The sequence below is a fragment of the Pseudoalteromonas sp. T1lg76 genome (genome assembly GCF_002964725.1).
Lineage (GTDB): Bacteria > Pseudomonadota > Gammaproteobacteria > Enterobacterales > Alteromonadaceae > Pseudoalteromonas.
The window spans coordinates 1-57,671 of the sequence record NZ_PQCE01000029.1; the positions used below are offsets into that span (position 1 = coordinate 1).

The 57,671-nt window shown below is 48.6% G+C and carries 56 protein-coding genes and 1 pseudogene (1 of these 57 running past the window's edge); 37 read left to right on the plus strand and 20 right to left on the minus strand.

The window, feature by feature from the left end:
• Positions 1–132 precede the first annotated feature (132 nt).
• On the minus strand, positions 133–786 hold the full coding sequence (locus tag C2M35_RS10730; protein ID WP_105200965.1) for an OmpW/AlkL family protein: 654 nt from the start codon (positions 784–786) through the stop codon (positions 133–135).
• A gap of 230 nt (positions 787–1,016) precedes the next feature.
• Between C2M35_RS10730 and dapE the strand changes: the two genes are divergently transcribed.
• Positions 1,017–2,192 carry a succinyl-diaminopimelate desuccinylase gene (gene dapE / locus C2M35_RS10735; protein ID WP_105265332.1) on the plus strand — a complete coding sequence of 392 codons (1,176 nt, stop codon included), beginning with the start codon at positions 1,017–1,019 and terminating at the stop codon, positions 2,190–2,192.
• Positions 2,193–2,267: 75 nt separating this feature from the next.
• Here the strand turns inward: dapE and C2M35_RS10740 are convergent, their stop codons facing one another.
• A complete protein-coding gene (locus C2M35_RS10740; RefSeq protein ID WP_105213071.1) occupies positions 2,268–4,007 on the minus strand; it encodes a GNAT family N-acyltransferase in 1,740 nt (579 codons plus the stop codon).
• A gap of 178 nt (positions 4,008–4,185) precedes the next feature.
• On the opposite strand from C2M35_RS10740, the gene C2M35_RS10745 reads away from it, so the two are divergent.
• Positions 4,186–5,109 carry a 2-hydroxyacid dehydrogenase gene (locus C2M35_RS10745; protein WP_105265308.1) on the plus strand — a complete coding sequence of 308 codons (924 nt, stop codon included), beginning with the start codon at positions 4,186–4,188 and terminating at the stop codon, positions 5,107–5,109.
• 318 nt (positions 5,110–5,427) lie between these two features.
• Here C2M35_RS10745 and smrA read toward each other — a convergent pair whose 3' ends face one another.
• Complete coding sequence (gene smrA / locus C2M35_RS10750) at positions 5,428–6,021, minus strand: DNA endonuclease SmrA (RefSeq protein ID WP_105265333.1); 594 nt, start codon at positions 6,019–6,021, stop codon at positions 5,428–5,430.
• Between the two features lie 110 nt (positions 6,022–6,131).
• Complete coding sequence (locus C2M35_RS10755; RefSeq protein WP_105200968.1) at positions 6,132–6,368, minus strand: hypothetical protein; 237 nt, start codon at positions 6,366–6,368, stop codon at positions 6,132–6,134.
• A gap of 588 nt (positions 6,369–6,956) precedes the next feature.
• On the opposite strand from C2M35_RS10755, the gene C2M35_RS10760 reads away from it, so the two are divergent.
• Positions 6,957–7,337, plus strand: a complete 381-nt coding sequence (locus C2M35_RS10760; protein ID WP_105200969.1) for a response regulator — start codon at positions 6,957–6,959, stop codon at positions 7,335–7,337.
• 130 nt (positions 7,338–7,467) lie between these two features.
• Here C2M35_RS10760 and rpsT read toward each other — a convergent pair whose 3' ends face one another.
• On the minus strand, positions 7,468–7,728 hold the full coding sequence (gene rpsT, locus C2M35_RS10765) for a 30S ribosomal protein S20 (protein WP_105190149.1): 261 nt from the start codon (positions 7,726–7,728) through the stop codon (positions 7,468–7,470).
• Between the two features lie 326 nt (positions 7,729–8,054).
• Between rpsT and murJ the strand changes: the two genes are divergently transcribed.
• The 14 genes from murJ to C2M35_RS10835 all read left to right on the plus strand — a co-directional run bounded on the left by murJ (position 8,055) and on the right by C2M35_RS10835 (position 23,990).
• The gene (murJ, locus tag C2M35_RS10770) at positions 8,055–9,635 is read left to right on the plus strand and encodes a murein biosynthesis integral membrane protein MurJ (RefSeq protein WP_105265309.1); all 1,581 of its coding nucleotides are present in this window, start codon (positions 8,055–8,057) and stop codon (positions 9,633–9,635) included.
• A 63-nt stretch (positions 9,636–9,698) separates the two neighbouring features.
• Positions 9,699–10,649, plus strand: coding sequence for a bifunctional riboflavin kinase/FAD synthetase (gene ribF / locus C2M35_RS10775; RefSeq protein ID WP_105265310.1), 951 nt, complete (start codon positions 9,699–9,701; stop codon positions 10,647–10,649).
• Positions 10,650–10,670: 21 nt separating this feature from the next.
• Positions 10,671–13,493, plus strand: a complete 2,823-nt coding sequence (gene ileS / locus C2M35_RS10780; protein ID WP_105265311.1) for an isoleucine--tRNA ligase — start codon at positions 10,671–10,673, stop codon at positions 13,491–13,493.
• A 20-nt stretch (positions 13,494–13,513) separates the two neighbouring features.
• Positions 13,514–14,011 (plus strand): signal peptidase II, encoded by a 498-nt coding sequence (gene lspA / locus C2M35_RS10785; protein ID WP_442792493.1) that lies wholly within the window; start codon positions 13,514–13,516, stop codon positions 14,009–14,011.
• The gene (gene fkpB, locus C2M35_RS10790; RefSeq protein ID WP_105213066.1) at positions 14,004–14,444 is read left to right on the plus strand and encodes an FKBP-type peptidyl-prolyl cis-trans isomerase; all 441 of its coding nucleotides are present in this window, start codon (positions 14,004–14,006) and stop codon (positions 14,442–14,444) included. The genes lspA and fkpB overlap by 8 nt, the downstream gene beginning before the upstream one ends.
• On the plus strand, positions 14,444–15,373 hold the full coding sequence (gene ispH, locus C2M35_RS10795) for a 4-hydroxy-3-methylbut-2-enyl diphosphate reductase (RefSeq protein WP_105200975.1): 930 nt from the start codon (positions 14,444–14,446) through the stop codon (positions 15,371–15,373). Before fkpB ends, ispH begins: the two co-directional genes overlap by 1 nt.
• Positions 15,374–15,389: 16 nt before the next feature.
• Complete coding sequence (locus C2M35_RS10800) at positions 15,390–16,424, plus strand: sensor histidine kinase (RefSeq protein WP_105265312.1); 1,035 nt, start codon at positions 15,390–15,392, stop codon at positions 16,422–16,424.
• A complete protein-coding gene (locus C2M35_RS10805) occupies positions 16,424–17,128 on the plus strand; it encodes a LytR/AlgR family response regulator transcription factor (protein ID WP_105265313.1) in 705 nt (234 codons plus the stop codon). Before C2M35_RS10800 ends, C2M35_RS10805 begins: the two co-directional genes overlap by 1 nt.
• Before the next feature lie 269 nt (positions 17,129–17,397).
• On the plus strand, positions 17,398–17,961 hold the full coding sequence (gene pilV, locus C2M35_RS10810) for a type IV pilus modification protein PilV (RefSeq protein WP_105265314.1): 564 nt from the start codon (positions 17,398–17,400) through the stop codon (positions 17,959–17,961).
• Between the two features lie 9 nt (positions 17,962–17,970).
• On the plus strand, positions 17,971–19,005 hold the full coding sequence (locus C2M35_RS10815) for a PilW family protein (protein WP_105265334.1): 1,035 nt from the start codon (positions 17,971–17,973) through the stop codon (positions 19,003–19,005).
• 101 nt (positions 19,006–19,106) lie between these two features.
• On the plus strand, positions 19,107–19,511 hold the full coding sequence (locus C2M35_RS10820; RefSeq protein WP_158677967.1) for a hypothetical protein: 405 nt from the start codon (positions 19,107–19,109) through the stop codon (positions 19,509–19,511).
• A 31-nt stretch (positions 19,512–19,542) separates the two neighbouring features.
• Positions 19,543–23,280, plus strand: coding sequence for a pilus assembly protein (locus tag C2M35_RS10825; RefSeq protein WP_105265316.1), 3,738 nt, complete (start codon positions 19,543–19,545; stop codon positions 23,278–23,280).
• Entirely contained in the window at positions 23,280–23,684 is a 405-nt protein-coding gene (locus tag C2M35_RS10830) for a type IV pilin protein (RefSeq protein ID WP_105265317.1), read from the plus strand. The genes C2M35_RS10825 and C2M35_RS10830 overlap by 1 nt, the downstream gene beginning before the upstream one ends.
• Positions 23,685–23,687: 3 nt before the next feature.
• Entirely contained in the window at positions 23,688–23,990 is a 303-nt protein-coding gene (locus tag C2M35_RS10835) for a hypothetical protein (protein WP_105213057.1), read from the plus strand.
• 287 nt (positions 23,991–24,277) lie between these two features.
• Here C2M35_RS10835 and C2M35_RS10840 read toward each other — a convergent pair whose 3' ends face one another.
• Both C2M35_RS10840 and C2M35_RS10845 read right to left on the minus strand, forming a co-directional pair.
• Positions 24,278–24,817 carry a GspH/FimT family protein gene (locus tag C2M35_RS10840; RefSeq protein ID WP_105265318.1) on the minus strand — a complete coding sequence of 180 codons (540 nt, stop codon included), beginning with the start codon at positions 24,815–24,817 and terminating at the stop codon, positions 24,278–24,280.
• A gap of 47 nt (positions 24,818–24,864) precedes the next feature.
• On the minus strand, positions 24,865–25,404 hold the full coding sequence (locus C2M35_RS10845) for a GspH/FimT family pseudopilin (RefSeq protein ID WP_105258946.1): 540 nt from the start codon (positions 25,402–25,404) through the stop codon (positions 24,865–24,867).
• A gap of 128 nt (positions 25,405–25,532) precedes the next feature.
• Between C2M35_RS10845 and glnB the strand changes: the two genes are divergently transcribed.
• Complete coding sequence (gene glnB / locus C2M35_RS10850) at positions 25,533–25,871, plus strand: nitrogen regulatory protein P-II (RefSeq protein WP_105190133.1); 339 nt, start codon at positions 25,533–25,535, stop codon at positions 25,869–25,871.
• 96 nt (positions 25,872–25,967) lie between these two features.
• Here glnB and C2M35_RS10855 read toward each other — a convergent pair whose 3' ends face one another.
• Entirely contained in the window at positions 25,968–26,726 is a 759-nt protein-coding gene (locus tag C2M35_RS10855; protein WP_105200986.1) for an outer membrane protein assembly factor BamD, read from the minus strand.
• Positions 26,727–26,849: 123 nt separating this feature from the next.
• On the opposite strand from C2M35_RS10855, the gene rluD reads away from it, so the two are divergent.
• The 6 genes and pseudogenes from rluD to C2M35_RS10885 all read left to right on the plus strand — a co-directional run bounded on the left by rluD (position 26,850) and on the right by C2M35_RS10885 (position 34,648).
• The gene (rluD, locus tag C2M35_RS10860) at positions 26,850–27,827 is read left to right on the plus strand and encodes a 23S rRNA pseudouridine(1911/1915/1917) synthase RluD (protein ID WP_105265319.1); all 978 of its coding nucleotides are present in this window, start codon (positions 26,850–26,852) and stop codon (positions 27,825–27,827) included.
• 52 nt (positions 27,828–27,879) lie between these two features.
• Positions 27,880–28,566 carry a peptidoglycan editing factor PgeF gene (pgeF, locus tag C2M35_RS10865; RefSeq protein ID WP_325034840.1) on the plus strand — a complete coding sequence of 229 codons (687 nt, stop codon included), beginning with the start codon at positions 27,880–27,882 and terminating at the stop codon, positions 28,564–28,566.
• 87 nt (positions 28,567–28,653) lie between these two features.
• A complete protein-coding gene (clpB, locus tag C2M35_RS10870) occupies positions 28,654–31,230 on the plus strand; it encodes an ATP-dependent chaperone ClpB (RefSeq protein ID WP_105265321.1) in 2,577 nt (858 codons plus the stop codon).
• A 113-nt stretch (positions 31,231–31,343) separates the two neighbouring features.
• Positions 31,344–32,285, plus strand: a complete 942-nt coding sequence (locus C2M35_RS10875; protein WP_105265322.1) for an NADP-dependent oxidoreductase — start codon at positions 31,344–31,346, stop codon at positions 32,283–32,285.
• A 60-nt stretch (positions 32,286–32,345) separates the two neighbouring features.
• Positions 32,346–33,919, plus strand: a pseudogene (gene gshA / locus C2M35_RS10880) (glutamate--cysteine ligase).
• A 120-nt stretch (positions 33,920–34,039) separates the two neighbouring features.
• Positions 34,040–34,648: a transglycosylase SLT domain-containing protein gene (locus tag C2M35_RS10885; protein ID WP_105200991.1), complete on the plus strand. Its 609-nt coding sequence runs from the start codon at positions 34,040–34,042 to the stop codon at positions 34,646–34,648.
• 46 nt (positions 34,649–34,694) lie between these two features.
• On the opposite strand, the gene C2M35_RS10890 is transcribed toward C2M35_RS10885, so the two are convergent.
• From C2M35_RS10890 to C2M35_RS10900, 3 genes are all read right to left on the minus strand, one after another.
• Complete coding sequence (locus C2M35_RS10890; protein WP_105213052.1) at positions 34,695–35,531, minus strand: mechanosensitive ion channel family protein; 837 nt, start codon at positions 35,529–35,531, stop codon at positions 34,695–34,697.
• Between the two features lie 66 nt (positions 35,532–35,597).
• The gene (locus tag C2M35_RS10895) at positions 35,598–36,872 is read right to left on the minus strand and encodes an HlyC/CorC family transporter (RefSeq protein ID WP_105200993.1); all 1,275 of its coding nucleotides are present in this window, start codon (positions 36,870–36,872) and stop codon (positions 35,598–35,600) included.
• Positions 36,873–36,962: 90 nt separating this feature from the next.
• The gene (locus C2M35_RS10900; RefSeq protein WP_105213050.1) at positions 36,963–37,769 is read right to left on the minus strand and encodes a cytochrome C assembly family protein; all 807 of its coding nucleotides are present in this window, start codon (positions 37,767–37,769) and stop codon (positions 36,963–36,965) included.
• Between the two features lie 167 nt (positions 37,770–37,936).
• On the opposite strand from C2M35_RS10900, the gene ffh reads away from it, so the two are divergent.
• The 11 genes from ffh to C2M35_RS10955 all read left to right on the plus strand — a co-directional run bounded on the left by ffh (position 37,937) and on the right by C2M35_RS10955 (position 46,420).
• A complete protein-coding gene (gene ffh, locus C2M35_RS10905; protein WP_105200995.1) occupies positions 37,937–39,319 on the plus strand; it encodes a signal recognition particle protein in 1,383 nt (460 codons plus the stop codon).
• Positions 39,320–39,449: 130 nt separating this feature from the next.
• Positions 39,450–40,028 (plus strand): DUF3750 domain-containing protein, encoded by a 579-nt coding sequence (locus tag C2M35_RS10910; RefSeq protein ID WP_199774416.1) that lies wholly within the window; start codon positions 39,450–39,452, stop codon positions 40,026–40,028.
• A 272-nt stretch (positions 40,029–40,300) separates the two neighbouring features.
• Positions 40,301–40,549, plus strand: coding sequence for a 30S ribosomal protein S16 (gene rpsP, locus C2M35_RS10915; protein ID WP_017216164.1), 249 nt, complete (start codon positions 40,301–40,303; stop codon positions 40,547–40,549).
• 17 nt (positions 40,550–40,566) lie between these two features.
• Positions 40,567–41,103, plus strand: a complete 537-nt coding sequence (gene rimM, locus C2M35_RS10920) for a ribosome maturation factor RimM (protein WP_105200996.1) — start codon at positions 40,567–40,569, stop codon at positions 41,101–41,103.
• The gene (trmD, locus tag C2M35_RS10925) at positions 41,103–41,855 is read left to right on the plus strand and encodes a tRNA (guanosine(37)-N1)-methyltransferase TrmD (RefSeq protein ID WP_105200997.1); all 753 of its coding nucleotides are present in this window, start codon (positions 41,103–41,105) and stop codon (positions 41,853–41,855) included. Before rimM ends, trmD begins: the two co-directional genes overlap by 1 nt.
• Before the next feature lie 44 nt (positions 41,856–41,899).
• Positions 41,900–42,259 (plus strand): 50S ribosomal protein L19, encoded by a 360-nt coding sequence (rplS, locus tag C2M35_RS10930; RefSeq protein ID WP_105200998.1) that lies wholly within the window; start codon positions 41,900–41,902, stop codon positions 42,257–42,259.
• Positions 42,260–42,433: 174 nt separating this feature from the next.
• Positions 42,434–43,573, plus strand: coding sequence for a bifunctional chorismate mutase/prephenate dehydrogenase (gene tyrA / locus C2M35_RS10935; protein ID WP_105200999.1), 1,140 nt, complete (start codon positions 42,434–42,436; stop codon positions 43,571–43,573).
• A 259-nt stretch (positions 43,574–43,832) separates the two neighbouring features.
• A complete protein-coding gene (locus C2M35_RS10940) occupies positions 43,833–44,573 on the plus strand; it encodes a methyltransferase family protein (RefSeq protein ID WP_105265323.1) in 741 nt (246 codons plus the stop codon).
• A 132-nt stretch (positions 44,574–44,705) separates the two neighbouring features.
• Positions 44,706–45,020, plus strand: a complete 315-nt coding sequence (locus tag C2M35_RS10945; RefSeq protein ID WP_105265324.1) for a hypothetical protein — start codon at positions 44,706–44,708, stop codon at positions 45,018–45,020.
• A 214-nt stretch (positions 45,021–45,234) separates the two neighbouring features.
• Positions 45,235–45,579 carry a hypothetical protein gene (locus C2M35_RS10950; protein WP_158677968.1) on the plus strand — a complete coding sequence of 115 codons (345 nt, stop codon included), beginning with the start codon at positions 45,235–45,237 and terminating at the stop codon, positions 45,577–45,579.
• A 376-nt stretch (positions 45,580–45,955) separates the two neighbouring features.
• Positions 45,956–46,420 carry a hypothetical protein gene (locus C2M35_RS10955; RefSeq protein WP_105201003.1) on the plus strand — a complete coding sequence of 155 codons (465 nt, stop codon included), beginning with the start codon at positions 45,956–45,958 and terminating at the stop codon, positions 46,418–46,420.
• Positions 46,421–46,494: 74 nt separating this feature from the next.
• Here the strand turns inward: C2M35_RS10955 and C2M35_RS10960 are convergent, their stop codons facing one another.
• The 7 genes from C2M35_RS10960 to C2M35_RS10990 are packed head-to-tail and all read right to left on the minus strand — an operon-like array spanning position 46,495 to position 54,029.
• Positions 46,495–47,352 carry a sugar phosphate isomerase/epimerase family protein gene (locus C2M35_RS10960; protein WP_105265326.1) on the minus strand — a complete coding sequence of 286 codons (858 nt, stop codon included), beginning with the start codon at positions 47,350–47,352 and terminating at the stop codon, positions 46,495–46,497.
• A gap of 54 nt (positions 47,353–47,406) precedes the next feature.
• A complete protein-coding gene (locus tag C2M35_RS10965) occupies positions 47,407–48,159 on the minus strand; it encodes a gluconate 2-dehydrogenase subunit 3 family protein (protein ID WP_105258954.1) in 753 nt (250 codons plus the stop codon).
• On the minus strand, positions 48,159–49,838 hold the full coding sequence (locus C2M35_RS10970) for a GMC family oxidoreductase (RefSeq protein ID WP_105258955.1): 1,680 nt from the start codon (positions 49,836–49,838) through the stop codon (positions 48,159–48,161). The genes C2M35_RS10965 and C2M35_RS10970 overlap by 1 nt, the downstream gene beginning before the upstream one ends.
• Positions 49,839–49,840: 2 nt before the next feature.
• Positions 49,841–50,536, minus strand: coding sequence for a 3-keto-disaccharide hydrolase (locus C2M35_RS10975; protein ID WP_105213043.1), 696 nt, complete (start codon positions 50,534–50,536; stop codon positions 49,841–49,843).
• Positions 50,537–50,551: 15 nt separating this feature from the next.
• Positions 50,552–51,790, minus strand: a complete 1,239-nt coding sequence (locus C2M35_RS10980) for an MFS transporter (RefSeq protein WP_105258957.1) — start codon at positions 51,788–51,790, stop codon at positions 50,552–50,554.
• 14 nt (positions 51,791–51,804) lie between these two features.
• Positions 51,805–52,860: a sugar phosphate isomerase/epimerase family protein gene (locus tag C2M35_RS10985; RefSeq protein ID WP_105265327.1), complete on the minus strand. Its 1,056-nt coding sequence runs from the start codon at positions 52,858–52,860 to the stop codon at positions 51,805–51,807.
• A gap of 5 nt (positions 52,861–52,865) precedes the next feature.
• A complete protein-coding gene (locus tag C2M35_RS10990) occupies positions 52,866–54,029 on the minus strand; it encodes a Gfo/Idh/MocA family protein (protein ID WP_105265328.1) in 1,164 nt (387 codons plus the stop codon).
• Between the two features lie 204 nt (positions 54,030–54,233).
• On the opposite strand from C2M35_RS10990, the gene C2M35_RS10995 reads away from it, so the two are divergent.
• Positions 54,234–54,959 (plus strand): helix-turn-helix transcriptional regulator, encoded by a 726-nt coding sequence (locus C2M35_RS10995; RefSeq protein ID WP_105265336.1) that lies wholly within the window; start codon positions 54,234–54,236, stop codon positions 54,957–54,959.
• Positions 54,960–54,975: 16 nt separating this feature from the next.
• Here the strand turns inward: C2M35_RS10995 and C2M35_RS11000 are convergent, their stop codons facing one another.
• Entirely contained in the window at positions 54,976–55,878 is a 903-nt protein-coding gene (locus C2M35_RS11000; RefSeq protein WP_105265329.1) for a BadF/BadG/BcrA/BcrD ATPase family protein, read from the minus strand.
• On the minus strand, positions 55,865–56,605 hold the full coding sequence (locus C2M35_RS11005) for a copper homeostasis protein CutC (RefSeq protein WP_105265330.1): 741 nt from the start codon (positions 56,603–56,605) through the stop codon (positions 55,865–55,867). Before C2M35_RS11005 ends, C2M35_RS11000 begins: the two co-directional genes overlap by 14 nt.
• Positions 56,606–56,970: 365 nt before the next feature.
• On the opposite strand from C2M35_RS11005, the gene C2M35_RS11010 reads away from it, so the two are divergent.
• A protein-coding gene (locus C2M35_RS11010) for a TonB-dependent receptor (RefSeq protein ID WP_105265331.1) crosses the window boundary here: on the plus strand, positions 56,971–57,671 show its start. The gene runs 2,290 nt beyond the window's last position; the window shows 701 of its 2,991 coding nt (coding positions 1–701); it begins with the start codon at positions 56,971–56,973; the stop codon falls past the right edge of the window.

Consider the following 57,671-nt stretch of genomic DNA (forward strand, 5'->3'; position numbering starts at 1 on the left):
TAGCGGGCTAAATATCGTGCTAACCGCGTTGGAATTTTTCTTTGTAGCATAACTACATAAGAAAAACTCCGCCTTGTTATCACATCATTTGTCCAGCGCTATATCTGTTCACATACTTAACAGAATTGGTATTTAGAAGCTGTAACGTACACCGAACATGGCAACAACAGGGTCGATTTTAACGTCAACGGTCAGTGCCTTAACGCCATCGGCATAAACGCTTGCGTCGCTGTCGATATCCATGTAGCTGACCATGCCGTGTAGACCCCAGTTTTTGTCCAGCGCGTAGTTAAAACCAACCTGAGCGGCAAGGCCCAATGAGTCGTCTAGCTTTAATTCTACGTCGTTTGTACCCAATACGGTTTTAAGATCTTGGCTCGCTTGCTCATCGAAGAAGATGGTGTAGTTGATACCGGCACCTACGAACGGGCGGAACTTATCGCCGGCCTGACCGAAGTGGTACTGGCCAAGAAGCGTAGGTGGTAAGTGTTTAACTTCACCGATTGATGCACCTTTAAGACCGGTACGACCGTCCACGTCGTGGCTAAATGGCGTGGCTGCGATTAGCTCTAACACCCAGTTGTCGTTTAGGGCGTAGTCGATGGTAATACCCAGCTGCGTATCGTCATCAACGTTTAGGCCAAGCGTTGGATCTTGGTCGATTTTAGACACTTCGCTGTCTGGGTTTACATTAATGGCACCCACATTAATGCTCAGGTTTGCGTGAGCAAGAGAAGAGGTTCCAAGTAAAAGGCCAACTAAAGCTGCGCTAAGTGTTTTTTTCATCTTCATCTTCCTAAGTAGAAATTTTAAATTTGTTGTGCTGATGGCGCCATTATCAGGGCTGTTGGAAAATAAAAACTGTTCTAGATCAAGCTTTCATCCGCGTTTGCGTATCGCCTCGGTGGATCTTTGATTTAGATTAAACTTTGTGTCGGTTATAAGGCGAAAAGTTGACATAAGGCTGTCATAAAAAGGCGCTGTAATGGCTTTAACGCCATGTTATGGAGCATTTTATGTCGAACGCTGCTCGCCTTAAGGCAAAGGTTTCGAATCTTGCGGATGAGCTTGTGTACTTGCAACAGCTTATTCGTTTTCCCTCGGTTACTCCCAATGAGGCCGGCGCCATCGCCTGGCTTGATCAGCAACTTACACAGCGGGGGTTTAGTTGTGAGCTCTTTGAGTGCCAAGGGGTGAGCAATCTGATAGCGAAATACGAGTTTGGCCCAGGGAGTGCCTTTGCGTTTTGCGGCCATATAGATGTGGTACCAGCCGCCGCCGAGCGTTGGCGCTGCGATCCTTTCGCTGGCGACATTATCGATGGCGAAATTTATGGTCGAGGTGCCGCGGACATGAAGGGCGGGGTCGCGGCCATGCTGGCGGCCACCGATCGTTTATTGGCGGCTAAGCCGACTCAGGGACAATTCTATTGGTTGATCACCTCGGATGAAGAGGGGGAGGCCGAGTTTGGCAGTGCCGAGATTGCCAAGCATCTGCAAAACCAGGGTGTGCGTTTAGACGCCTGTCTTGTCGGCGAGCCCACCGCTGATTTACATGCCGGTGATACCATCAAAAATGGTCGTCGTGGCGCCTTGTCGGCGCGTATTAGTGTTAAGGGTCGCGCCGGACATGTTGCCTATCCAGAGCATACGGTCAATGCCGCGCATATTGGTGCGCAATTGGCGGTGGCGCTGCAACAAATTCACTGGCATAAGGATATTGAGGGCTCGAAAACCACATTACAGGTGACCGGCCTGCATGTACCTAACAGTTTGGATAACCTGGTGCCAGCCCAGTGCCAGCTGACCTTTAATGTGCGCTATAGCCATGGTTATCGCAGTAATGATGTGCAGGACATGGTCAATCAGGCCCTGGCGCCTTGGTTAAATGAGATTGAAATCAGTTGGGAGCGCCCTTGTGAGCCTTATTACACCTCCGGTGGGGGCAATATAGATCTGATTGCGGTATTGGAAAGCGCCATTTATGCCTGTACTCACAGTTATCCTAAGCTCAGCACCAGTGGCGGCACATCCGATGGGCGCTTTTTTGCCAACGAGCACACTCAGGTGGTGGAGTGTGGTGTACGCAACTACACCATCCATCAGGATAACGAACGGGTTGCAGTGGCGGATCTTACTGCTATTACCGATATTTATGCCCAGACGCTAAAGCAGGTGTTCGCCTGCTCTTAAGAGTGGGCACTGTAATTAAGAGATGAAAAAGCCGGTGTGAAAACCGGCTTTTTTGTGGTTGGGGGAATCTGTTAACTAGTTTTCTTTTGTACGGGCGATCAGGGCATCATTGGTGAGATAGCGCTGCGCCTTTTTCTCTTTCAGCTTGGCCATATCGACCAATACCAGGCCGTCGATACAGTTATTAAAGTCAGGGTCGACACTAAAGCTTAAAAATGAGACCCCGTCCTCTTGGCAAAGTTCAGTGTATTGCTTGAACAGGGTTGGCACCTGGGCGCCCATATTGGCCAAAATATGCTTTAACTCGGTAAAGTCCGCTTTAACATCATTTCCGCAGAACAGGCTTTGCGCATAGGCCTGAGTATCGTCACTGTGTTTAAACTCATGTTTAGGAATAGCCAGTTGCTGCACTTGTCCATAATAATGTTGGTAGTGGTACACCAGCAGCTCCTTGGCATTTTCCGGCAGTGCATTAGAGAGGCTGACGGCGCCGAATAGATAGCGGTACTTGGGGTAGCGGCTAACGAAGGCACCAATGCCAAACCATAAATAATCCAGGCTCTTGCGGCCCCAGTACTTTGGTTGCACAAAGCTGCGCCCGAGCTCTATGCCTTGCTGGAAATATTCATCCATGCCCGGCTCGTAGTCGAACAGGCTGTCCGTGTACAGGCCCTGACGCCCTTGTTTATTGATGATTTCGTCGGCACAGGCCAGTCGGTAAGCGCCTACTAACTCCAGCTGCTTTGGATCCCAAAGCAAGAGGTGATGATAGTCCATATCATATTTGTCTATATCGCGACGTTTGCCACTGCCTTCGCCCACGGCGCGAAAGGCGATTTCCCGCAGACGGCCAAGTTCGCGAAACAGCGCCGAGCTGCCTTGATACTGATACAGATAAATATGCATGCCGTCCTGAGTTTCTCCCAAACGCTCGCAGTCATTAAGGGCCGATACCAAGGCCTTGCGGCACTCGGCATGGGCAATAGGCGTCTGAGTTTTTAATAGCTCAGGCTTTTTCGTGCCGAGACGATAAAGCTGTTTGCGGATCAGGCGGCTGATCTCTTTATCGTTGAGGTTATCAAGCAGATATGACTTGGGCACTATGGCGGCGCCAATTTCAAATTCCAGCGACTTTTGTCTTTGCTTGAACATTTCCTTGACCAACAAGAGGCTGGCCAGTGGCTTGTAGATCATTGAGGTGCCGTAAAACAGCGGGCTGTTCTTGGCCTTAACTAAAATTGGCAAAACAGGGGCGCTGGCTTTTTTAGCAATGCGTAAAAAGCCGTGGTTCCAGGTGCAGTCCTTGACGCCGGTTGGACGCAAACGCGATACCTCTCCGGCGGGGAAAATCAACAGGGCTCCTTCATCCTTAAGATGTTGATGAATAGCGCCCAGCTCTTTTTTACGGCTGTTGCCGGACATATTGTCCACCGGCAATAATAAGGAGTGCATGGGGGTGACACTCATCAGTAAGCGGTTGGCGACCACCTTGATATCCGGGCGGACTCGCGCCAACACGCTGATCAATGCCAGGGCATCAAGTGAGCCGATAGGGTGGTTAGCCACTATTACCAAGCGCCCTTCGCTGGGAATATTGTCCAGTTGCGCGGAGTTAAATCGGGCGCTGAAATCCAGCTCTTCTAAAACTTGCTCGATAAACTCCAGGCCCTGTAAGTGTGGGTAATTATCACCAAAAGCAACAAACTCCTGCTCATGTAACAAATAACCCAGGCCTTTTTTAACCAGCCCCTTTACCTTGGGTGAGTTTGCTAAACTCGGTAGGTTATCTTCTACGACCTTATCAATGCTGATCATACTGTGCCCTTTGGCAACGAAATAATAGCTAGATTAAAAATCGACCATGACACTAAGGTGTAAAATAAGTGACATTTTTAAGACTGGGCGAGGGTTAAAGCGGCCATTGCAAAATAGCCTAGTGACGCTGCACTAAGGCTATGTGATACTGCTCTTTTTTATTGTTCGGGAGTAGTCGATGAGCTTATTGTTAGCCATTCCTAATCGTAATATCGAGCGTTTAGAAGCCCAGCTTCAGGCGCAATTGGGGGCTGATAAGGTACAGGTATGGCCGAATATAGTTGATGCCGAGGGCGTAGATATGGTGCTCGGCTGGCAGGTACCTGAAGAATTATGGTCGCAGTTGCCGAATGTGCGCGCGGTAATGTCTTTTGGTGCCGGTGTTGATGGATTGAACTTGGCGGCTATTCCCGCGCACCTGCCCGTCGGTCGCATTGTCGACCCTGAGTTGGCAGCGGATATGGCCGAATATGTATTAACTCAGGTGTTACTGCATAAAACCAATATGCCCCGTTATATGCATCAGCAAGAGCAGCAAGTTTGGCGGCCCAAGCGAGTACGCTCTTATAATCGGGTGGGTTTGCTGGGTTTTGGTCAACTTGGGCAAGCCATAGCCAAGCGTTTAAGCGCTAATGGTTGCTCTGTGATGGCTTATTCTAATGGCGCTAAAACCGATAGTGATGAGGTGCAGCATTTTCATGGTGAGCTGGGTCTGAATACCATGTTGGCACAAAGCGATTATCTGGTGTGTATTTTGCCCTTGACCGAGCAAACAAGGGGGATAATCAATGCCGATTTGCTGGCTAAACTGCCCGATCATGCGGTAGTGATAAATGTTGGCCGTGGTGCCCATGTGGTGGAAGAGGATTTACTGGCGGCGCTGCAAGCGCAGCAACTTGGTGGCGCATCTCTCGATGTCTTTAATCAGGAGCCTTTGCCCGCAGAACACATGTTTTGGCAAACTCCAAACCTGATCGTCACTCCCCATTGCAGTGCGCTAAGCAGGATAGATACCGTGGTTGAGCAGGTGGTGACTAATTATCAGCGCTTACAGCGGGGCGAAGCTTGGCTCCATTGCATAGACAGGCAACGGCAATACTAAATTACTACTGTCTAAGTAAACAGCTTGTTAATTTTTTGCCGCTTGCTTATAGTGTGTGCCGTTACATACTTGATGTAAAAAATAATAATAATAATCTTAGCCGCTAAAAGGCTAAGCCAAGTGGGAAGCGTTATGAAACACAATCAAGGTGGAGCTAAGTTTAGCTATATATTGATTTGGGTTGCTTTTCTCGGATTAGCGGCCTGGTTCAACCAAGCTAACGCCATGCCTTTATAAGGTCTAGGGCTAGAACACTACCATTCCAATGCATAAAAATGCCGAGCCGAGCTCGGCTTTTTTTTGCCTGATATTCGAGTCTTAGCGCTTGGCGTGCAGTTCTCGGTTTTCCAGTTTTTTCTGCGCACTTTTTTTCAATAATGCATAGGTGGAGCCTAGGCCGCCGTGGCATTTTAGGGCGCTATGGAAAGCCAAAACACAATCGAGTTGCTGCAGCCAATGGTTCACATAGCTTTTTAGCAGGCCTTTATGGGGCTGGCTCTTTTCTCCAATGCCGTGCCTTATCAGTAATACGCGAATATTACGTTCATGGCAGTCGGTAATGGTTTCATACATGGCCTTGCGTGCCTGGACCAGGGTTTGACCGTGCAAATCTAAGGTGGCATCCACATCATATTTACCAAGGCGCAGATTTTTATACACGCCTTCTTGCACACCGGATTTTTTAAAGGCTAGAAAATCATGGGGATCGAGCAGTTCAACATGTTCGCTTGCGAGCAGGTTGCCATCGAACTGGATCGCTTGCTCCGCTGCCCGACGTTTCTCCTGCTGTGCAAGCGTGGGTTTAGATGAGCGTTGAAAGTAACTGACGGTATCTGGCTTTGCCATGGGGGTAACATCACCCATAAACTCAGCAAATAGGTCGCTGTCGCGTGCTGGAGAAGAAGAATTCATAATCGCCTCGGCCAAATAAATTACAGCTAGGCTGATGTTAGCCTATTTTATTTGACTTGTACCACAGCATTTTTGTGCCGTGGTACCAAGTGCGTTATTTTTGCGCTGTTTTACACTAGAGTGCGGCCAACGCGGCTGGTGTATACCTTAAATAAATAGAAGGTATTAATTAACACTAGGGTAATGTTAGTCAAACCATTAGGTGTAACTAACTGCTGAGCATGGACAAAAAATAACAAACCAATGGCGATACTTGCGGCGATACGCAGCAGGGTGCCATGACTAATAAAGAAAGCGCCAATAGCCAGTGCTCCAAGTATGATTTGAATTCCAAGGTTGACGTCCAAGTTGCTCGACTCCAAAGTGTAATAGGACTAAAAAAGAGGCGCTATTATGCGAGCCATTATGGGTGCAAACAAACTAAAAAAAATATCATTTTCGGATAAGTTTTATTAATCTGAAATTTAATGCGCTCAGAGTGAGAATACATCCATATTGAGGTGCGGGATCTGGGCCGTTGGGCATTAGCCGGACAATAAAGGAATTCAGGTAAAATCAGGATAATTGCCAATTCAGGGGGTAAATGACTGCAAATCAGTGGGTAAGGAGGCGTTCATCATTTTTTTTAGCATCTGAAAAAATAGATAATGATGCATTACTGATTAGAACTAATGCAGGCTAGCGTTTTCTTTATGACTATATAGGGAACTTGATTGAGGTTAAGTCGATAGAATAAACATAAGTTTGCTTAATGTTTAATAAGGCAGTTAAGCGCCCCGTCATTTCTACCTTGTAAGCTTGGTTACCAAGGCGCTGGCAGATGCTTGGCCTAACAGTCGCATCGCTCTATAATAAGGGCGGTTTTTAGTGTAGTTTGGTTATCTAAGTTAATTCTTAGGATTGCCCCATTCAGTAGGATAAGTTAGGAAGTTTCAATGGACGATATAGCAATATTAATAGTGGATGATGTTGGCACGGTACGGAGTTTTCTCAACCAAACCTTGATGCATTTAGGGATAGACGATGTCGATGAAGCGGCGACTGCGGCGCAATGTATGTCGGCCTGTGCGCAAAAGCGTTACCAGATTGTATTTTTAGATATCGAACTGCCCGATGGTGACGGAAAGGCGATGATAGCCGACATTAACGCTATTTTGCCCGAGGCCAAGGTGGTGATGGTTAGCGCGCATTCTACTATTGATAATGTTAAGGATGCCATAGACAAGGGCGCCAAAGGTTTTGTGGTGAAACCCTTTTCACCGAAGAAGATTGCGGCGATGCTGAAAAAGTTTTATCCCAGCATAGAGTTTGCCTAAGAGGCAACTCAAGAAATGGGGAGCAGGTGTATACCGCGCCTGCTTAATCATGTATTTATTCGAATGTGATTGATTTGCAGACATAAAAAAACCGGCCTAGGCCGGTTTTTTTGCTAGATTAAGAGCTAAATTATAGCGCTTTGATCTTAGCAGCAAGGCGGCTCTTATGGCGAGCTGCCTTGTTTTTGTGGATTAGACCCTTAGTTGCGTAACGATCTAAAATAGGTGTAGCTACTGCGAAAGCCGCTTGTGCAGCTTCTTTGTCACCAGCTTGGATGGCAGCAATTACTTTCTTTGTGTATGTACGCATCATTGAACGACGGCTTGCGTTGTGCTGACGGCGTTTTTCGCTGGTTACAGCGCGTTTCTTTGCAGACTTGATGTTAGCCAAGGTTTGCTCCTAACAATCTTAAATAAAGCTTATATTTAAAGGCCGTGGACTATGCCCGTTTTTTTTCAATTTGTCAATCAAATTTACTCACGTGGCACAGCCAACTGCAGGAGTAACGAATCGCCAATGCCTACCGGGAGACACATATATAAGGTGCTATAGCGGGTTAGCGCACCCTATACCCAATAAAATTTGGTTTGTTATTGCAGTTAATGGCCTGTGACCGCGGCGGATTATAGCAAAGCAAATGAGCGGCGACCAGCGCTGTATTCGCTCGGCTTTTATTGGCATAATGCCGCAATTAATGTCGGCCCAAGAGAGGATGTGTGGCTAACAGCTTGTTTCGTTCCGGTATGATTGTCAGTGCCATGACAATGATTTCGCGGGTATTAGGATTAGTACGCGATGCGGTGGTGGCCAATTTATTGGGTGCCAATGCCAGTGCCGACGTATTTTTATTCGCCAATCGCATTCCCAACTTTTTACGTCGCTTATTCGCCGAAGGTGCGTTTGCGCAGGCCTTTGTGCCAGTTCTGAGCGAGATAAAAGAACAGCAAGGGGATGACGCGGTACGGCTTTTTGTCGCCCGCGCCGCCGGCACCCTGGGCACCATATTAATTATTGTTACCCTGCTTGGGGTGATAGGCTCGCCCATAATTGCCGCGCTGTTTGGTGCCGGTTGGTTTGTGGACTGGTATCAAGGTGACGCCGATGGGGAAAAGTTTCTGCTTGCCTCAAGCTTGTTGAAATGGACCTTTCCCTATTTATTCTTCGTCTCCTTGGTGGCCTTCAGTGGCGCCATTTTAAACGTTTATAACCGTTTTGCGGTGGCCGCCTTTACCCCGGTGCTGCTTAATGTGGCCATTATTGGCTGTGCTATTTTTCTGCATCAGCAATTCGATGTCGGGGCCTATGCGTTGGCCATAGGTGTCTTTGTCGGTGGCGTGGTGCAACTGGCATTTCAAATCCCCTTTTTATATCGCGCCAAGATGTTGGTTCGGCCCCGTTGGGGCTGGCATGATGAAGGGGTGAAAAAGGTAAGAACCCTGATGATCCCGGCGCTGTTCGGGGTGTCGGTGTCGCAAATCAATCTCTTCTTGGATACGGTTATAGCGTCCTTCCTGGTGACCGGCTCCATTGCCTGGCTTTATTACGCCGACCGCTTAATTGAATTCCCACTCGGGCTATTTGGCATAGGCATTGCCACGGTGATCTTGCCGACGCTGTCAAAATTACATGCCGGCGATAAAGGTTCGGACTTCCAGGTTACTCTGGACTGGGGCGTGCGCTTTGTGATTTTCCTTGGACTGCCGGCCATGGTTGGCTTGATGCTCATCAGCCCGCTGATCATTACCGTGCTGTTCGACCATGGCGCCTTTGCCAGTGCCGGTGAAGACCATGTAAGGGCTGTGGCCTTAGGTGTTGCCGCCTACGCGGTGGGCCTGGTGAGCTTTATGCTCATTAAGGTATTGGCGCCTGGCTTTTATGCCCGTCAGGATACCCGTACTCCGGTGCGCATTGGTATTATCGCCATGGCGCTGAACATGGTGTTTAACCTTATGTTGGCACCCTTTATCGGTTATCTGGGATTGGCTCTGGCCACGGCGCTGTCGGCTACTTGTAATGCCTTTTTGCTGTATCGTCAGCTGGCCAAGGACGAGGTGTATCATTTTTCCCGCTTTAGTTTGGCCTTTAGCAGTAAATGCCTTATTGCTAGCGTGGTTATGGGTATCCTGGTTTACCTGGTGCAAGCCCAGTTTGCGTGGCAAGATTGGCCCTTGCTTGAGCAGATAATGCTGCTGGCTGGCCTGATAGGGGCGGCGGCAAGCACTTACTTTGGTATGCTTTTTATTTTTGGTGTGCGCCCAAGTACGATAAAAAATGTGGCAACTACTGAATCACATTAAAAAAAAGATTATAATCGAGCACTTTCGTCAGCAGTAGTGCGCAAAGACAAGGCATTTTGAGCGATGGAGCTTATACGCGGAATCCACAATATACGCGACCAGCATCACGGCTGTGTACTCACCATAGGTAACTTTGATGGAGTGCACTTAGGCCATGTTGAGGTGATCAAGGGGTTACTAGAGGACGCCAAGGCGTTAAACCTACCCAGCACAGTGATGATCTTCGAGCCGCAGCCACAGGAGTTCTTTTGTAAAGATCAGGCTCCGGCACGGCTAACGCGACTGCGTGATAAGCTGGCTTTACTTGCCAAGCTTGGGGTTGAGCGGGTGATCTGTGTCAGCTTTAACCGCAAATTTGCCAATTTAGCCGCTGCTGATTTTGTACAGCAAGTGTTGATTGACAAGCTGGGCGTACAGGCCCTGACCGTGGGCGATGACTTTCGCTTCGGACGTGGCAGGGAAGGTGACTTTTCTTTGCTGCAAGAGCTGGGCAAGGGCGCCGGTATGGCGGTAAAAAGCACGGAAAGCTTTAAAAAAGCCAATGCCAGAGTGAGCAGCACTGCTATTCGTACCGCCTTGAAAGCGGGAGACTTGCAACTGGCGAAAACCATGCTGGGTCATGACTATGCCATCAGTGGCCGGGTGATCCATGGTTGGAAAAAAGGTCGCGAGTTGGGTTTTCCGACCGCCAATGTCGCTCTTAAACGCCAGGTATGCCCTCTTAATGGCGTTTTTGCGGTGCAGGCGGTGATAGCCGGGCGCACCTACAATGGGGTAGCAAATGTAGGTAACAAACCTACATTTAATGGTACCCGGGCCTTGTTGGAAGTACACTTGTTCGACTTTGCCCAGTCGATTTATGGACAATTTATAGAAGTGAAGCTTAAACATAAGCTTCGCGACGAACAAAAATTTAATAGCTTCGATGAATTGGTGCAGCAAATTAAGCACGATGCCATCGCGGCAAAGCAGTTTTTTACTTTAGCGACCACCGCCCAGAGCGGCAGTCTGTAGCCGATACGGAAAGTAGGATTAATGAGCGACTATAAACATACCTTAAACTTACCGGAAACCGAGTTTCCAATGCGTGGCAACCTAGCCCAACGCGAACCGCAAATGTTAAAGCAATGGTACGAGCAAGACTTGTACGGACAAATTCGCGCCGCAAAAAAAGGTAAGAAGTCTTTCATCTTGCATGATGGACCTCCTTATGCCAATGGCAACATTCACCTAGGTCACTCAGTAAACAAAATCCTAAAAGACGTGATTATCAAGTCGAAAACCCTGTCGGATTTCGATGCCCCGTATGTGCCGGGCTGGGACTGTCACGGTCTGCCAATTGAATTAATGGTAGAGAAAAAAGTAGGCAAGCCGGGTCACAAGGTAACAGCCGCAGAATTCAGACAAAAATGTCGTGACTACGCCGCCAAGCAGGTGGAAGGTCAAAAAGCCGACTTTAAACGCCTGGGCGTATTCGGTGAGTGGGACAACCCGTATCTGACCATGAACTTCGATTTCGAAGCCAATGCCATCCGTACTTTAGGTCGTATTATCGACAAGGGTCACCTGCATAAGGGTGCTAAGCCGGTACACTGGTGTACGGATTGTGGTTCGGCCTTGGCCGAAGCTGAGGTTGAATACCAAGACAAGCAGTCGCCAGCCATCGATGTGAAGTTTGTGTTCGCCGATGAGCAGGCCGTTGAAGCGGCATTTGCGTTGAGCGCAGAGCACAAGGGCACAGGCAGCATCGCCACCGCGATTTGGACCACAACGCCTTGGACCTTGCCAGCAAACCGTGCTGTAGCGGTACACGCTAATCTTGAATATGCCTTAGTTCAGGTAGAAGACGAAGGTCAACAACAGCGTTTAGTGCTTGGCTCTGAACTGGTTAAAGATTGTATGGACCGTTTTGGCTTTAAGCATTTCCACACGCTTGGTTATGCCAAAGGTTCTGCCCTTGAAAACCTGCAAGCAGCGCACCCATTTTTAGAATTCAATGTACCGGTTATTCTTGGCGACCACGTTACTACGGACTCGGGTACAGGTATCGTTCATACCGCGCCGGGCCATGGTCAAGAAGACTATGCGGCAGGTCTTGCCTATGGCCTTGAAGTGGCGAACCCGGTTGGTGCTAACGGTGTGTATCTTCCGGATACACCTATTTTCGCCGGTCAGCACGTATTTAAAGCCAATCCGAATGTGATTGAGCTGCTGCAAGAAAAAGGTGCCTTGTTGCATCACCATGCGCTTCAGCACAGCTACCCACATTGTTGGCGCCATAAAACGCCTATTATCTTCCGTGCTACGCCGCAGTGGTTTATTGCCATGGATAAAGCGGGCTTGCGTCAGGATTCACTGGCTGAAATCAAGAAGACAGAGTGGTTGCCAAGCTGGGGTGAAAGCCGTATCGAAAACATGGTTGAAGGTCGCCCGGACTGGTGTATCTCGCGTCAGCGTACCTGGGGTGTGCCGATTGCTTTGTTTGTTGATAAAGACACGGGTGATTTACACCCGAATACCAGCGAACTAATCGAAAAAGCGGCGCAACTGGTAGAAAAAGGTGGCATTCAGGCATGGTATGACCTTGAGCCGGAAACCCTATTAGGTGCGGATGCCGAGCGTTATGTAAAAGTACAAGATACTCTGGACGTGTGGTTTGACTCGGGTGTAACTCACGCTTGTGTGCTGGATGCTCGCGATGAGCTGAGCTCACCTGCGGATCTATACCTGGAAGGGTCGGATCAGCACCGTGGTTGGTTTATGTCATCGCTAATGACCAGTGTTGCCATTCATGGCCGCGCGCCATACCGCCAGGTGATGACCCATGGTTTCACCGTGGATGAAAACGGCCGTAAGATGTCTAAGTCTTTAGGCAACGTGATTTCACCGCAAGACGTGATGAATAAAATGGGCGCCGACATTCTGCGTCTCTGGGTGGCGTCGACCGACTTTACCGCAGAGATGACGGTATCGGATGAAATTTTCAAACGCGCCGCGGATCGTTACCGTCGTATTCGTAATACCAGCCGTTACCTACTGGCTAACCTAAATGGCTTTAACCCAAGCACTGACTTGGTTGATGTGGCCGACATGGTTGAGCTTGACCGTTGGATCGTCTCTCGTGCGGCGCAGTTGCAAGAAGAAATCGTTAATGCCTATGACGAGTATCAGCTACTTGTGGTTACGCAGAAGCTAATGAACTTCTGTACCGGCGAGCTGGGCTCTTTCTACCTAGACGTGATCAAAGACCGTCAGTACACGGCCAAGGCTGACTCGCACGCTCGTCGTTCATGTCAGAGCGCTCTGTACCATATTGCCGAGGCGATGACACGTTGGATGGCGCCTATTCTAAGCTTTACCGCTCAAGAAATCTGGCAGGTGCTGCCGGGTGAGCGCAGCGAGTTTGTATTTACCGGTACCTGGTATGAAGGTTTAACTTCGGTTGAAGGTAAGTTCTCTGATGAGCAATGGCAAACCGTGTTGAACGTCCGTGATGCGGTAAACCGTGTCCTGGAAAGTGCCCGTAAGGAAGACATTATCGGTGCTACCTTGCAAGCAGAGGTGACTCTGTACGCCAATGACGAGCTTAAAGCGACACTGGATGCCTTGTCTGACGAGCTGCGCTTTGTGCTGCTGACTTCTAAAGTATCCGTGCTTGCCCATGGTGATAAGCCGGCTGACATTGAAGAGTCTGAATTGACTGGCTTAGCCGTATTCGTGGCCGCCACTAATGCACAAAAATGTGAGCGTTGTTGGCACTATTGTGATGATGTAGGCAGTGTTGAAGCGCATGCGGAGCTGTGTGGTCGCTGTGTTACCAACGTTGATGGCGATGGCGAAACACGTCAATTTGCATAATCTCAGCTGTAGGAGTGAATGTGTCAGCTAAGCGTAATGGATTAATTTGGTTGGTACTTACTGTGGTGCTTTTGGTGGTCGACTGGGCCACCAAAACCCTGGTAGTGAATACCATGACCTTAGGGCAGACCATAGATATTCTGCCTGTTTTCAATATTACCTATGTACATAACCCAGGTGCTGCATTTAGCTTTTTAAGCGATGCCGGTGGCTGGCAACGTTGGTTTTTAAGTGCCATTGCGGTGGCGATTTCGGTGTTACTGATCTGGTGGCTTAAACGCTTACCCGCATCGAATAAATTACTTGGCTGTGCCTATGCCCTTGTGTTGGCTGGCGCCCTGGGTAATCTTTATGATCGTATGGTTTATGGCTATGTGATTGATTTTATTCATGTGTATTATCAGAACTGGCATTACCCCAAGTTTAATATTGCCGATTGCGCTATCTGTATTGGTGCCGCGCTATTGTTAATTGATGCCTTTAAATCAAGCAGTAAAAAGGAGTCGGTCAATGAGTGAAGCCATTATCGGTGCTAATTCTGAAGTAGTGTTTCATTTTTCGATCAAGTTGTCGGATGGCTCTGCCGCCGATTCCACCAAGGTTCACAACAAGCCTGCTAAACTGGTAATGGGTGATGGCAGCCTGACGGAAAACTTTGAGAAGTGTTTGCTGGGCCTGCGTGCCGGTGAGGAAAAAAGCTTTGAGCTTGAGCCTGAGGATGCCTTTGGCCAACCTAATCCGGACAACATTTATCATGTGGATCGCAGCAAGTTCAGCGCCGAAGCGCCAGCTAAGGTGGGCGCAATTATTGCCTTTACTCAGCCAGATGGCACCGAGCTACCGGGTGTAGTGCGTGAAGTGCAGGGCGAGTCGGTGACCATTGATTTCAACCATCCTTTAGCCGGTCAAAAGCTGACGTTTGAGGTGGAGATCTTAGAGGTAATTAACTGATGAAAATCATGTTAGCCAACCCGCGCGGATTTTGTGCCGGGGTCGATAGAGCGATCAGTATAGTAGAGCGTGCCTTGGATATTTTCGAGGCGCCCATCTATGTGCGTCATGAAGTGGTGCACAATAAATACGTGGTCAATGGTCTAAAAGACCGAGGCGCCGTGTTTGTTGAAGAGCTGGATCAGGTACCCGATGACAGTATCGTGATTTTCAGTGCTCATGGAGTATCGCAAGCGGTACGCCAGGAAGCCAAACGTCGTGAGCTGAAAGTATTTGACGCTACCTGTCCTTTGGTTACTAAGGTACATATGGAAGTAACCCGGGCTTCACGCCGTGGCACCGAATGTATTTTGATCGGTCACCAGGGTCATCCAGAAGTGGAAGGCACCATGGGTCAATACGACAACCCAGAGGGTGGCATCTACCTGGTGGAAACCCCAGAGGACGTGGCCAAGCTTGAGGTTAAAGATCCTAGCAAGCTGTTTTACTGCAGCCAAACCACCTTGTCGGTGGACGATACCGCCGATGTGATAGACGCATTGCGTGAGCGTTTTTCGGATATCGATGGCCCGCGTAAGGACGATATCTGCTACGCCACGCAAAACCGTCAGGATGCGGTGCGTGATTTGGCAGACAAGGTTGATGTGCTTTTAGTTGTCGGTGCTAAGAATAGCTCCAACTCTAACCGTCTACGCGAACTGGCCAGTAAGATGGGCACCACAGCCTATTTGATTGATGATGCCAGCTCCATTGATGCCAACTGGTTACAAAATGTTGATAGTGTTGGCGTAACAGCAGGCGCATCGGCGCCAGAGGTGTTGGTAAAAGAGGTGGTCAATCACCTTAAATCACTTGGCGGTGAGCAGGTGGTGGAAAACCCGGGACGTGAAGAAGATATAGTCTTTGCCGTTCCTGCAGAGCTTAGATAAGCACTTGGGGTGATTAATGAGTCAGTCGTTATCAGCCCAAGCTAATTCTTATTCTTTACTGACCACCTTGTGTCAAACGCGCGGTATTCTGAGCGCTTTGATCGTGGCACAGGTGCTGGCCCTGATCATCAGTTTCAGCGAGTACCAACCGGATAATTTCTGGTTGGTACTTGGCCAGAGCAGCCTGCTTATTCAATTTATTACCTCCATCAGCATTGCTGCGCTTTATGTTCTGAGTCGAGTTAAGCCTGACCTAAACAATTCTGTGCAAGCGCTTGCCGTGGTTGCTGTGTTGGTGCTGAGCACCCTGGCTATCACCTTTTATATCAGTTACCTCGAACTGCTCGATGCCCGGCTTTCCCATTGGTTTGTGTTTAAAAGCAGTGCCATCAGCTTACTGGTCGCGGCCTTATTTGTGCAGTTTATGGCCATCTATAATGAACACGCCAAGGCGCATTCGGCCTATGCGCGAGCTCAGCTTGATGCGTTACAGGCTCGTATTCGCCCACACTTTTTGTTCAATAGCCTCAACACTCTAGCCGAGTTGGCCCATGAAGACAGCGATGCCGCCGAGGAATCGGCATTGGCGCTGGCGTCTTTATCCCGCGCGGCGATGCAGGTGGGTCAGCAAAGCACTTTGGCGCAAGAGCTTGCTCTGGCCAAGCGCTATATTGCCCTGGAGCAGTGGCGTTTTGGCGAGCGTCTAAAGGTAAACTGGCATCTGCCCAAGGAAATCCCCGAGGTGGTTTTACCCTGCTTAACGCTACAGCCCTTGTTGGAAAACGCCGTGGTTCACGGTATTGAGAGCAGTGATAAGGGTGGGGTTATTGATGTTGAGGTACATATTACTAAGCAAAGTGCTACTGTTATTGTTAGCAACAGTTTGAGTGCGCAGCCAACACCAACAACACGAGCTCATAACGGTATCGCCTTGGATAATATTCAAAAGCGTCTGAGCATCATTTATGCCGGCCAGGCCAGCATGCGGTCACGTCGTTTGGCGAACAGTTACCGCGTTAAGTTGGTGGTGCCTAAAATGGAGTTTATATAGTGCAGGTTTTGATCGTTGATGATGAGCCTATGGCGCAAAAGCGCCTTAATCGCTTGTTGGCCGAGCACGCCCATATAGATGTGATCGGGTATGCGAATAATGGTGTGGAGGCTGTTGAGTTAGCGGCACAATTGCAGCCCGATGTGATCTTTATTGACGTTGAAATGCCGGGGAAAAACGGCTTAAGTGCGGCGCAAGAAATTAACGAGCAGGCCATTCCGCCTGCTATTGTGTTTGTAACCGCTCACCCTCAGCATGCCCTCGATGCCTTTAAGGTGATGCCTGCTGCATATCTGTTAAAACCTTTGGAGCGCCAAGAGCTGGATACAGTGGTGAATAAACTGAGCCAACTTAATAAGGCGCAGGTGAAAGGGCAGCAACAGCAAAGCATTAGCTATAAGGTAGGGCATCAAACCAAAAAGCTAAACTTGTCTGACATTATTTACTGCTGCAGCGATGGTAAGTACACGCAAGCCATTTGCCGTGATACGCAGGTCTTGCTTGATACCAGTCTAAAGGAGTTGGAACAGCAGTATCCACGAGTGTTTTTACGCATTCACCGCAATACCTTGGTGAATAAAGAACAGCTGCAGTCCGTGGTACAGCAGGACAGGCAATATCAGGTGCGGCTAAAGTCGTGCGAGGATTTATTAAGCGTTAGCCGCCGTGAAGTAACCCGGGTAAAGGAAGCTTTGACTGAATAACCTGCTGTTAACTTTGCTCTTCGCCTTGGTCTTGTTGTCATAATTTTAAGCTTCTAACCTCAGATTTTAGAATATTCACACATTCCTTGGGCAAGGCTGAGTTATAGATGATTTTTAAGGAAAAATTCTTAGTTAATAATACCCCCACCTAAACCATCAGGATTAGCTAACCGCTTAATCCTGAAAAGATACCGTTTATTCCTTATTACGTTGAGTCTGGCATTAGAGTTACTAAACTGTTAAGAATTACTGCAACTCCATGGATCATTATGCGTAATCAACAAGGTTTTACCCTCCTAGAAACGCTTATCGCGTTTATTGTTTTAGTCTTTGGCCTCCTCGGTGCCATTGCCTTGCAGGCTAAGGCGAAGCAGGCCACCTATGACGCCATGCAGCGTGCGGCAGCGCTGGGCGTTGCCAATGATGTGATTGAGCGTATCAAAGCCAATACCGAAGGGGCACTGGCGAGCAATTACAATGAAATGATAATTGCTAGTGGTGATACGCAGGACGGCGGCTATGTTAGCTGTATAAACAGCGGTTGTAGCGCGGCTCAAGTTGCTCTTTTTGATAGGGAGCATTGGCGTAAGTCGATTCGCGCAACCGATAACACAGGTTCGTTATCTGGCGCTATGATTTGTATTACGACCACTCCTGCCACTCCTGCCATTCCTACAGACAGTTTAGCCATCAATGTGGTTATTTCCTGGGATTCGCGTCAAGAACTTGGCAATACAACCAATGCAGGTACGGTCAAAGGCAGTTGCGAGCCAGAAGATAGCAATAACCTTCGCCGCCGAGCTTTGGCACTTAATTCATTTCTATTTGTGTAGGGAGCGACAATGGATATAAAGCACAACAGGTTTAATCGTAGCGCTGGTTACACCCTATTAGAGCTAATGATCGCCATGGTCGTTGGCATATTTCTCATTGGTGGCGTGATGTTTACTTATCTGAGCATGAAGGTAACGACCTCAGATACGGTGGAAATGGGAGAGCTGCAAGAAACAGGGCGTATTGCGTTAGATATTCTAGGTAAGGACCTCGTCATGGCAGGTTTCTTTGGCCGTTTAAATATCGATTCCATAACAACGGCAGACGCTTCTGGAGTGTCAGCTCCTGTAAGTGATTGTGTTGACGATTTTAATATAGGCAGCTTTCCTGCGACCGGTGCAGTATCAAACTTTCGCGTTATATATGGATTGGAGGCCGACGCAGCTAGCGAGCTTGGCTGTATTGCCAATGCTAAGACTGGTAGCGACGTAATTCAAATCAAGCGGGCCACGGGTGAGGAAGTGTCTGGACAAGCCTCAAAGGCAGGTCAGTATTATGTACAAACCACCTTGTCCGATGCGCGTTTTATCAAAGGTGACGGAAATGTAATTCCTTTTGAACTAGGTAAAGGGGTCTGGCCTTACGAGCACCTGGTGTATTACATCGCTAATGATACTTATACCTCTGACGGTACAGATATTACAGTGCCTGTACTTATGCGTAAGCGTTTAATTGGTGACGAAATGCAAACTGAGCCTGTGCTTGAAGGCGTCGAAAATATTCGTTTTCTTTACGGCCTAGACAGAGATGGTGATGGCAATGTTGATGAATACCTCGATGCAAGTGGAATGACTTCCGCAGACTGGCAACAATCGGGCCCGACAAGTATTAAAACCGTGCAAGTATCTGTATTAGTGCGTGCCACAAAGGAAGATAATAACATTCAGTTAAAAAACAAAACCTATACATTGGGTGGTGATGCCGAAGCCACACAGCGAATATTAACAGGCGCAGATGTACCTGGTAATTATCGTCGCATGGTGTTTGTTTCAACCTTTAAAATTAACAATGCCGGAGGCAACCAATGGTTAATTGCACTTTAGGACGTAATCGCCAACAAGGGGTAGTGCTTATTGCTGCTCTGGTTATGGTCTTGGTAGTGAGTGGCGTAGCCGTAACGCTAATGAGTAGCAGTAGCGTGGATATGAAGGTGATTAATGCGGCTCAGGACTATGATGAGGCTCTCACGAGCGCTTATGCAGATACAAGTCGAGCCATTCATGATGAAATAAAGCTCAAAGGTGCGACGCGGTTTACTACGCCATATTTACCTCAATATGATGCCGATAACCCGGCTCCTGGAGGAGGTAAACCTGACGATGAATCAGTTCCGCTCCTCGATGTTCCTGGCGCTAGGGCAAATTTAACTTTACTTAGGGCGCCGGGCCTACCTAGCCCTACCAACTGTTCGCGCAAGCGTTCGGCTCATAGTACAGATGCCGAGATTAAGTGTAGCCGCGATTTACGGGTCGTGAGCGCAGTGAGTTATGGAAAGAACAATCGCCATTTGGTCAGCGTTATTGCCGGTATAGAGCAAGAGTCTCTGTAACACGAGCGGCATAAATTAATAGGTGAACGACATGAAAGTTTTTAAAAAATTAGCTTTGTTGTGCGCACTTTCTGCGCCGGCAGCAATACATGCCGAGGATATAGAAGTATACGTGGGTAATATGGGCGCCACAGGGGCCAAGGCCAAGGTACTGATAATCGTCGATAACTCTGGCAGTATGAACGAAAAGGTTAATGCCCCCCCTCCGTACGTTAAAGATGAGCTTTACGAAAGTGTAAGTTCTGACAGCGGTTTTAAGGATGAGTATATCTTTTATTCTATTGGTGTTCCTCTAGACGATATAGTTCTGAGTGATCTTGAAAACCGCTCCGATGCGAAGCGATTTAGTAGGCTGCTGAATGGTTGTGATGCAGCGAAAGAAGCGCTGGCTAAATATGGATATTATACTGGGAAAATACTTGAATTTTCAGGAAAAAATAACGGTGGCTGGATTAACCTGATTAATAACAATGGCGGTGAGATGAAAAACCCCATTGATTGTTTAGCTGACTTTCGTAATAACGATGGTGACAATGCTTTTGTGCCGTCTGTAACAACGAAAGTTGCCATTGACCAATATTTACAAGTCGAGGGTTATAGTTCTGCAAATTATGATGGGCTTAAAGGCTTCCCGTCAGATAAGAATTATAATGGTCATAACCCATTCTTTGGCTACAGCGGGGCTAATCCAGATGCTGAGTACTCAAGTGAGTATCGCTCCTATATGGAGGGGCTGTTTGAGCAAGCCAATGTGGTTACCCTTTATTCATCCAACTATGTTCGTTGGTATATACAGAAAGAAAATCAAACTAAAGACGAGGTAGACAAGATTGAGGTTGCCAAAGAAACAATAAGAACCACCCTCGGTACAACGCCTGATGCTGAGTTTGCACTCATGCTGTATAACCTGAACTATCCAAAAGAAAACGATCGGGATGGCGGGCGAATTGTTGCGGGGTTTGGTGATGATGAAAATATCGTAGACATAATAGCCTCCATCGAAGGTCAAACGAATACACCTCTGTGTGAGACTCTGTTTGAAGCTTACAACTATTTTGCTGGTAATAACGTACTGTTTGGTGATGACGACAGCAACTGCAATGACAAGAGTTCTGACCAGGCAAACTGTGCTAACTTTGGCTATCAAGGGAATAACCCTCCATTTGACACCTCTACCACAATAGGCGGAGAGGGCGTTACGTATCAAGCTCCGTATGCCAACCGGGGTGGTTGCTCGGAAGATATCAGCATTATTTATATTACCGATGGTGCGCCTACCATAGATAACGCGGCTGATTTATCAATAGGTGCCCTTTTTGATAATTACGTTGTTGAACAAGTTAAGGGCACTCCTGCTGTTAAACCCAAAATAGAAGATTTGATTGCTACCGAGGTAGTTGAGGGCGAAGAAGGTGAAGAGTCGAGGGTAATTTCAAGCTATTTACCTGCGCTTGCCCACTATATGAATAAGCAAGATATCAATCAGAATATTCCAGGTAACCAAACCGCTACCTTATACACAATTGGTTTTGGCGGTGGGGCACCGGAGGCAATACTTAAGAAAGCCGCACACGAGGGAGGTGGCGAGTATTATTCAGCTAACAGCAGTGAGGAATTACAGTTAGCTCTTCAAAAGTCAGTCGGTGATATTCTCTCGGAATCGAGTTCATTTACGGCGCCATCGGTTGCCAGTAATAACTTTGACCGTACGCAAACCTCTGACTCTGTTTATTACGCTATGTTTTTACCTACAGAAGGTGCGCGTTGGGGCGGTAACTTGAAAAAGTTAAAAGTCTCAGGCGGTCGAGTTGTAGACCAACATGGAGTTTTGGCGCTCGATGGAGAAGGTAATATTAAATCGGGTAATGACATTGTCACCACGTTTTGGAGTGCAGCCCCCGATGGTGGTGAGGTGCGTGCCGGTGGTGCCAACTATGTACTATCGCAGACAAACGCGAGTGCTCGTAAAGTATATTCCAATATTGGCGAAGGAAAATCGCTTGATGAGCTAACGGCTTTAAATGTGGCTAGTTTTTATGGTACCGCGGATAAGATAGCGCAGGGCTTGGGTTTAAGCCTAGATGACTTACTGGCAACCCCAACCTTAGGCGAAGAGTTGATAGAATGGGCTCGCGGTACAGACGTTGATGATGAGGATGCTGATGGTCAAACCAATGATATACGGCAGGATATTATGGGTGACCCCTTACATTCGCGTCCGGTTGCACTGACTTATCCTGACGGTGAAATTAAAATTATCATGGGTACAAATGCTGGCTTTTTGCACTTGTTCTCGGATAAAAATAACACCTTGACTGAGCAATGGAGCTTTATTCCACACGAGCTACTAAGTAATTTAACAACGTTACGTAATAACACCGAGGGCGAGAAAGTCTATGGCATGGATGGCACCGCCACAGTGTATTTTAACGACATCAATAATAACGGTATTGTTGATGATGGCTTAGATACTGTATGGGTAATTATCGGCATGCGACGTGGCGGAATGTCATATTATGCTTTGGATATTTCTACTAGTAATTCGCCAAGGCTTATGTGGACTTTGGATAACACTACCCCAGGCATGAGTCAGCTCGGTCAAACCTGGTCGCGGCCTGTACTTACATACCTTAAAGGCCAGAAGGATGCTAGTGGTAATGATGAGCCGATCTTAGTTTTTGGTGCTGGTTATGACACAAACAAAGACACTGGTTTCGGAGCAGATACTGTTGGCCGTGGTATTTACATGGTTAAAGCCCGTGATGGTAGTTTGGTTGGCAAGTTTGCTAATGATGGCTCTAATGATGGGGTCGCTTTCCCTGGCCAGCATGGCATAGTGGGTGAAGTCGCCATGCTAGACAGCGATTACGATGGTTATACCGACCGTATGTATGCCAGCGATACAGGCGGCAATGTGTGGCGCTTTGATATGCCTAGTAGCGATAAGAGCACCTGGTCTGTGTTCCATTTCGCCGCGTTAAGTAATTCAGAAATACCATCGGAGCAACGTCGCTTCTTTTATGGCCCTTCTGTGGCTCGTACTTACTATACGGAAGTAAAAACCACCACAATTAATAATAAGGAATATATTACTAGGCAGGAGCGTCCTTACGAGGCCGTGTTGGTAGGTAGTGGCAATCGTTCTCACCCTCTGGAAACAACGGAAAGTAACTATCTATATATGTTGCGTGATATGAATACCATAACAGAGTCTTTTACAGAGGCTTTAGATAATGTGCCTACGACGTTAACAGTCTTGGATTTAATGGATATTTCGGATGCACCCTTTGAGCAGGTTGAACCTGATACCGATGCATTTGTAGAGCTTGAAAAAGAAATGGGTCGATACAAGGGCTGGTACTACGCATTAAATGCAACTGAAAAGTCACTTGCTAAGCCAACAGTCTTATTTGGTGTTGCTTACTTCACTTCTTTCACACCTAGAGAAGAAAATGATATCGCGAATTGTGTGCTAGCCGGAGGTATGGGGCGTTTATATGCATTCAATTTGCATTATGGCTCGAGTGTGTATGATTTCGGTCACTCCCTAGAGCTAGGTGATAAGGTCCCACCACCACCTACTTTTATAGTAGAAGAAGAGTTTTATTGCTTGAACTGTGGTACTGACGATGAGTCTGCAGAGGATACACCAGAGCATGGTAAGTTGTTAGAACTAGTTGGCGTTGATGAAAATGATCCTAGGAAGACCTCGCAGCCAGGGTTTAGGACAATACAGAACTATATTTACCGCCTTGAGGACAATAACTAATGAAAAAAAGTAACGGATTTACCTTAATTGAATTGATGATAGCGGTGGCGATAGTTGGGATCTTGGCGGCAGTTGCTTATCCTAGTTATCAGAGTTTTATTATCAGTAGTGCCCGCTCGGAAGCTATGAGCGCAGTGCTTGATGCCGCCAGTAAGCAGGAGCAATACTTTGCTGATAACCGCGAGTACACCACGGACATAAGTAAATTGGGCTTAAATACTAAAACCGAGTCAGGCTTATATGCCTTATCTGCCACCGTAGATGGGCAAAGTTTCGTAATAACAGCTACTCCAGCGGGGGGAGTAGCGTCAAATGATACCAAGTGTACAACATTCACCATAAACGAGGTTGGCGTTAAGGGCGCAACTCCAAGCGCCAACACCGATACTTGCTGGAAGAGGTAAGTTATGAAAATTTTATCAAAATTAATGTTAGCGGGTGCCTTGGTTGCTTTGTCATCAAGCGTTTACGCTAAATCGCTTAATGGTTATAAGTGCTATGCCTTGTTAGAAGACAATACCTTTGCAGTTATCGATGTGGAGATAAAGCAAAAAAGTAAGGCGCAGGCGGCTAATGCGGCTATTGCAGAAGGGCATAAATACCCAGGCAAGAAGCTACAACGGGTAGCAGAAATTCAGCAGTGCGTTTTACGTAGTGAAGAGTTTTCCGATACTAACGCACGTAAATTGGATAAGCTGAAGTTGCGTTAGTATCAACGAACCTAGTTTCACGCTTTAGAAAATGCCAGCTTTGCTGGCATTTTTATTTGGCTTATAACGTAGTTTTGGGAGTTATATGTGCTTTGGCTTTACTCTATCGTTTCGTTTAAGTATCAATTGAGCCGAGATTGATATAGAGACCCTTCCCAGTATAAGTGAGCCCGTACACGTGAACGTAGTGATGCAGCACGGCATTTACAAGGTGCCTGTTGTTCGAGGTGAACCTCCAAAAAAACACGTGAGTCGGGCGGTAACCAAATCATACTCTTGCAGCGTTCCTAATTACATTTGTCGCTATCCTCAAGTAAGCGAATTCGGCCGACTAGACTCACGGTAATACGCAGTGCGGGTTGATTTAATTTGGGCTCTGCCGAGCAATAGATAAAGCTGCCGTTATTAAATCCCAGTAACATTCCAGTGGGCTTAAAGCTTAAACCTGTTCGCGAATAGTTGATGCGGTCGCCTGAACGAGGAGGGGAGATAACACGCAGGATATGTTCGTTAGCATTGCGCTGGCGGTCTTGATTTTCGTCAACAAAAATCATTATGTCGTTTTGCCAAGAATCTGTGCATTGCTGTGCTATTTGCGGGCAGATTCTTACAAACTGATTATGGTAGATGGCGTAGGCGCGGGCCGACATTACATTGCGGTGTAGGGTTTGCATATAGTTAGTGCGGCGATTAGTAAGTTGTAGGTCACCGAAGCTAAACAGAGCGATGCTGATAAGAATAGCGGCTATTGAGATAGCAACCATTAATTCTACCAGCGTCATACCTAAGGCAGCATGATGTGAATAAACCAGAGATTGTGCTTTCATCCTTGAAGCCCATATCTAATCCTTTAGCTATAAGGTTAGCTGCCTTGTTAGGAATCGCAAGTACTGGTGGTTTTGCCTAGGTCGCGAATGGTGCCAGCAGGCATTACTTGAAGCTCAACATTGTATTTATTGTCGCTGGTTGGGCAATAAATAAAGCTTTGTGTTGCACTCACTTGACCTTTTTCATTAAACCTAATTGTTGTAGAAGAAGCTTTTAACTTGCTATTAGAAACAAGAGAAGACAATGAGCGCAGTAAAATATCATTGTCTTTTTCAAAACTGCCGCTGTTGTCTATATCAGAAAACATGATGATGGTGCCCGTTGTCCAGTCTGTCGCACAAGAGCCATTTTCTCCCGGATTGGCCATGGCGCACATGATCACTGGGTCGCCGGTCGTCATGGCTTTAGCGCGGGCGAACTTAACCTGACGCTTAAATTCCATGGCAAAATTATTGGCTTTTTCTTTATTCGTCATTTGTGTAGTGCTGAATAAAGCCATGCCCAATAAGATGGCACCAATGGCGATTGTGACCATCAGTTCAATTAGGGTAAAACCGCGTTGCTTTGTAAAGTGATGATTTTTCATTACATCGTCCTGTTGGCGTAATTATATTAATTTTAACACTATTAACGCATTAGTCACCCCCTTTGATGTTTGCGTCGCCGTCAACAATTGACTAAAATCGGCTCATCTGCCAGCGCAAGAACGAAAATATGAAAAAAGTAGAAGCCATCATCAAGCCATTTAAATTGGACGACGTACGAGAAGCCTTATCTGAGGTGGGTATCACGGGTATGACGGTATGCGAAGTGAAAGGCTTTGGCCGCCAAAAGGGACATACTGAGCTTTATCGTGGCGCCGAGTATATGGTCGACTTTCTGCCTAAAGTGAAGCTTGATATTGTCCTTGCCGATGAAGATGTCGATCGTGCCATTGAAGTCATAGTAAGCACGGCACAAACGGGCAAAATTGGTGACGGTAAAATTTTTGTGACCGATGTCGAGCGTGTAGTACGTATCCGTACACAAGAAGAAGACGAACAAGCCATCTAATATCAATTACACTAGTAAAATTGATATTCAAGCTATAAAAAAATCCGATGTGTTGAGCATCGGATTTTTAGTATCTTGGTTAAGCTGTATAACGACTTAACGTTTATCCTTGTTTAATTCCAGCGTTTGTCTGGTGTGCGCAGCCACGTCATCAAGGCCAAGCTTTTCATAGCTCTTCACCATCATTTCCAGCGCCGGGATTAAATAGCTGCTTTGCGAGAAATGCTCTACCACATATTTACCACGGTTGGCGGCCGCCAAATAAGCCTCACGCTCATAGTAATAATTCGCTACCTTTAACTCATTACGAGCCATTTTATTTAGCAGCCATACCAAGCGACGTTTGGCCTCGGGAGCATATTTACTCTCAGGGTAATTATTGATCAGAGTTGAGAAATCACTAAAGGCGACGCGAGTGCGCTGGGCATCGCGGTCGGCGCGGTCAACACCAAAGTATTCCTGAAATGCATTTTCATCCGCCTTGATATTCACCAAGCCCCGCATGTAATACATGTAGTCCAAGTCTTTATGGTTGGGGTTTAAGCGAATAAAACGGTCGATGGTAGCCAGGGCCTGCTCGGTATTGCCAGTTTGATAGTGAGCGTAGACCAAGTCCATCTGTACTTGTTTAGAAAATGGACCGAAAGGATAGCGAGCATCAATAGCGGAAAGTAATTCTATCGCACGGGCGTAAAGGCCCGAATCTAGCGTTTGGCGTGCGTCTTCATAGAGCGCCTGCGCCGATTTATTAGGCACGCGTTCTATTTCTTCTTGCTCTGGTGCCGATGAACATGCGCTAAGTAAGGAGGCCGTGAATACGACTGCTAATGCCCGTTTACTTATTTTATTTATCATTAATTAGGTACCTTCGTTGTCTTTGGCTAGGCCAAGTAGGTAAAACCGAGTAAACTATGCGAATTATGCGATTCTAACCCAGTCAAGCAGACCTTGCACTGGTAAATTAGGTAAAACTTGCTTATGGCAGAACAAATTTCCCTCAGTGCAGAGGTTCCCGTAGAGCTGGGCGGTAAACGTCTAGACCAGATTTTAGCGCAATTGTTCCCGGATTATTCTCGCTCGCGCATTAAAACTTGGATTCTCGATGACATGGTGCATGTTAACGGCCTGGTGGTAAACACCCCACGTGAAAAATTGTTGGGGGGAGAACAGGTTAACATCGAAGCCCAGCTGGAAGCACCGCGCGAGTATGAAGCACAAGATATCGATTTGAATATCGTTTACGAAGACGATGATATTTTAGTGATCAACAAGCCTGCGGGTCTGGTTGTGCATCCAGGTGCAGGTAACCCAGATGGCACAGTGCTTAATGCCTTGTTGCATCACTGCCCGGAAATCGAAAATGTGCCGCGTGCCGGCATCGTGCACCGACTGGATAAAGATACCACGGGTCTAATGGTGATAGCCAAAACCATACCGGCACAAACGCATCTGGTTGCGGCGCTGCAAAAGCGTGATAACTTTACTCGTGAATATGAGGCCATTTGTTATGGCACCATGACGGCTGGTGGCATGGTGGATGCACCTATTGGTCGTCACGCGACTAAGCGTACCCATATGGCGGTAACCGAGTTTGGTAAGCCGGCGGTAACTCATTACCGTGTTGCCGAGAAGTTCCGTGCTCATACGCGCCTGCGTCTGCGTTTGGAGTCTGGACGTACGCACCAAATCCGTGTGCATATGGCACATATTAGCCACCCCTTGGTAGGTGACCCCTTCTATGGTGGTCGACCGCGTCCGCCGAAAAATGCCAGTGAGGAATTTATCAGCGTATTGCGTGGCTTTAAGCGCCAGGCTCTGCATGCCATTAAGTTGCAGCTTGCACACCCGATCACAGGTGAGCAAATGCGTTGGCAGGTGCCAGTGCCCGAGGATATGGTTGCCCTGACCGAAGCCTTGCGTCTGGATACCCAGCTAAATGGTCACGCAGACTATTAATTCCAGCGTTTTTACCCCAACCTGGCCTGCGGCCGCTCTAGCAGCCGCACAAGTGGGAGCATTGCAAACCACTCGCCAGGGCGGTGTCAGCCAAGGGGTATATCAAGGTTTTAATCTCGGCTACCATGTCGGTGATGATAACGCCTTGGTTGCCCAAAATCGCGCTTTGCTGAATGCTTGCCTGCCTGCACCGGCGCACTATGTGCTGCAGGTACACGGCACACATATCCATATTGTTAGTGATCAAAGCGATACCAGCCATATCGAAGCAGACGGATTATTCACCCGCTGCGCACAAACACCGCTTGCTATTATGACAGCAGATTGCCTACCGGTTTTACTTGCCAGTGATGATGGTGAAGAAATTGCCGCCTTGCACTGCGGTTGGCGCTCGCTGCAAGGGGGAATTATTGAAAAGGCTATCCCCTTATTTAATGCACCAGCCGCTAAGATATCCGCGTGGCTAGGACCGGCAATTGGCCCCTTGGCATTTGAGGTCGGCGCCGAGGTCAAGGCACAATTCCTTGCCCTTGATAGTGCCCATGATCTTGCCTTTAAGCCACATGGCGATAAGTTTCTTGCCAATTTACCCCTGCTGGCAACACAAAAGCTGCAAGGCCTTGGTGTGACCGCTATTGCCGATGCGCAGCAATGCACTTATTCATTGGCCGAGCAATACTTCTCCTATCGTCGCGATGGTCAAACTGGGCGTATGGCAAGTGTGATCTGGCGCAAATAATCGTCCATTTTTTGCTCGTTCATCTTGAACATTGTCTAACTCGCACCCATTAATTAGCTAATCAAACTATTTAGTGGAAACAGATACATGCGTTTAGACAAATTTACGAGTAAATTCCAACAAGCGCTTTCCGATGCTCAATCCTTGGCACTGGGGCGCGACCATCAATTTATTGAACCCGTCCACCTTATGTATGCGCTGCTGCAGCAAAGCGGCTCAAGCGTGCGTGCCTTATTAGCCCAAGCCGGCGTTAGTGCCGATGAACTCAATACCAAGCTCTCTCAAGCGATTGAAAAACTTGTTAAGGTCGAAGGTGTGGGTGGCGATGTGCAGTTGTCGAACAACATGGTGACCTTGCTTAATCTGTGCGACAAATACGCGCAAAAGCGCAAAGACAAATACATCTCCAGCGAAATTTTTGTTCTTGCCGCCTGCGACGATAAAGGCCCCTTAGGCGATATTTTCAAGGCGCTGAACATTAACAGCAGCAAGGTAGAAACCGCCATAGAAGCGCTGCGCGGCGGACAAAAAGTAGATGATCCTAATGCCGAGGAAACCCGTCAGGCCTTGGAAAAATTCACCATAGATCTGACCGAGCGCGCCGAGCAAGGCAAGCTCGACCCTGTGATTGGCCGTGATGAAGAAATTCGCCGCACCGTGCAGGTATTGCAGCGTCGTACCAAGAATAACCCTGTGCTTATTGGTGAGCCGGGCGTGGGTAAAACCGCGATTGTTGAGGGCTTGGCCCAGCGTATTATTAATGGCGAGGTGCCCGAGGGCCTTAAAAACAAGCGAGTCTTGTCGTTGGACATGGGCGCCCTGGTAGCCGGTGCCAAATACCGTGGTGAGTTTGAAGAGCGCTTAAAGTCGGTGCTTAATGAGCTGGCCAAGGAAGAAGGGCAGGTGATCCTCTTTATCGATGAGATACACACCATGGTCGGTGCCGGTAAAGCCGATGGCGCCATGGATGCGGGAAATATGCTTAAGCCGGCCTTGGCCCGTGGTGAACTGCACTGTGTTGGGGCTACGACCTTGGATGAGTACCGCCAATATATTGAAAAGGATGCCGCCCTTGAGCGTCGCTTCCAAAAAGTGTTGGTGGATGAGCCCAGCGTTGAAGACACCATTGCCATTTTACGTGGCCTAAAAGAGCGTTACGAGCTGCACCATTCGGTGGAGATCACCGACCCGGCTATTGTTGCGGCGGCGCATTTGTCGCATCGTTACATTAGCGACCGCCAGTTACCGGATAAGGCCATTGATCTTATCGATGAGGCAGGCTCGTCCATTCGTTTACAAATCGACTCTAAGCCGGAGCCGCTTGACCGCCTTGAACGCCGTATTATTCAGCTGAAGCTGGAAGATAATGCACTGGCGAAGGAAAAAGACGAGGCCTCACAAAAGCGCCGTGAAGAAATGCAGGGGCTTATTAAGGAGCTCGAAGGCGAGTATGCCGAGCTTGACGAAGTTTGGAGTGCAGAAAAGGCCTCCTTGCAGGGCACCCAAGTGATCAAGGCGGAGCTAGAGCAGGCTCGTTTGGATTTGGATGTGGCGCGCCGTGCCAGCGATCTGCAACGCATGTCTGAGCTCCAATATGGCCGTATTCCTGAGCTTGAGCGCAAGCTGGAGCTGGCATCGCAAGCCGAAATGCAGGACATGAGCCTGTTGCGCAACAAGGTGGGCGAGGATGAAATCGCCGAGATTCTGTCACGCTGGACCGGTATCCCGGTAGCAAAAATGCTCCAGGGCGAGCGCGAGAAGCTCTTGCAAATGGAGCAGGAGCTGCATCAAAGGGTGATAGGTCAGGATGAGGCGGTGACTGCGGTGGCCAATGCCATTCGTCGTTCTCGTGCCGGGCTGGCCGACCCTAATCGCCCCATCGGTTCCTTCTTATTCCTGGGGCCAACGGGTGTGGGTAAAACCGAGTTGACCAAGGCCTTGGCTCAGCTTATGTTTGACACCGAAGATGCCATGGTACGTATCGATATGTCCGAGTTTATGGAAAAACATTCCGTTGCTCGCTTGGTGGGTGCGCCTCCTGGTTATGTCGGCTACGAGGAAGGGGGTTACCTTACGGAAGCCGTACGTCGTCGCCCCTACTCGGTGATCTTGCTTGATGAGGTGGAAAAAGCACACCCGGATGTGTTCAATATTTTGCTTCAGGTGCTCGATGATGGCCGTTTAACAGACGGTCAGGGTCGTACCGTGGACTTTAAAAACACTGTGATCATTATGACTTCGAACCTGGGTTCGGACGTGATCCAAGAGGAAGCGAGTAAAAACGACTACGCCACCATGAAAGAGAAGGTAATGATGGTGCTGGCGCAGCAGTTCCGCCCCGAGTTCATCAACCGTATTGATGAAACCGTGGTCTTCCATCCATTGGCGAGCGAACATATTAAACAGATTGCCGATATTCAGTTGGCGAAACTGTATGAACGTCTTGCTGAGAAGGGCTTTAGCCTGGAGGTTACCGATGAAGCTCTGGCTAAACTGGCGCAAAGTGGTTTTGATCCTGTGTATGGCGCTCGCCCGTTGAAGCGTGCCATTCAGCAGGCCATTGAAAACCCGCTGGCGCAGAAGCTGCTATCTGGTGAGCTAACAACGGGCAATACCATTCGCATCGATGCCGATGAGAATGGCTTTACCTTTATCGGTAAATAAATTTAATCTTCTAAGACATAACAAGGCGGCCTCTTTTTGGCCGCCTTTTTTATTGTCTCAGCGCGACGGTAATGTCAATATAGAGCCAATAATTCGAACAAACAGAGTTGCTTATGACACGCGACTATCAAGCCATGGCTATTCAGGCCTTTGGTGAGCCTGGTGTACTTAAACCCATTTCAGTGGCCTATCCCACAGTTGCAGCCGATGAGGTCTTGGTTAAGGTACTCAGTGCAGCCATTAATCCTATCGATGTAAAAACCCGTGCCGGTATCGGTTTTGCCGCAGAGCAAAACAAACATAATCTGCCCCTGGCTCTGGGTTATGACCTCTACGGTGAGGTGGTCGAGTGTGGCGAGCAGGTTTCAGGCCTGCAAGGCGGTGATCTGGTTATGGGCATGGTTGGATTTGCCGCTCACCCAGGTACCTATGCACAATATGCCAAAGCCCGCGACAACGAGTTGATCAAAGTCGATAAAGAGAATGCCGATCCCGTGTTGGCCGGTCTCTGTCTTGCTGGATTGACCGCATTTCAAGCTATCAATAAGCTTGAGTGTCCGAAAAGCCAGCCCTTGTATATTAATGGCGCCAATGGCAGCGTCGGCTCGCTGGCGCTGCAAATAGCCGCCAATATGGGTTATCGAGTTATAGCTGTCACCCGCAGTGCATTACCCCAAGAGTTAGCGGAGCGCTTTGAGCAAATCGGTTATGATGACTTTGTTAAAACACCGGCCAAGCGTTATTTGCTTGATGTGGTGGGTATGGAAGTGGGCATGCACTGCTTACAGGGCTTGTCTGCACAAAGTGTGATGGTGACTGTGCCGACCTTATCGCAGGCGCAAATTATCGCTGCGGCTCATGAGCAAAGGGTCCAGGGTAAGGGTGTGCTGGTGGTAAAAAATGCCTCGCAATTACAGCGCCTTTATTCTTGGTATTGCCAAGGTAAGCTAAAGTTAGCACACAGGTGTATGCCTTTAAGTGCTGCAGGGGTGGCGCATCAGCAAATTGAGCAAAATAGCAGCAAAGAGAAAGTAATTTTATTGCCCTGGTCTTGAGTAATGAGCGATGCCCCCCATAACAACACAATTGAGCTGACGCTCCAGAGGTAGAACTTTTTGACTTGTACACAATTACAGCAGCGAATTAGCGCTTTGTCCGCGCCATCGGAATTGGCGGCGATAGTAGGCATACAACGTGGTATCGAGCGCGAGGCATTGCGCACGAATAAGCAGGGCGGTTTGTCGACGCGTCCGCATCCCGTTGCCATCGGCTGCGCACTGACCAATTCAATGATCACCACCGACTTCTCCGAAGCCTTATTAGAATTTATTACCCCGGTGAGTGATGACCCAAAAGAAACACTGGCGCAGCTAAGGGACTTGCAAAAGTTCACCCTTGAACAACTCGACGGTGAGTTGCTGTGGCCCGTGAGTATGCCTTGTTATATTCAGAACCAGGATGAAATTCCCCTGGCGCAATTTGGCAGCTCCAACATAGGGCGAATGAAAACCCTGTATCGCGAAGGCCTAAAAATCGTTATGGCAGTATGATGCAGGCCATTGCCGGTGTGCACTTCAATATCTCATTTCCACTGAGCTTCTGGCGCAGCCTGCAAAGCCAAAGCGGCGATAGCGGTGAGTTACAGTCTTTTATTTCCGACGGTTACCTTGGTCTTATTCGTAACTTTAAGCGCGAATTATGGCTGATCAGTTATTTGTTTGGCGCTTCGCCGGCCCTGTGTAGCTCTTTCCTGGAAGGGCGCAAAACCGACTTGCCCTTTAAATCGCTCGGTAAGGGCTCTTTATATCTTGAGCATGGTACGGCGCTGCGTTTAGGCGATCTAGGTTATACCAATAGTGCCCAGTCCAGTTTAAAGGTCATGTATAACTCCCTTGAGGAATACGTCGATGGCCTGAAAAAGGCGATCAGCCTGCCTTCAAATTTATATCAGGACTTGGAAGATTATCACGGAGCCGTGCCGCAGCAGCTAAACAAGAATATTTTACAAATAGAAAACGAGTTTTACTCGCCTATTCGCCCTAAACGTAATGCCCGCTCCGGTGAAAAACCAACAGAAGCGCTGTTACGTGGTGGCATTGAATATATCGAGATCCGTGCCTTGGATGTGAATCCCTTTGCCGATACCGGTATCGACTTACAGCAAATTTATTTCCTCGATGTATTTCTAACCTACTGCCTGCTTAAGGCCTCGCCACAGATGAGCTGGGAAGAGCAAACGCAAACCCAGGAAAACCTCGATCAGGTAGTCAATCAGGGCCGCAACCCTGAGCTTATACTAGTTCGCAATGCTCAAGAGGTCTCGTTAACCCAGTGGGCCGGCGATATTTTTGCTGAGCTTGCTAAGGTAGCCGATTATATGGATACGGCCCATGGTGTGAGTCATTACCGTGAAACGGTCAATGAGCTTGCAACCTGGGTAGATGCTCCTGAAAAAACCACCTCAGGTCGTTATATGGCACAGTTATTGGCCGCTAATACGGACAATGGCGTATTTGCCTTGGAGCTTGCGAAGGAATACCTGGAGCAACATCAGAAGTGGCAATATCACAGCTTCGATAAGGCCTATTTGCAGCAACAGGCCGAGCAGTCGGTGGAGGCGCAAAAAGACATTGAAGCGGCTGATATTTTGAGCTTTGAAGCCTTTTTGGATGACTATTTTAAGGAATAGTTTCAGGAATAAAAAAGCGCGGCTAAGGTAGCCGCGCAAAATATTCTACAGGGATGAAACAATGCTAAACTGCTGCATTCATATACTCAGACTGGGCCCTAAGGAGTTAGTTCAAAAAAAATGAAAAAAATTTCGATTTTATTGCTGCTGACTCTGTATTTGTCCGGTTGTGCCACCGCACCGCCAAAGCAACCTGATGATATCTGTAAGATTTTTGAAGAAAAGGAAGATTGGTATTTTGATGCCAAGGATGCCCAGGAAAAGTGGGGATCGCCGAAACATGTGCTGATGGCCATGATGTATCAGGAAAGCTCCTTTAAACACGATGCCGCACCACCGATGGAATACTTCCTTGGTTTTATTCCCATAGGCCGTGCCAGCGATGCCTATGGTTATTCTCAGGCGAAAACTCTGACCTGGGAAGACTATACCCGTGAAACCGATAATGGCGGTGCCGACAGAGATGACTTTGACGATGCCATCGACTTTATGGCCTGGTTTGTGTGGAAAACCCATCAGGTTAACGGCATATCTAAGTGGGATGCCTATGCCCAATACCTTAATTATCATGAAGGCTGGGGCGGCTTTAAGCGCGGCACTCACAATAACAAAAAGTGGTTACTAAGCGTGGCCAACAAGGTGAAACAGCGAGCCGGACGTTACGGCGCTCAGTTAAAGCGCTGCGAGGCCGATTTAGACAAGAGTTGGCTGGAGCGTTTGTTCTCTTGAGTTTAAAAAACGGCGCTAAGGCGCCGTTTTTTATGTGCTGACCAAGTTACTGGGTTTGTTTTGGAAAGGTGTGGATATACACATCGCGTTGCGGGAAGGGGATGGTGATATCGGCGGCATCAAAGGCAATTTTCACCCGCTCGTATAGGCCAAAATACACCGGCCAATAATTTTCTGATTTGACCCAGGCCCATACCAGCATACCAATATGGCTATCACCGTGCTGGCTCACATGCACCAGGGGCTCAGGATCTGTCAGCACCATGTCATAGTCTTTAAGCACCGACATCAGTACCTCACGAGCCTTGTGCACGTCGTCGCCATAGCTGATCCCAAACTCGATATCGACACGGCGGTTTTCTTCAACAAACAGGTTTTTCACCGTGCCGTTAGAGAGCGCACCATTAGGGATAATGATCCTTTGGTTATCATAGGTCAGCAGTACGGTCACAAAGATTTGTATCTCTACCACCTTACCCATATGACCTTGTGCTTCAATTACATCACCTACCTTAAAAGGCTTAAAGAAGAGGATAAGCACACCACCGGCAAAGTTGGCCAGGCTGCCTTGTAGCGCCATTCCCACGGCCAGGCCTGCGGCACCAAGCATGGCGATAAAGGAAGTGGTTTCTACCCCTATCATAGAAGCCACAGAGATAAGCAGCAGTACCTTAAGCACCACGCCAATAAAGGAGACTAAAAAGTGTGTTAGGCCAGCCTCCACTTTAACCTTGTGCATGGAGCGTTCACACATGGTGGCAACACGGCCGATAAGCCACCAACCAACGATAAGAACAACAATGGCGAGGACGAATTTAGGGCCATATTGCATCAGCATTTCTATGGCTGTGTTGTAGATATTTTCCAGGGAGATGTCTGTCATCTGTGCTTTCCTTTGTTAACGACAAAGTTTTATTAAAGCACAGATGACAGCGGTGTATTGATTTTTCTAGCTTTTCTTACGCTTTTTCGGTGGAATAACGCGCACTAGCTTAATCATGTTTTCTTTTACTTCCAGTACCTCGATAGGGTAGCCGGCGATTTTTAAGCCCAGGTTGGCATCGGGAATATCTTCAAGATACTCAACGATTAAGCCGCTTAGGGTTTTAGGACCGTCGATAGGCAGTTTCCAGCCCATTTCCTTGTTGAGGTCGCGAATATTGGCGCTGCCTTCGACCAGGACTGAGCCATCGGCCTGAATATTGACTTCCTCGCTCGGAGCGCGAGTTTGGGTAGTGGTAAAGTCACCGACCACTTCCTCGAGAATGTCCTCAAGCGTTACCAGGCCTTGAATATCACCGTATTCGTCAACGACAAGACCGATACGCTCTTTGACCTGCTGGAACTTGTGCAACTGGGTGTTGAGCGAGGTTCCTTCCGGAATAAAGTAAATCTCACGTACTGCACGTAGCAAAGATGCCTTATTAAACTGCTCCTTGGTCAGCAGGCGCAAGGCATCACGAGCGTGGATAAAGCCCACCGCATCATCGATTTGGTCACGATAAAGGAGCACGCGAGTATGCTGTGCATTGGTGAGCTGTTTACTGATCGCCTTCCAGTCATCGTTGATATCAATGGCGTTTATTTCGTGACGCGGGATCATGATGTCTTCAACCGTGACCTGCTCAAGGTCTAGAATCGAGGTGAGCATGCTTTTATGCTTAGCCGGTAAAAATGCGCCAGACTCGCTCACTACGGTTTTTAATTCTTCTTTACTCAGGCTGTGCTCTTCAATTTCCTGAGTCGATACACCAAACAGGCGCAGCATGCCATTGGTCATGGCATTGACCACGACAACCAAAGGATAAAGTACTTTTAACAGGAATTTGAGGATCACCGAGCTGGGGAAGGCCACTTTTTCTGGGTACAGAGCCGCCAGAGTTTTTGGCGTAACCTCGGCAAAAATAAGCACGACCAGGGTCAGTGCAAAGGTGGCGATGGCAATACCCATGTCGCCATACAAACGCAAACCGATAATGGTGGCCACCTGGGCAGCGGCGATATTAACTAGGTTGTTACCGATAAGAATTAAACCGATCAGTCTGTCCGGGCGGTTCAGTAGCTTGCTGACACGCATGGCGGCAGGGTGATTTTCTTTTTCTAGGTGCCTAAGACGTATCCGGTTTATAGACATGATGCCGGTTTCAGAGCCGGAAAAGTAGCCCGAAATCAATATGAGTATGCCCAAGATTATAAACAGGGTACTCGTCGATATGTCGTCCAAAGAAGGATCCTTTTGTAGTTAGTCAGGGTATATTAAGCGGTACTCAAAGCCCAGAGTCAAGCCCGCTTATGCGGGTCTATTCGTGGTTGGTTAAAAACGATGCAAAATCACTTCTTGAACAAAGCGACTACCGAAGTAGGCAAGCGTTAAGAAAGCGGCACCGACCATAATGGTGATGACCGAGGACTTGCCACGCCAGCCTTTAAGGTGACGTCCTAATACCACGGTGGCAAATATTGCCCAAGCGAGCAGAGATAAGATGGTTTTATGGGCATACTCTTTGCTGATCATGGTATCGACAAAGATAAAGCCCGACAGCAGCGCCATAGTCAACAGCGCCGTGCCCACGGTAACCAATTGGTACAGCTGGCGCTCAACCACCATAAGTGGCGGCAAGTGGCTGTAAACAATGGCCAGGTCTTTGCGCTTGAGGCGCTTATCGATAAAATAAAATTGTACCGCATACAGGGTCGCGATAATTAAAATACAGTAGGCCAGTAATGACAGCGTGATATGGGTAACCAGACCTGCTTCAAGATGAATGTCTTGCACTATCAGATGGTGCGGCATAAACAGGCTGGCAAACAGCAAAATAGCGGCAAAGCCATAGACCACAGGCAACAGCAGGGTAGCCGGGAACTTTAACGACACCGCAGTGACCGAGAGCACAATAACCCAGCAGGTTAATAAAGAGACATTAATAAAGCTGACATCTTGGCCCTGATTGGTAAAGACCGAATTCACCAACAGCACCATGTGCGTCAGTATTGCCAAGGTACTCAAAATGACCGTGGCTTTTTGTGAAGGTCCTTGGGCGTGAAATAAGCGTGATAAAACGTGCACCGTTGCCGCAGCGTAAAAAACACAACTCAATAATGTCAAAACCGTGATCAGCATAATGACCTTTATAAGGAATTAAATGAATGCTTTAAAAGGACATTGTATGTAATGCACACACGCTTGCCTAGATCTAATTATGTGAATCCATTGCACTTGCCTCTGGGATTTGCCCCTCGCTTTCAGTTATAATCGCCGCCAAGTTAGTAGCAACGGACTCGTTAGCGATGTTTGAAAACCTTCAGGAACGATTAGGAAAGACCCTAAAAAATATTAGTGGCCGCGGCCGTCTTACCGAAGACAATATTAAAGAAACGCTGCGCGAAGTACGTATGGCGCTACTTGAGGCCGATGTTGCCCTGCCTGTAGTACGTGAATTTGTGAAGCAGGTTAAAGAGCGTGCGGTTGGCACGGAAGTAACAAAAAGCCTAAGCCCGGGTCAGGTTTTCATTAAAATCGTCCGCGAAGAACTTGAAAAAGCCATGGGGGAGGCCAACGAAGAGCTTAACCTGAATGCCCAGCCTCCGGCTGTAGTCATGATGGCTGGTCTGCAAGGTGCTGGTAAAACAACCAGTGTGGGTAAACTGGCTAAGTTCTTAAAAGAACGCAAGAAAAAATCCGTGCTTGTGGTCAGTGCCGACGTATATCGTCCGGCGGCGATTAAACAGCTGGAAACCCTGGCCAACGAAGTCGATGTTGAATTCTTCCCCAGTGACATCAGCCAAAAGCCGGTTGATATTGCCACTGGCGCCATTAGCCACGCGAAGAAAAAGTTTATCGATGTGGTGCTGGTGGATACCGCCGGTCGTTTGCATGTCGACAGCGACATGATGGATGAAATCAAAGAGCTACACGCAGCCATCAATCCTATTGAAACGCTATTCGTTGTTGACTCAATGACGGGTCAGGATGCCGCCAATACAGCTAAAGCCTTCGATGAAGCGCTGCCGCTTTCCGGTGTGATCCTGACTAAAACAGACGGTGATGCCCGTGGTGGTGCGGCGCTGTCAATTCGTCATATCACCGGCAAGCCGATTAAATTTATCGGTGTGGGTGAGCGTACCGACGCCTTAGAGCCTTTCCATCCAGACCGGGTAGCTTCACGTATTCTTGGCATGGGCGACGTACTGTCGCTTATCGAAGAAGTGGAGATGAAGATTGATAAGGATAAAGCCGCCAAGGTTGCCGACAAGGTATTTAAAGGTGATGGCTTTACCTTAGAAGATTTTGCCGAGCAGCTGCGTCAAATGAAAAACATGGGCGGTATGATGTCCATGCTTGATAAGTTACCGGGCATGAGCAACTTGCCGGATACGGTAAAAGGCCAAATGAGCGACAAAACCTTTGTGCAAATGGAAGCCATTATCAATTCTATGACGCCTAAAGAGCGTGCTCGTCCGGAAATCATCAAGGGCTCGCGTAAAAAGCGTATTGCTGCGGGTTCGGGCACTCAGGTGCAGGAAATCAATAAACTGTTGAAGCAATTTACGCAAATGCAGAAGATGATGAAGAAGATGAAAGGCAAAGGCGGCATGATGAAAATGATGCGCGGTATGAAGGGCATGCTACCTCCGGGTATGATGGGTGGCCCTGGCGGTCCTAAGTTTTAAGCCTTTAATCGCTCTAACAAACGAGATAGAAAAAGCGTGACACGAGTCGCGCTTTTTTTATGTGTTTGCAAAGCCCAAGAGCACATGAAATAGTGAAAGCCTAAGCTCCTTGCCAAAAACGGTAGAGATCATGTTGCGAGTTTTGCTCTTAGTTTTATTATTCACTGGCGTGAGCGGCTGTGCCAGCTCAGATTGGCGCACCGCCAGTCGTGAACCCGCTGGTATTGCTATGCCCGTTTCGCAGCCACAAGCGGTTATAGAGTTTTATGCCGCCGATGCCTTTGGCTGGCGCGGCTGGTTTGCGGTGCATACCTGGTTCGCCATTAAAGAGCAGGGTGCCGATGAATATACGGTGTACGAAGTGGTGGGTTGGGGCGTAGACCAGGGACGCCCGGCACTGCGCACCTATCAAACCAACACTCCGGACAGATACTGGTACGGTGCCAGGCCAGAGAAGTTTTTATCCATCAGTGGCAATCAGGCACAACAACTTATTCCTAAGATCAAAGCTGCGGCCACGCGCTATCCTTGGGCTCATGAATACACCTTGTTCCCCGGGCCGAACAGCAACACCTTTCCCGCCTGGATAGGCTTGCAGGTGCCCGAGCTGCAATTGGAAATGCCCTTTTCTGCCATCGGCAGCGGTTATGCCTCAGGCAAAGCCTCGGGTGATACCTCGGGTGATACCTCGCTTGATGCCAACAAGTAGACCCACTTTGTTATGCGGGTATAAAGGGAGGTAATAAAACGAAGCGTTTTAGCGTCAATTTGTATAGACTGTGACGATTAACCAGCAGGTGTTTGAATAACGGTCAAATCCTCTTGCTACAGCGGCTTAGGATCAGCATTTAACCGACATAAACAAAGCATTAAATGCACTTCTTACTTGCATTGTGGCAAAAAATTCGTACAATTCCCCAGCTTCCCTCTATGGGGAAGTAAACTTATTAATGAAAACAGTCAATCTATTTAGAGGACGGTATGGTAACTATTCGTTTGCAACGTGGTGGCGCTAAGAAGCGTCCTTTCTATCAAATTGTGGTTGCGGATAGCCGTTTCTCGCGTGACGGTCGTTTCATCGAGAAAGTAGGTTTCTTTAACCCTATTGCTGCAGGTCAGGAAGAAAAAGTACGTTTAGATTTATCTCGTGTTGATCACTGGGTAGGTCAAGGTGCATCTCTTTCAGATCGCGTAGCAAAACTAGTTAAAGACGCTCGTAAAGCGGCTTAATAGGCGTAAGTGTAACCATGAGTCAACAGGAGCAAGCCTCTACAATCGTCGTTGGCAAACTCGGAGCCCCGTATGGGATTAAGGGTTGGCTTAAGGTACATTCATTTACTGATGATCCCGAAGGGATCTTCGATTTCAGCCCATGGTTGATAGGGCAACAAGGTAAATGGCAATCCTTTGAAGTGAGTGACTGGCGTCGCCACAACAAAGGCTTTATCGCCAAGTTCGCGCAAGTAAACGACAGAGACCAAGCAATGGCTTTTACCAATGTGGAAATTTCTGTGTATGCGGCGCAACTGCCAGAACTACCGGCAGGTGAGTTCTATTGGCGAGATCTCATCGGCATGATGGTGGTAACCGATAAAGGTTACAACCTAGGTCAGGTTGATGACTTGATGGAGACAGGCTCAAACGACGTACTGGTTGTGAAAGCAAACAGTAAAGATGCGTTTGGCAAGGGTGAGCGTTTAATCCCGTTCTTAACCGATTCGGTTATTCAGAACGTGGATCATGAAGCTCGCCAAATTACTGTGGACTGGGATCCGGCCTTTTAATGGCGCAAGCACCTTTATGGGTGGGGGTGATAAGCCTCTTCCCCGAGATGTTTTCGGCTATTACTGAGCAGGGTGTCACAGGCCGCGCAGTGAAACGTGGTTTAATCGACTTTCACTGCTGGAACCCACGCGATTACGCGACGGATAAGCATCGTACAGTGGATGACCGACCTTATGGCGGTGGTCCGGGCATGTTGATGATGGTTGAACCATTAAAGCAGGCCATAATCGATGCCAAAGCCGCAGCGGGTGAGGGTGCTAAGGTAATTTATATGTCGCCACAAGGGCGGAAACTAGATCAGCAAGGCGCGCAAGAGCTTGCTCTTAGCGACAAACTGATTTTAGTAGCTGGTCGTTACGAAGGTATAGATGAAAGGATCATCGAATCCTATATCGATGAAGAATGGTCGATTGGGGATTTTATCCTCAGCGGTGGTGAACTACCGGCCATGACATTAATCGACGCGGTCGCGCGATTAGTGCCAGGGGTGTTAGGCCACAACCAGTCGGCTGAGCAAGACTCATTTTCGGATGGCTTGCTTGATTGTCCTCACTATACCCGGCCAGAGATATTGGATGGCAAAGCGGTTCCATCAGTTTTACTGAGCGGTAACCACCAAGAAATTGCGAAATGGCGGCTTAAGCAGTCACTCGGAAGAACTTGGCAACGACGTCCAGACTTGTTGCAAAACCTAGCTCTGACTGAGGAGCAAGCAAGTTTACTTGCTGAATATCAGCAGGAAAACTCATAGCTTGTGGCTAGAAGACAGTTACACCTAGGAAAGTGAGAAATAAAATGGCAAAAGTAAACCAAAATATTATTAAAGAGCTTGAAGCTGAACAGCTTAAGCAAGATGTACCTGCGTTCGGTGCTGGTGATACAGTTATTGTTCAGGTACGTGTAAAAGAAGGTGAAAAAGAGCGTCTACAGGCCTTTGAAGGTGTTGTAATCGCTAAGCGTAACCGTGGCCTACACTCAGCATTCACAGTTCGTAAAATCTCGAGCGGTGAAGGCGTTGAGCGTGTATTCCAAACGCACAGCCCTCTTATCAGCAGCATCGCAGTTAAGCGCCGTGGTGCGGTTCGTCGCGCTAAGCTTTACTACTTGCGTGAGCGTTCTGGTAAATCTGCACGTATTAAAGAAAAACTTAATTAATACGCGCGTTTTACTAAAACGTGATAAAACGGGTCAGCTAGCAATAGCTGGCCCGTTTTGGTTTCCCCCTCATCTTGTTTCCTTTAGTCGGCTAGCTAACCCTTCAATTCCTCTTTGATTGTGTTAGTATCGGTGTAATTATTAATTTACCGCATGTAATTATAAGTTTACATAATGTCAGCCGAGCAGCAGTTAGCCCAGTTACGCAGCGAAATAGACGCCTGCGACAGTGAATTAGTCCGCCTTTTAGCAAAACGTAATCAGATCACCGAGCAGGTCGGTAAGGTCAAGCAGCGTTATGGTGCGCCTTTGCATGCCCCGGATCGTGAAGCCGCTCTCCTTGCCGCGCGCCGTGAGCAAGCAACAGAACAAGGCGTGAATCCCGACCTGGTCGAAGATATTCTCCGCCGCATGATGCGCGAGGCCTATCAAAATCAACAAAGTGAACTCGCCTGCGTTTGCCCTGAGCTTAGCCCTGCAGTGATAGTCGGTGGTCGCGGTGCCATGGGTCAGTTGTTTGCCAAGCAACTAATCCGCAGTGGCGTTGAGGTGCGTATTCTCGATAAGGATGAACAGCAGCAAGGCAAGGCCGAAGAGATTATTCGCGGCGCGAAGTGCGTGATTATCAGTGTGCCCATCAATGCCGTTGACAAGGTGGTTGAATCACTCCCTGCGCTCGATGAGGACGCGCTACTGGTAGATATCACCTCGGTTAAGGAAAAGCCGTTAGCGGCGCTGACACAAAAGCACAGCGGTCCTGTGCTGGGCTTACATCCCATGTTTGGCCCCGACATCAGCCATTGGGTTAAGCAAACCGTAGTGGTGTGCCCGGGTCGTGAGAGTAAGGCTGGGGATGCCTTGCAAGCCCAGCTTAAGGTTTGGGGTTGCCAGCTGGTGACAATGAGCGCACGTAAACACGATGAGGCCATGCAAATAATTCAAGTGATGCGCCACTTAACCACCTTTGTATACGGTCAGTTTCTGGCGCGCCAGGAGCACAGCTTGCAGGAAATTCGCGACTGCTCATCGCCCATCTATCAGTTAGAGCTGATGATGGTAGGGCGGTTATTTGCACAAAGCCCGGAGCTTTACAGCGATATTATGCTGGCCCAGTTTGACCGCGTCGAGCCGCTGCTTGAGGCGTACCAAAACACCTACGAGCAAACCCTGAACATGCTTCGCGATAAGGATAAGGATGCCTTAATCGCCGCCTTTAACGATGCCAAACATTTCTTTAGCGATGCCAGCGACCAGTTTTTGCGTCAAAGTCGGGCTCTGCTTAATAAAGCCAATGATGCCAAGGTGTTGGATTAATCATATCGGCGCTTCCCACATACTAGGTCGGTGCTAAGCGCCGACCGGTTTCTTTTAAGTCGATATGACTTTGCCCTGAAAATTAACCTCCAGCCACCTATGTTTTTAGCCACCATAAGCACAGATTAAGTCTATAGTTAAATTAGATTTTAATCGGCCCTCGCAAACAAGGAGGTGAGCATAGGTGCTAGTTTGTACCTCGAACGGTAAATTATAAGCTCAATTATGCTTGATTCCGGCCGGGGTCGGGGAGAATAGTATGAACAGGCTCTTAGTGTCACTCTTTGGGATTTTTGCCTATCTCGTTGGGCTGGCAGGACTCACAGCATTTATGCTGTATTTAGGGGGATGGAGCTTTTTACCTTTGCATATCAATTCTCAGCCGGTCGGTAGCGCTGGCACCCAGGCTATCCTCATTAATTTATTCATTATCTTGTTATTTGGTCTGCACCATAGCCTGGCGGCACGCAGCAGTTTTAAGAAAAAGCTGATTCAGATTGTGCCCGCGGCGGTGGAGCGCAGTATCTATGTGCTCATTTCCGGCCTCTTTATGTTCGCTTTTTGTTTCTACTGGCAACCCATCGCCGGAACGGTTTGGCACACAGATAACCAAGTGGCGGTGATTATATTGCGTGCGCTACATGTCTTTGGCTGGCTTATCTTGGTGCTAGCCACCTTTGAGATAGACCACTTTCATTTGATGGGGTTAAAACAAAGCTTATCCATGAACCCAGATGAAGGTCATGAATTTAAAGAAATTTTTCTTTATAAAATGGTGCGCCATCCCATTCAAACCGGGGTCTTGATGGGGGTCTGGTTTACGCCCTTTATGAGCATGACCCAGTTGATGCTTTCAGTTTGCATGACTGTCTATATCTTTATTGGGTTGTATTTTGAGGAAAAATCCCTGGTGTCTCGTTTTGGCAATGTCTATGTGGATTACAAAAATCGGGTGCCTGCGGTGATCCCATTTTGGCCCATGGGTAAGAAGCAGGATTGAAAAGCAAACTTACTCAATTATTTTACTGGTTTTGGTTTGTTTAATCGCTAATAGGCTGCTAGCTTTTTGATATCAAAGCATAAACCTCATCAATTTGGGACGAATAGCAACCTAGTTGCAAAGGAGTGTGATATGTCAGCGTCTATTTTAAAGTCGGCTAATGCCACGGCTCAGTGCGGTGTGGCACGCGCCGACGGCGAACTGGTTTTAACCGAAACTGAACTGCAATTTAGCCCCTTCAATGAAACATTCGGCCTTGGGCCCTATACCTTTTCTCGTAGCAGTATTGCCACTGTGCAAAGCACATCAGCAAAGGGTGGGGGTGTAATTCCACTATTGAGCGAGGCGATTAAAATCACCTTAATCAACGGACAAGCCTACGAGTTTATTCTGGCCAACCCGCAGCAGTGGCTGGATAGCTTGCGAGGGCAGCCTCAGCCCAGCTAACTGGAGCATGAAAAAATAGGTATGATCATGGAGGATTTATGATTGTGTTACGGTTTTTAATATATGGATGTATCACCTTTGCTATCTTGGGCATATTGATACAAATGCCCCTACAAGGGACTCTTCTGTTGGGGCTGGTAGGTGGCCTGGCGACCTCTCTTTCATGTCTGGGTTTGGTATTGATGGGGCGCCTCTTCAAAGAGTTGAGATCATAATGGCTGGTTGGATAATGCTGTTCTTCTTATTGGCCTCCCCCTGCATCCCTTACTTGTACGCTAAACGCATGCAAGCAACCAACGCCTTTTTATTCTTTGCCCTTGTAATAGGGCTGGCGACCATAGTGCAATTTCTATTTTTCCTTTTTGCCTTGCCGTTTATGCTTATTGGCACTTTCTTGGCTCCCCAACTTAGCACGTTTGGGTTTACAGAATATGTGCAGTGGCTGATTGATTTTGGCTACTGGCTTGCGGATTATATTTATATTTTGCTTATTCCCTTACATCTGGAATTAAGCCGGTTGGTTTATAGGAAGTATGCATTTTTTAGAGATACGGCGTAACCTTAGGCTTTCAACCTTGTATATTTGTCGCGGCGATATCGTCCTAATGCTTGTCTTAATGCCGGTAATGCTTAGGTTTTAGCCTAATTACTTGAGCGAGCTTTTTAGGGGATGGCGACTGCAACTCCGTGCCGTCATTTTCATTCGCAAAAGAGCGCTTAAATGACATATAAATCACCTTGTTGTGGACGCGATAAAAGGCTCGTTTTTGGCTCATAATTCATGCTCCAATCTGTTTATAGAGTATAGCTCTTATGCGGGTGATTGCTTTTAACGGCAAAGGTCTGCTTAGCACTTATTCGGAGCATATTTGGATTAGGTACAAAACTGTTCTACACTGGCTACTCAAAACTTCAATGGACGAAGAGGTAACTAAATGAAAAATATATTAATATTGGCAGCAATCGGCGCGGCAATTTATTATTTCTACAATAATAGTGAGATTTTTACCCCAGAGCGGGAAATGGTGTATGCCCAGGCTCGTATCACTTACAACTTACCAGGGCGTGAGATTGAGATGATCGGAGTGGGGCACAGATATAAGGAAGGTGCCTGTGATGCCAATCTGGTTCAGGACTTTGTGGATCAGTGCGTAGAGGAGAACTTTTGCTCCCATGTCACTTTTGAGTGCAAAGAAAGCCTGGATAAGCGCTATGCCTCCATGTTGCAGCAACAGCCGGCGCGTACTCACTATATTCATTTAAACGGCAATCGCGACGCCCGTAAAGGCGCCTTGATCTTTTGGGGTCTAACCGATCAGGAAGCGAAAAAGGTATGCACCAGCATCACCGCAAATATCAATCGCAAAAATGATTGGGATATGACCGCACAGTGTATTTAGCGAGTAGCAAACAAATAATGAAACGCCAACCTTAGGGGTGGCGTTTTTTGTGTGGGGAAAAAGGCCGGGTTAGATTAGTTCTGAAGACGCGCGAGTACCTTATCCAGTCCTTGCTTTGATGCCGCCACACTTTGCAATGGAGTCATCTGCTCGGGATATTGTTCCTGCTCTAATACCAGCCACTGGGTTTTACCCTCAGCAATCAAAGTCTGAATGATTTCATCCCACTGAAAACCATTGTTTCCTAAAATGGGGCTAAGGCCATTGTTTTTGGCGACCACCTTAATGTGCGCAGAGCGGGTACGCTGCGGGTAGGCCTTAATTAAGGCCTGAACGTCCTGTTGAGCGTAATGTACCCAACCTATATCCAGTTGCAATGGCAAGGAGTTCGAGGTGTGGGTGGCAATATAGTCCCAAAACGTCGCCTCTTTATAGGGTTCAAACTCACGTTCATGGTTATGAAAACCGATCTCCATATCGAAGTGCCGGGCTTGTGCATGAGCGGCGCTTAGTTGCTCGGTAAACTGGGTTATTCGGATGGCATCCCAGGCACGCTCATCCCAGGGAACATACAGGGTGTTAACTCCGAGTGTTTTATAAAACAGCAGGGTGTGGGCTAGCTTTTGTTCAGTGAGGACATCAAAGCCGATATGGGCGCTGCTGGCTTGAAGACCAAGCTTGGCCAGTGTTTTCTTAAGGGCGCTGGGGTTGTCACCATAGGGGCCAAAGTCTCCGGCGAATTCAACACCGGCAAAGCCCATGTTCGCAAGTGCCTCAAGGGTTCCGTGAAAGTCGGCTTTAAGGGCCTCTTTTACAGACCAAAGCTGCACGCTGATGGGAGGGGTCTTAATCTGCGGCTGTTTTGCCGCCGTCGGCAGAGACAAAGCTAAAACACAAAGCCAAACAATCGGGTTAAAAGAAATATATTTCATTTTGAGTCCATAAAATTAGAGCCCATAAATGGGCTCTGCGGTGCGCTAGATGTATTAATCCTGGTAGGCGTAGGTACTGAGTCCGAGCTCATCTAGCACCTTATCGAGGTGGGCTTTGGCTTGTGCACTGGGCCCTGGATAGTCGCCGCCAATAGGCACATTGCCTAAGTAGCCAATGTCTTTACAGCCTTGCGGAGAGCAGAAAAACGCTCCCAACACTAAATCTTTAAAGCGCAAAAAGGCTTTACCAATGCGCTTAAACTGCTCAGGGGTTTTATCTGAGTAATAGGCGATATCGTCCATAATCGCCTGCTGCTGAGCGCGATTCAGGGCGGCAAACCTGGCCTTAAAGCGCAGCTGAGCCTCATCGTCTATCCAGGCCAGCGCATTCAAAATAGTAATGCGGTCGCGTTGTTGTCCCTCATAAGGCGCACTGACCCACTCATCAATGACAGCTGGCACTTCTAATTCCGATGCAGAAGGAATTGAGCCCTCGCGTGGCACAATCCAATCCGCTAACACAGCGACTAAAGTGAGCTGAGCTGCACTTAAAGTAAGTGGCCAAGGCGACTGCGGCGGGATCACTAAGTTTGGATCAGTACCATAGCCCGGTGCGGTAATGGGTTTCAGATCTAAATCTGGCCAATGCCCTTTGCTGCTTGCTGCAGTGACATCAAGCGCTTTGGAGCAAGCTGACGTGAGGGTGACCGCTGAACCAGCTGCTAATAAGCCTAGCCATTTGAGTGACTCGCGACGAGTCATCCCTGATTTGTATTGATAGGCGTTGTCTCTGTCTTGATGGTGCATTATAACGCTCCTTTGCCAATTTGTTCGCTGAGCCAAGTTGAGTTGCGCATAGCTAACGTCATGATCGTAAGCGTGCAGTTCTTATGTGGGTTAGACGCAAATACACCGGCATCCATAACAAATAGATTGTCACAATCCCATGTTTGGCCCCATTGGTTAGTAACCGACTCTTTTGGTGAGCTACCCATGCGCGTGGTGCCAACTTCGTGAATGATTTCTCCCCCTTTTGAAATCGCCTGTTCGGCAGAGGGCAGTTCACCGATGGTTGCGCCCATGGTCTCTAGGATTTGTTTAGCAGTTTTGAGGCCGTGCTCAATTTGCTTAAGTTCTCTGTCTGACCATTTGAAGTGGAATTTAGACACAGGGATACCCCATTTGTCTTTCACTTCTGGGTCAATCTCCATATAGGTATCTTTGTTGGGCAGCATCTCACCGCGCAAAGCGAAACCAACGTAAGAGCCGTATGCATCACGAATTTGCTGCTTAAGCTCAGGGCCATAGCCTTGTTTATCACCAGATACGCCGGAACCAGGTTGGCGGAAGCCGCTGCTGATCTCGAAGTGGTAACCACGTGGAAAATCAAGTTCTCCTTGTGCCTGAGCCTTATGCCCCCACCAAGGAATAAACAGGTGGTTTGCGGTATGGCCGTCTTCGTTGTAACGCGGGCGACCTTTCAAGGCAGGGATCTGTGCTCCCAACCAGGCACCTGTGCTGTCCATCAGGTTTTTGCCTATTTGGCCGCTGGAATTGGCAACACCATTGGGGTGCGCCGCGGACTTGGAATTCAACATAATGCGCGCAGACTCACAGGCGCTGGCCGCCAGGATCACCACATCGGCGCTGATGGCATGCTCGGTAATGGTTTTCTTATCCACATAGGTGACACCCGTGACCTTGCCGTTATCGTCCACGGACACGGACTTAACCATGGCATCGGTGAGCACTTCCAAGTTCCCCGTCTTTTTTGCCAAGGGAATAAGGGAGGTGGTGGTTTGGAATGCCGCACCTATGGAGCAGCCACTGCCACAGGGAGTGGCATAAAAACAGGCCATACGGTCGTCAAGAGGGCGGGTAAGCACAGCGCGGTGCATGGGTGCTGCAGGAATGCCAAGCTTTTTCGCCGCCGCAGCTACAAGTAACTCTGGAACACGGGGTTTGGGTGGCGGCTGCAAAATGCCTTCAGAAGACGGCGGCATATCATCTAGGCCGGTGTTGGTGCCACACACCCCGACTATGGCCTCGGTTTTATCGTACCAAGGAGCAAGATCTTGGTATTCAAATGGCCAATCAGCACCATGGCCGTCGCGGCTTTTCGCTTTAAAGTCATGTTCGGAAAAACGCAGCGAGTAGCGACCCCAGTGATTGGTGCGACCGCCTAGCATGCGCGCGCGCCACCAGTAAAAGTCGGTGCCTTCTGCTTCGGTGTATGGTTCATCGGGTACTTGCCAGCCGCCATCTACCGTGGCGTCATAAAAACCAAAGTTTTTGTCTTTGTTGCCGGCGCCCATTAAGGGCGCTTCGCTATTGCGCTTAAACATGGGGCTTTCGGTTTTTGGGTTATAGTCGCGTCCCGCTTCGAGCATTAGCACCTTGTGACCCAGCTTAGCCAGAGTATAGGCCGCCATGGCGCCACCGGCGCCAGAGCCGACAACCAGCACTTTATGATCAAATTTTGCCATCACTACAGCTCCTTAATCTTGATATTTTTAAACCACACGCGGTCGCCGTGGTCCTGCAAGCCAATGTGCCCACCTTGGCCCTGGGCAAAGCCCTGCCAAGTAGCAAACTTGCTGTTGGCGACCAAGGCATTCCAGGTGGTGCTGCCTATCACTATGCTGGTGGTGCTGACGCCGTTTTGCCATACCTCGAGGTGGTTATCGCGCAGACGAATGCGCACATCATTCCACTGGCCAGCTACTTTATGCGCACTGCTTGGGGCTGCGAATAAATCATAAATTGAGCCTGCCAGGTGCGAGTCAACCTTGTTATCCGGGTGCTCTTTATTATCGAGAATTTGGATTTCCGGGGCATGGGAGTAGATGGCACTGCCTTTTTCATCCACAAGCACGAAAATGCCACTGTTGCCTTTTTGGGCGATTTTCCACTGCAATTGCAGGTCAAAGTCGTCATAGCTTTTCTTGGTGAGGATATCGCCGCCGCCCCCGGCGGTTAAGGTCATGGCGCCATCTTCTATCTGCCACTGTTTATTCAGGCCATCACTTTTGAAGTTACGCCACTGCGACATGTCTTTGCCGTCAAATAACAATTGCCAACCGGCTTGTTGCTCTTGCTCCGTTAATTGGTTGTCCTGCGCCCACGCACAGGCCGTGGAGCTTAGAGCGAACATTAACGGTAGGGCTTTAATCGAATTTTTCATAGTAGGAAACCCTTGTTAGTCTTTACTTGTTGCTACTTGGGCGTGTGTTGGTGCGCCCTTATTGTTCTTGATATAAAAATAAAAGCCTAAAAAGGCGAAGATAAGGATGGCTGGGAACAGTAGAATGTTTCCTAGCACTGCTTGACCCGCAAGTAATTCAGCTTGTTGCGCGTCAATATTTGCGGCCTGTGCCTGCGTACGTGCATTGTCAATCCAGCTACCAATGACTGGATTCCACAAACTCACTGCGAACATGCCGGCACCGCCGATAAGCGACATGCCCAATGCACCGGTTTTTGGCGTGTATTCAGCCACGCAACCGAGCATAGTTGGCCAAAAGTAGGTTACACCGATAGCAAATAGCACAGCAGCTACGTAAACCATGCTGCCGGTGGCTTGGCTCATCACGAAAATACCTGCTGTCGCACAGACCGCTGAGCCCAAGAGCACACCCGTTGGGTTAAATTTATGCACTATGGGCCCGGCAAAAAAACGACCAATAGCCATCAAACCTGTTATCAAGGCAAGGATCATCATAGGGGATGCACCAGAAGCACCTAAAATTCGCTCAATCCATTGTTGTGTACCCAGTTCAGTGGTGGCCGTTAGCGTCATACACACCACTAAGAAGAGGTATACAGGTGAGAATAAGTTCTTCAAATTACTCAATGTTGAGTGTGTGCGAGTGTCGAATTGCGGGAATTGTGCCTTGAACATCATCAAACCATAAATGATGGTTGGTATGATGATAAGACCCACCTGCCATTGCCAGTTAAAGCCACTTGAGGTCATGGCATTTGAGGCCAGGGCACCAATGACAATGCCGCCCGGGAACCAGACATGAAAACGGTTAAGCATGGTGGTTTTGTTATTGGGATACATTTCGGCGATAAGCGGGTTACAGCCGGCCTCAACCGAACCGTTGGCGAAGCCAATTAAGAATGTAGAAAGCAGCAGCGCCCAAAAGCCATCGGCGTAAATGGTCATTACCAAACCAGCGAAGTGGCAGACAAAGGCCAGCGCCACCAATTTTTTCGCACCGATGGCGTTATAGATAGCGCCACCGACCATAGTCGCAATAGGGAAGCCTAAGAAAGCCATGGCGTTTACCCAGCCAAGTTCGGTATCGCTGAGCGAAAACTGCTCGCCTAACTGACCGAGAATGCCGGCGCGAATAGCGAAGGTCATTGAGGTTACAACCAATGCAATACAGCATAGGCGAAACACAAGGCGGTTATTATGATTATTATCCATTGTGGGTGTCCTCATTAGTTAATGCCCAAAATGCGTTTGTTGCGTTCGCTGTCGGTACTGGCCCCGGCGAAATCATCAAATGCTTTGTCGGTGGGCGTGATCAGGTGCTTGGCGATAAACTCAGCTCCCTCGCGAGCGCCCGACTCGGGGTGCTTGATGCAGCATTCCCACTCCAGCACAGCCCAGCCGTCGAACCCGTACTGGGTCAATTTGCTGAAAATGGCACCAAAGTTTATCTGGCCATCGCCTAGGGAGCGGAAACGTCCCGGACGCGCTTGCCAGTCCAGATAACCGCCGTACACACCGGCGCGGCCGCTGGCATTGAACTCGGCGTCTTTGACGTGAAAGGCTTTAATGCGTTGGTGATAGATATCAATAAATTGCAGATAGTCCAACTGTTGTAAGACGAAGTGACTGGGATCGTAGAGGATCTGCGCCCGTGGATGATTATTGGTCGCCGCCAAGAAGCGCTCAAAGGTGGCGCCATCGTGTAAATCCTCACCGGGATGCAGTTCATAGCAGACATCTACTCCGGCCTTATCGAAGGCATCCAAAATCGGCAGCCAACGTTTTGCTAATTCCTCAAACCCCTGCTCAACAAGTCCTTGTGGACGCTGCGGCCAAGGGTACATGGTGTGCCACAGCAGCGCTCCGGAGAAGGTGGCGTGGCTTTTTAAGCCCAGACGCTGACTCGCCTTGGCGGCCATCAGCAATTGCTCCGTAGCCCATTTTTGCCGCGCCTGAGGTTGGCCCTTAACTTCATCTGGAGCAAAGTTATCAAACATCTCATCATATGCGGGATGCACGGCAACCAACTGGCCCTGCAGGTGGGTGGACAACTCTGTGATACACAGTCCCGCACCCTTGACTATGGCTTGAATCGAGTCGCAATATTCCTGTGACTGCGCGGCTTGCTCAAGGTCAAATAAGCGCTTGTCGCCACTGGGGATTTGTATGCCCTTATAGCCCAAGCTTGCGGCCCAGCGACAAATGTTAGGCAGGTTGTTAAACGGTGCTTCATCGCCGACAAACTGGGCAAGAAAAATGGCTGGTCCTTTAATTTGTTTCATACGTTTTAGTGATCCATCGTGAAAGGGTGCCACTTGCTGTCTTGCTTAGACGCCGCAACGGCATTGTAAATAAACGCCATGCCACGAACGGCCTGGTCGATGCCGGGTACATCAAATGCCTCGTTACTCGAAACCTGACCCGCCTTGTACGCGCTGATCTGCGCCGCAAAGTTGCGGTAAATATTGGCAAAGGCTTCGAGGTAACCCTCAGGGTGGCCCGCGGGAGTACGCAGTGCCGTCATGGCGGCCTCACTCAGGGGGCCTACACCAGCACGCAACAATTGCGCGGGGGCATTATGGGGGCGAAGCCAGAGACTATTGGGTTCCATTTGTGCCCACTCCAGGCTGGCATGTTCACCATAAATGCGCAGGCGCAGATTATTTTCCTCGCCGACAGCGATTTGGCTGGCCATTAGCACGCCTTTGGCACCATTATTGAAACGCAGTAACACGGTGCCATCATCATCTAAGGCGCGCCCCGGCAATACCTGGTTAAGATCGGCACAGAGCTCGGTGATGGCCAAGCCACTGACATACTCCACCAGGTTGGCGGCATGAACGCCTATGTCACCCATACAGCAGCTAATGCCAGACGTGTTGGCATCCAAGCGCCACTTCGCCTGTTTGCCTTGCTCATCCGTCGCTTGCGACAGCCAGCCCTGAGAGTACTCCACTACCACCTTGCGAATGGCGCCAAGCTCACCGGAGATAACGCGCTGTTTGGCCTCTTTGACCATGGGGTAACCTGTGTAGGTATGGGTCAAACCGTACAGGCTGGTATTTTGTTCAAGCAAGGTAGCAAGCTGTTGTACTTCAGCAAAGGTGAGAGTAGCCGGTTTATCCGAGAGCACATGGAAGCCGTGTTCGATGGCCATTTTAGCCACCGGGAAGTGCAAGTGATTGGGCGTGACGATGGCGATAAAGTCGGCGCGTTTATCCGCCGTTAGCTGGGCTTCCCCCGTGATTAGGCTTTGATAATCCCCATAGCAACGCGCCGGGTCCAGCCCGAGTGTCTGTCCCGTGCTTAGGCAGCGCTTTGGATCTGAACTAAAAGCGCCGGCGACCAAGTCTATTTGCCCGTCCAGGCGAGCCGCAATACGGTGTACCGCGCCGATAAAGGCACCTTCGCCACCGCCGACCATGGCCATTCGAATTCGTTTGATACTCATCTAATATTTCCTATAAGCAGGGTGCTAGCGCTCGGGTGTAAAACAGGGTTGAAAAACACCGTGCTTATGAGTTTAGTTAACATCGTGTTATCGATAATAGGGAAGTGGGCTGCTTGGGGGATAATAAAAATTCGGTTGACAATGCAACAAAATCGGCGTTTACAATAAAAGCACGAGCCCCTTAATTTGAGTATGCGCAAGCCCATGGAACGTACCGAATTTCTACATAAAGTCGGCGTAAATCAATTGATTGCTGCTTTTGATCTGATCCCCGACATTCTTTTTTGGGTAAAGGATACCGACAGTAGAATCCTGCATGGTAATCAACACTTTATCGAGCACCAAGGGTTTAAGTCTCTCGACCAGATCCTGTTTAAAACGGACTTCGACTTTTCCCCTAAACACTTGGCGTTTCAGTATGTGAATGACGATAAGCGGGTGATGCAGGGGGATGTGGTGACCGACCGCTTGGAGCTGAATTACACGGACAGGGGAGAGCTCGGCTGGTTTTCTACCTCCAAGCATGTGCTAAAAGATGAGCAAGGGAAGATCATCGGCACCTATGGCGTAACGCGCCATTTGCAAAAAACGTCCAAGGCTTTGTCGCATGTGAAGGCCATTGAGGCGCCGGTGGAGTATATTCGCAGCCATTTTCATCGTCATATTGGCATCGAAGAGCTCGCCGAGTTGGCGCACCTATCGGTGAGTGCGCTGGAGCGTCGCTTTAAAAAGCATCTGGCAAAAACGCCCAACCAGTACATTAACGAAGTGCGCCTTGAGAATGCCCGCAAACTGCTGGTGGAAACGCAACTGCCGGTGTCGCAGGTGGCGTACCAATGTGGCTTTGCCGAGCCCAGCTATTTCAGCAAACAATTCAAGCGCCTCTTTGGTGATGTGCCTTCCAAGCTGCGGGAAACTATCGAGGGTTAGATTCTGCAAACAGACCCTAACCCTCCAGTCTATGGTGCAACAACGCAATCGCGCCACTTTCCGGTGTTGCCTGCATGGGGGTGAGCAGGTCGCGGTGTTCATCGCTGAGCCAGGGCTCGAGTGCATGAGCAACGCCGCCCATCAAACAGATGCGGCTAAAGCCTTGATGTTGTAAATGGTCGATATAGCGAGATACATAACAAGCGGCTTGGCTGAGGAGCGCTTTCCCCAAGGCTTCATGGCCATGACTAAACACCAAAGGAGCAAACTGGGCAAAATAGCCCGGCGTGGCATTAATGCTTTGCGCCGTAAGCTCTCCCGCGGTGTTGCAATGGGTGTATTGCAACAGGGCGTCACTCAAGGGGCATGAAACTGTTAGACCATCCAGTACCTCCAGTGTATGGCGCACCAGGTTTAGCCCTAACCAGGCACCGCTGGCGCCGTCGCTTAGCAGCAGCCCGTGGCCGCCAAATTCAAGCATCCGGCCTTGGTCTATGGCGCCGGCACAAAACCCGGTACCGATAATGATCACCGCGCCCTTAGCGGCTTGATGAGCGCCGGCACAGGCGATATGCATATCCGTGGTGATATCCAAGCGTGCAAATGGATGTTGCCATTGCATCATTTTGTTTAAGGCCGATGGCACTGAAGCCCCGGCCAAGCCTGCACAGGCATGGATGGTGTTTAATTTCTCAAGAGGCAAATCGGCGTACATCAAAGCACGTACAGCAGCCTCGGTGATCGATTCCTGGGCCTGATTGAAGGAAGTTGCTATGTTGGCGGGTCCCGATGTCGCTTCGGCGAGGAATAAGCCATTGCTATCTTCAAGGCGCACCTTGCATTTACTGCCACCGCCATCAATACCGAGATAAAGCCTGGGAATGCTGGGCGTTTGCGTATCCTGTTTAGTCTGTTGCATCTAGTATTGCCTCGAGAGCCGAATGTGATACCTGGTCTTGCGCCTTGTGTACGCCGCCGTAACTGTGCAGTGAAAGAGGGCCGCCTTCACGCGCTAGGGTTTGCCAAAGGGCTCCGGCATTTTCCGCCGTTACCCCGCCGCCTGCGACCACTTCAATACGGCCGCCGGCATGCCTTACTAATGCCCGTAGGCGTTCTATCCCTGCCGCAGCGCCCAGGCCACTTTGCCAGGGAGTGCCGCTGCTGAGCACCCGATCTAACCCGAGGTTTATCAGGGTATCCAGGGCGTTGAATTGATTGTCGATGGCATCAAAAGCACGATGAAAGGTGCATGTGAGTTCAGCTTGTTTAGCCTGTTTCACCAGGGCCTGTACTACTGGAGCGTCTACTTTGCCCGCTACGCTCAGGGCGCCAAAGACGACCCCAGTGGCGCCATGGGCGGCGGCCGCTTCTATGCTGTTAAGCATCTGCGCTAAGGTTGACGTATCCACTCTAAAGGAGTGGGTATTGGGGCGGATCATCACAAGTAGCTCGGTATTTGCCGTCACTAACTCACCGGCGAGTGCCATGGCCTGAGTACTCGGTGTGGTGCCGTTTTGGGCCATGTTGGCGCACAACTCAATGCGCCGAGCACCACTGTTGCACACCACAGCAAGGTTCTGTATAAGCATCTGAAGATTGTCCGCATTCAGACAAACTTCAAGAATTTTACTATTGTCGGCGTTCATTGATCCCCCTTGCTGTGTTTTTTCTTTTTGTCACCGTTTCAATCTCATTTGTTTTTTAATCTTATAAATCCTTTTTAATCATGGTGTTATCGTTTTTGTTTTGATTCTGGGTTAGCCATTCTTATAGGGTGTGCACTATAAATCAGGCCGTAGTTAATTGGATCTTTTTTTAGTCTATACGCCGATTTTGTCTTAGAGCTCACCGAATTTATATTATCGCTCCAACTGGTCATGACTCTATTCTGTGGGCAAGTTTTACAAACTATTAACTTGTGAAAAGTAAGGCAGTAATAGGAACGTAGGCGACATTTCTCGTCAGTCTTTTGTTTGGCGAGCAACAATAAGAAAGATACTTGGAGACTGAAATGGCCAACAATAAGAACAACCGACGAGGCGCGGGTCATGCGCAGCGGTTCACAAAGTCTGCACTGTTTTTAGCAATGATGGCGGCGGGAAATGCAGCCTATGCCGACCCCAGCGTCGAAGAAGACGAAGATAAAAAAGAAATAGAAACCATCGAAGTGCGCGGCATACGTGCTTCAATGGCAGAAAATATGGCAATTAAACGCCTGTCCAATGCCATTGTCGATGCCATTACCGCCGAAGACATAGGCAAGTTCCCAGATAAAAACGTCGCCGACTCTTTGCAGCGAGTTCCCGGTATCGTTATCTCCCGCAGCGGCGGTGAAGGGGAAAACGTTAGTATTCGCGGTTTGTCATCGGATCTGACCTTTACCCAACTCAATGGTAACTTTATTGCCTCGTCTCCGGGCTCACCGTCACGTTCATTTAGTTACTCCTTACTGCCCTCGACCATGGTGCAATCCGTGGAAGTATTTAAGTCCTCAGAGGCGCGCTTAGATGAAGGTGGGGTGGGTGGGACCGTGATTATCCACAGCCGTAAGCCATTGGATATGGATGCCAATTCTGGCGCCCTAAACCTCGAATACACCTATGCCGATGTCACCGAAAAATACGAGCCCAACTTCAACGGCGTGTATTCATGGAAAAATGATGAGGAGAACCTGGGTGTGTTAGTCGGTTATTCTCGTCAGGACCGCACCAA

Bases quoted from the DNA above. Each gene is read 5' to 3' on its own strand.
- C2M35_RS10730 (WP_105200965.1), bottom strand. From the start codon at position 786: ATGAAAAAAACACTTAGCGCAGCTTTAGTTGGCCTTTTACTTGGAACC.
- dapE (WP_105265332.1), top strand. From the start codon at position 1,017: ATGTCGAACGCTGCTCGCCTTAAGGCAAAGGTTTCGAATCTTGCGGAT.
- C2M35_RS10740 (WP_105213071.1), bottom strand. From the start codon at position 4,007: ATGATCAGCATTGATAAGGTCGTAGAAGATAACCTACCGAGTTTAGCA.
- C2M35_RS10745 (WP_105265308.1), top strand. From the start codon at position 4,186: ATGAGCTTATTGTTAGCCATTCCTAATCGTAATATCGAGCGTTTAGAA.
- smrA (WP_105265333.1), bottom strand. From the start codon at position 6,021: ATGAATTCTTCTTCTCCAGCACGCGACAGCGACCTATTTGCTGAGTTT.
- C2M35_RS10760 (WP_105200969.1), top strand. From the start codon at position 6,957: ATGGACGATATAGCAATATTAATAGTGGATGATGTTGGCACGGTACGG.
- ribF (WP_105265310.1), top strand. From the start codon at position 9,699: ATGGAGCTTATACGCGGAATCCACAATATACGCGACCAGCATCACGGC.
- ileS (WP_105265311.1), top strand. From the start codon at position 10,671: ATGAGCGACTATAAACATACCTTAAACTTACCGGAAACCGAGTTTCCA.
- fkpB (WP_105213066.1), top strand. From the start codon at position 14,004: ATGAGTGAAGCCATTATCGGTGCTAATTCTGAAGTAGTGTTTCATTTT.
- ispH (WP_105200975.1), top strand. From the start codon at position 14,444: ATGAAAATCATGTTAGCCAACCCGCGCGGATTTTGTGCCGGGGTCGAT.
- C2M35_RS10800 (WP_105265312.1), top strand. From the start codon at position 15,390: ATGAGTCAGTCGTTATCAGCCCAAGCTAATTCTTATTCTTTACTGACC.
- pilV (WP_105265314.1), top strand. From the start codon at position 17,398: ATGCGTAATCAACAAGGTTTTACCCTCCTAGAAACGCTTATCGCGTTT.
- C2M35_RS10815 (WP_105265334.1), top strand. From the start codon at position 17,971: ATGGATATAAAGCACAACAGGTTTAATCGTAGCGCTGGTTACACCCTA.
- C2M35_RS10820 (WP_158677967.1), top strand. From the start codon at position 19,107: ATGAAGGTGATTAATGCGGCTCAGGACTATGATGAGGCTCTCACGAGC.
- C2M35_RS10825 (WP_105265316.1), top strand. From the start codon at position 19,543: ATGAAAGTTTTTAAAAAATTAGCTTTGTTGTGCGCACTTTCTGCGCCG.
- C2M35_RS10830 (WP_105265317.1), top strand. From the start codon at position 23,280: ATGAAAAAAAGTAACGGATTTACCTTAATTGAATTGATGATAGCGGTG.
- C2M35_RS10835 (WP_105213057.1), top strand. From the start codon at position 23,688: ATGAAAATTTTATCAAAATTAATGTTAGCGGGTGCCTTGGTTGCTTTG.
- C2M35_RS10840 (WP_105265318.1), bottom strand. From the start codon at position 24,817: ATGAAAGCACAATCTCTGGTTTATTCACATCATGCTGCCTTAGGTATG.
- C2M35_RS10845 (WP_105258946.1), bottom strand. From the start codon at position 25,404: ATGAAAAATCATCACTTTACAAAGCAACGCGGTTTTACCCTAATTGAA.
- glnB (WP_105190133.1), top strand. From the start codon at position 25,533: ATGAAAAAAGTAGAAGCCATCATCAAGCCATTTAAATTGGACGACGTA.
- C2M35_RS10855 (WP_105200986.1), bottom strand. From the start codon at position 26,726: ATGATAAATAAAATAAGTAAACGGGCATTAGCAGTCGTATTCACGGCC.
- rluD (WP_105265319.1), top strand. From the start codon at position 26,850: ATGGCAGAACAAATTTCCCTCAGTGCAGAGGTTCCCGTAGAGCTGGGC.
- clpB (WP_105265321.1), top strand. From the start codon at position 28,654: ATGCGTTTAGACAAATTTACGAGTAAATTCCAACAAGCGCTTTCCGAT.
- C2M35_RS10875 (WP_105265322.1), top strand. From the start codon at position 31,344: ATGACACGCGACTATCAAGCCATGGCTATTCAGGCCTTTGGTGAGCCT.
- C2M35_RS10885 (WP_105200991.1), top strand. From the start codon at position 34,040: ATGAAAAAAATTTCGATTTTATTGCTGCTGACTCTGTATTTGTCCGGT.
- C2M35_RS10890 (WP_105213052.1), bottom strand. From the start codon at position 35,531: ATGACAGACATCTCCCTGGAAAATATCTACAACACAGCCATAGAAATG.
- C2M35_RS10900 (WP_105213050.1), bottom strand. From the start codon at position 37,769: ATGCTGATCACGGTTTTGACATTATTGAGTTGTGTTTTTTACGCTGCG.
- ffh (WP_105200995.1), top strand. From the start codon at position 37,937: ATGTTTGAAAACCTTCAGGAACGATTAGGAAAGACCCTAAAAAATATT.
- C2M35_RS10910 (WP_199774416.1), top strand. From the start codon at position 39,450: ATGTTGCGAGTTTTGCTCTTAGTTTTATTATTCACTGGCGTGAGCGGC.
- rpsP (WP_017216164.1), top strand. From the start codon at position 40,301: ATGGTAACTATTCGTTTGCAACGTGGTGGCGCTAAGAAGCGTCCTTTC.
- rimM (WP_105200996.1), top strand. From the start codon at position 40,567: ATGAGTCAACAGGAGCAAGCCTCTACAATCGTCGTTGGCAAACTCGGA.
- trmD (WP_105200997.1), top strand. From the start codon at position 41,103: ATGGCGCAAGCACCTTTATGGGTGGGGGTGATAAGCCTCTTCCCCGAG.
- rplS (WP_105200998.1), top strand. From the start codon at position 41,900: ATGGCAAAAGTAAACCAAAATATTATTAAAGAGCTTGAAGCTGAACAG.
- tyrA (WP_105200999.1), top strand. From the start codon at position 42,434: ATGTCAGCCGAGCAGCAGTTAGCCCAGTTACGCAGCGAAATAGACGCC.
- C2M35_RS10940 (WP_105265323.1), top strand. From the start codon at position 43,833: ATGAACAGGCTCTTAGTGTCACTCTTTGGGATTTTTGCCTATCTCGTT.
- C2M35_RS10945 (WP_105265324.1), top strand. From the start codon at position 44,706: ATGTCAGCGTCTATTTTAAAGTCGGCTAATGCCACGGCTCAGTGCGGT.
- C2M35_RS10950 (WP_158677968.1), top strand. From the start codon at position 45,235: ATGGCTGGTTGGATAATGCTGTTCTTCTTATTGGCCTCCCCCTGCATC.
- C2M35_RS10955 (WP_105201003.1), top strand. From the start codon at position 45,956: ATGAAAAATATATTAATATTGGCAGCAATCGGCGCGGCAATTTATTAT.
- C2M35_RS10960 (WP_105265326.1), bottom strand. From the start codon at position 47,352: ATGAAATATATTTCTTTTAACCCGATTGTTTGGCTTTGTGTTTTAGCT.
- C2M35_RS10965 (WP_105258954.1), bottom strand. From the start codon at position 48,159: ATGCACCATCAAGACAGAGACAACGCCTATCAATACAAATCAGGGATG.
- C2M35_RS10970 (WP_105258955.1), bottom strand. From the start codon at position 49,838: ATGGCAAAATTTGATCATAAAGTGCTGGTTGTCGGCTCTGGCGCCGGT.
- C2M35_RS10975 (WP_105213043.1), bottom strand. From the start codon at position 50,536: ATGAAAAATTCGATTAAAGCCCTACCGTTAATGTTCGCTCTAAGCTCC.
- C2M35_RS10980 (WP_105258957.1), bottom strand. From the start codon at position 51,790: ATGGATAATAATCATAATAACCGCCTTGTGTTTCGCCTATGCTGTATT.
- C2M35_RS10985 (WP_105265327.1), bottom strand. From the start codon at position 52,860: ATGAAACAAATTAAAGGACCAGCCATTTTTCTTGCCCAGTTTGTCGGC.
- C2M35_RS10990 (WP_105265328.1), bottom strand. From the start codon at position 54,029: ATGAGTATCAAACGAATTCGAATGGCCATGGTCGGCGGTGGCGAAGGT.
- C2M35_RS10995 (WP_105265336.1), top strand. From the start codon at position 54,234: ATGGAACGTACCGAATTTCTACATAAAGTCGGCGTAAATCAATTGATT.
- C2M35_RS11000 (WP_105265329.1), bottom strand. From the start codon at position 55,878: ATGCAACAGACTAAACAGGATACGCAAACGCCCAGCATTCCCAGGCTT.
- C2M35_RS11005 (WP_105265330.1), bottom strand. From the start codon at position 56,605: ATGAACGCCGACAATAGTAAAATTCTTGAAGTTTGTCTGAATGCGGAC.